Raw genomic sequence first — 57,671 nt, forward strand, 5'->3', positions numbered from 1 at the left:
CTTTATCTAAATGACGTAAATCATGGGCTTGCATCATAGTTTTAAATAGTCCTTTGAACATCGAGATAGGTTCGTTATAGTGAGCAGGATCAGCTTGAATCTCATCTTTTACGAAGTGAAACCCAAAAGTCGGCCAGCGAGGAGAGGAAGGTGAGTCGAAAATCCAAATTGGGTAATTGCTTAAAATCCCTCCATCAACCATATAACAAGGTTGCTTCCATTTTGGAGTTCTCCATTTTACCGGTTCAAAGAAGAAGGGGATTGTACTACTCATTCTTACAGCTTTAGCAATAGAGAAGCGATAATTTAAAAATCCGTAGTTTGGTAAGTCGTCAGGAAAGATAACCATTTTACCATTACTTATATCAGAAGCGATAATTTTAAGCTTATTTAAATCAGGTAAATCAGTAAATAAGTGAACTCCTTTTTTTCGAAGTAATTCTTCAATCCATTCTTCTATAAAAATATTAGAGTAAATACCAAGAGTAGTCCATGCACTTAATCCTTTGCCGATAAACGGAATTCTGTCAATAAAGGTTTTTTTCGTAAATTTATTATAATCAATATCAGTTATAATTGTTTTTAACTCTGAACAAGAATATCCTGCTGCTAGGAGCGCAGCGATAATGGAACCAGCGGATGTTCCAGCTACACGCTCCCATTCATAGCCTTTTTCAGCTAACGCGCAAATTGCCCCTACATGCGCAATTCCGCGTACACCGCCTCCTTCAAAAACACCATCAATTTTCATTAAACATACTTCCTTTCGAATAAAAGATTTGGAAATGGCAAAAAAGCACGTATTGTACGTGCTTTTTTACAATAGTTTTTAAATTTACTAGCAGCCTACAAAGCCGCCCCAACAGCTAGCTCCGATGATGATTAGAAGGATAAATAAAACGATTAGTAAAGCGAAACCTCCATAACCACATCCACCACAACTACCGCCGTAACCGTAACCGCCGCAACTATATCCGTAACCCATGTGGAATTCCTCCTTAAATTAAAAATAAAAATGAACGAGGGGAAAATGTACTGGAAGAAATAATAAACTATCGTGTTTGTAGGAACAATGTATACTATGCTTTTTTAAACTTGTTCGCGTATGATGGAAGAGCCCGTTTTTTGAAGGCTTGTTGTTTTTACAAAGAATGGAGTATAATCTTTGTGCGATGATACAAATAAGTATGTAAATGTAAGGAGAATTTATGAAAAATAAAATTGAAGTATTAATTGATAAATATGGGCTGACACATTTGAAAGAGGAACTTATTCATACTGTATTTCCGTGTGTGAAAGTTGTGCCAAAGCAGGAGGAAACAGTAGCGATAGGTAGTTCGAAAATGGGAGGCGTTCCTGATTTACCAGATTCATTTGAATACCCAATGCAAAAAGGAAATCCGTTACAGTTTATCGCTCAATTTAATTTAAATGATTTACAAAATGTTGGTATGGATCATGATCTTCCTAATACGGGGATGTTATATTTCTTTAGCATTGAAAATTATTTTGAAGAAGATGTGAACCCAACTGAAGCGGGATGTGTACTTTATTATGATGTTCCAGTAGAACAATTACGAAGAGCAGAGGGATTCCGAACGAATTATAGCCAGTGTGCAATTACTTTTGAAGTGACATATAAATTGCCAGAGCTTTTCATTGAAGATGAGTCTGATTCAGATCGATTCTTACAATTGCTTGAAGAACTAATCCCAGACAACTACGATAACCATCAAATGTTTGGTGAGCCATTCTCTGTACAAGATGAAGTATTGCACGAGACTGGACAATATATGGATATAAACCCGCAGCAAATGACGCTTTTACTCCAAATTGATTCAGATACTAAAAATTGTAATATGATGTGGGGAGATTTAGGTATGCTTTATTTCTGCATTGGAAATGAAGACTTAAAAAATCGACGTTTTGAAAATACATGTTGTGTATTACAAACTTGTTAATGAAAAAGGTTGTTCTTGTAAAAAGAACAACCTTTTTACAATGTTAAATATGCATAATCTCATATGACCTATACGAAAAAGTATTGTATACTCTGAAACTATACGACACTTTTTTCGTATAGTTATAGAATGTAAGGAGTGACGAGATGGGAAAGACAAGTAAGTATGTGACAGCTACCCTGCTTTGTTCAACTATAGTAATGGGAGGCTTACACGCGTCATCAGTATCTTATGCAGCTACGAATCCGACTGTAGCGACAACACAATTAGATACAAAGCTATTAAATGATTTCAGAAAAGAATTAAAAAAACAGGTTGATAATCGAGAAGAAAATATTACAATCACATATAAAACGAAAGATAGAAATGCTAGAAATGTTATGGACCAATTGTATGGCGAGTTTAATAAAATTGTAGATGCAGATGAGTATGTAAAATATAATGTAGCCTCTACTAAATATTCTATTAAAGGGTTACCAGGAAACTATACGTTTACACTGCAAGTGAAATATCGTGAATCAAAAGAGCAAACACAATATGTAAAATCGCAGGCAAAAGCAATTATCGGTTCAATTGTAAAACCTGGAATGGATGAGCATGAGAAAGTAAAAGCGATTCATGATTACGTTGTAAAACATGTATCTTATGATACGTCTTATAAAGCGTATACAGCATATGAAGCATTAGCGAATCGTTCTGCCGTTTGCCAAGGATATACGTTATTAACATATGAATTGCTAAAAGAAGCGGGTATCCAAAACCATATTGTAACAGGTACAGGAAATGGACAAGCTCACGCATGGAATATAGTGAACATTGAAAACAAATGGTATCATCTTGATACAACATTCGATGATCCAGTACCGGATAAAGCTGGGCGCGTAACATATTCATATTTTAATATGTCTGATGAGCAATTAAGTAAAGATCACGAATGGGATCGCAGTAAATATCCAGCAGCAACTACAAGTTACTTTGGTGAATTAACAAGCAAAATAAAAGCGGGTAGTTCAAAGACTACTGCATATGAACAAATGTTAAAAGAAACAAACTTAAAATACTTATCTGCACAATACGGGGCAGACAATTACAGTGAATTTAAGAAGAAATTACAGCAACAATTCGCTTCTAAGCCAGAAAAGGTAGAAGTACGATATAAGCAATCTATGGATGGAACAATGCAAGATATAAAGAAAGTGTTAAATGAAATAAATTGGCCAAAAGGTGCAAAGCGTGTATCTTATGAAGTAGCACCTTATAGTGCGATGGCAGATTATTCATTAGCGACAATTACATTTACCTATTAATCAATGAAAAAGAGCATCTGTAAAAGGTGCTCTTTTTATTATGTATCACTTTAAAAAACAGAATTGTGTGATAAAATATAAAAAGGAAGGATGTGGAATCTGAATGAATTTGTTCGAAAGTAATATTTTTACATCGATATATACTTGTTTAGTAATCGGACTTATCGTTTTGTTTTTCCTATCATTTACTTTGTTTGTTAGAAGGTTATTGCAAAATAGCGCTGCAATAAACCAACATGTAATTCATATGAATAAGAAGCTCGAGCGAATTATTGAATTGCTTGAAAAAGATAAGAAATAATGATAGAAGATGTATGAAAAGGGGAAGAGGATGGCTAATTATATAAAAGAATTACGTGAAAAAGTAGGACACGATTGTGTTCTTATAAACTTTGCGGGTGGTTGTGTGTTGAATGAATATGGAGAAGTTTTATTGCAAAAAAGAGGTGACTTTAATGCTTGGGGATTTCCTGGCGGTGCAATGGAAATCGGAGAATCTGCCGCAGAAACTGCGATTCGAGAAATAAAAGAAGAAACAGGCTATGATGTAGAAATAAATGAACTTCTCGGGGTGTATACAAAATATTTTCAAGCGTATCCAAATGGAGACAAAGCCCAGTCCATTTTAATATTCTTTTCATGCTCAATTGCCGGAGGAGAGCAAAAAATAGACGGTGATGAAACGTTAGATTTGAAGTTTTTCCCGCTAAATAAAATGCCACCATTGTTTAATCAACAACATGAGGATTGTTTACAGGACTTACTAGAGAAAAGAGTAGGGGTGTATCGTTAACATAAAAAAGAAGCTAATGAGATTAGCTTCTTTTTTATGTTTTATTTATTTCCACCAATCATCAAACATTGATGCTGGAACTTGTCTTTTATGTTCGCTTACTGCGTAACGTTTTTCAATTTTTTCTGCTACGTCAGCTGGAACTGCTTTACCTTCTAAATAATCATCTAGTTGATCATATGTAATACCTAACTCAGTTTCATCAGCTTGACCTGGTTTTTCATCTAATAAATCAGCTGTTGGCATTTTTAAGTATAGTCGCTCGTCTGCACCTAATTCTTGTAATAGAGCGCGTCCTTGGCGTTTTGTTAATCCTGTTAATGGTAATAGGTCTGCACCACCATCTCCGAATTTTGTAAAGAATCCTGTAACAGCTTCTGCCGCATGATCAGTTCCAATCACAAGTAGCCCTTGTTGACCACCGATTGCGTACTGCGTAACCATACGGATACGTGCTTTCACGTTACCTTTATTGAAATCTGTTAATGCTTCACCTAATACGTTTTCGTATTGATTTGAGAAAGTATCAACTGTTGACGCAATATCAAATGCAACAGATTGGTCAGGTTGAATAAATTGTAATGCTAATTGTGCATCATCTTCGTCTTTTTGCACTTTATAAGGAAGGCGTACGGCGATAAACGTTGTGTTACCACCTTCATTACGAATTTCTTCCACTGCAAGCTGAGCTAAACGTCCAGCTAATGTAGAGTCTTGTCCGCCACTAATGCCAAGTACAAATCCTTTTGCACCTGTTTTTTTTACATAATCTTTTAAGAAATCTACACGTTTACGGATTTCTGCTTTCGGATCAATTACAGGCTGAACATGTAATGCTTTCATAATCTGTTCTTGTAATGTCATTATGTTTTCCTCCTATTCATATTAAAGCGGTAAATAAGTTTATATGTATATTGGTACATACTTCTATCCTTTATTATTTCGCAAAACTAACGAATATACAATAGGATGCGTGTATGAATATGAATGTAGTCATTATAATGAAACTGCTTCGTTTAAGCAATTTTTTTGAAACCTTTCAATAATGTAAGGTTTTTGTCATTTGAATCGATGGAAGGTATTTCCGTACTTTACTAATATTAAGAACATAGTTAGCAGAAGGGCGGAGAAGTAATATGAACATTAGAGAACTCGCATACAGGAATGTAACGCGAAATAGACGAACATACTCAGCATATTTTTTAAGTAGTGCATTTGCAATTATGGCCTTTTTTGTGTACTCATTTTTTGCGTTTCATCCGGCATTAAGCGCTGGAGAATTGGGACAGTATGTTTTCGTAAGTATGTCTTTGGCACAGTCCATTATTTACTTATTTACGTTTTTCTTTATTTTATATTCGATGGGAATGTTTTTAAAAACGAGAAAGCGTGAATTAGGAATTTTAATGATGTTAGGTATGACGAAATATCAATTAAAGCGTCTTATCTTCTTTGAAAATATTATGATTGGGATAGGGGCAATTATTTTTGGGATACTTGCAGGTATGCTATTTTCCGGAATATTACTATTTGTAGCTCCGATGATATTAAAATTAGATATTACTTTAGCTTATTACATACCAATGAAAGCTATTGTTGTAACGAGTATTATGTTTTTCATATTATTTATGATTATTTCATTATTTAGTGCAGGAATGGTTCGTAAAAATAAAATTATGAAATTGTTTAGAGGATCAGCAGAAGCGAAGCCAGAACCGAAAGCATCTATTATTTCTTCTATATTAGCAGTCATATTGATTAGTGCGGGATATGCAGGAGCGCTTCTGTCACATGGTGCAATGGTATTTGTTATGATGATTCCTGTTACAACGGTAGTCATTATTGGTACGTATTTGCTGTACAAGCAGTTAAGTGTCTTTATTATTAGACTATGTAAAAAAAGTAAACGTTTCTATTGGACACAGACAAATATTATTACGTTATCAGATTTAGCTTACCGCATGAGAGACAACGCAAGAATGTTCTTTATTGTAACTATTATTTCAACTGTAGCATTTTCAGCAATCGGTACATTAGTTGGTTTCGCATCAATGACGAAAGGAATTATGGAGAGACCAATTGCGTTTCAGTATCATTCTAAGCAAGGAAATAGTAATGAATCACAGCATTTGAAGATGATTGACGAAGGATTAAAGAAATATAATATAGCAGCTTCTAAAACAAACATTTCAACGAAAAAGACGGAGGAGCAGTCGTTAAGAAGTGCTATTTTCATAAAAGAATCAGATTATGAGAAATATGCGAAGTTAACAGGCGAACCATTTCAAACTGTAGCAAATAAAGAAGCTTTATTTTTGGCGGTGGATATACCAGGCCCACCGATGAAGGATAGAAAAGAAATTACGTTACCAAACACGAATGAAGCTTTAAAAGTGAAAAAAGTTAATACTTCTTCGTTAAGTAAAATACTACGAGGTAACGTTTATGTAATCTCTAAAACTCAGTATGATGCATTACAAGATGGCTTTAAAGAGGAAAAAGATTATGTGTACAAAACAGAAGGAACGAAAGATGAAATTGAAGTTGGTAAAGAACTTACGCATCAGATGAAGACTTATGAAGAACATGCAACGTTTAGTGCAGAAGAGTACGAACAAAACCAAAGTTTACAAATCGCAGGACCAATTTTATTTGTAGGCTTCTTCATTGGTATAGTATTTTTCGTATGTGCAGGAAGCTTCCTTTACTTCCGTTTGTTTTCTGATTTGGAGGATGATACTCGTTTGTTTGAAATGATTCGAAAAGTAGGCTTAACGAGCGGGGAATTATCGAAAGTAGTTACAATCAGGTTGGCACTTTTATTCTTCGTTCCAATAGGTGTTGCAACATTACATGGGGCAGTAGCGTTAACTGCACTGGGACAGATGTTTGAGTACTCACTATTTAAAGAAAATGCGATTGTATTAAGTATTTTCGTAGGAATTCAAGTTGTATATTTCTTACTGATACGATCTCGTTATTTAAAACAACTGAAAGAGAGATTACGTATTCGTTAATTGTGTTATTTTAACTTGAGTACAAAATTTTCCGAAAAGAGACAAGTATTACCAAAAAAGTGATAAAACGGAAAGAGCGAGGTGGAAAAAATAATAGAAAGTAAGGGGGGAGTAATATGAAAGCAACAGGAATTATTCGAAAAGTAGACGAATTAGGACGAATTGTTATTCCTAAAGAGTTACGAGAAGTATTAGGAATCCAAATCAAATCACCACTTGAAATTTTCGTAGAAGAAGAAAAAATCATTTTACAAAAATATCAACCTTACAATGCTTGTCAAATAACAGGTGATGTTTCAGATCAAAACATATCATTAGCAAATGGAAACATTACTGTTAGTATAGATGGAGCGAAACATTTAATAAAAGAAATAGAGAAGTTTTTAAATAAGAGTGAGGCTTAGTCTTAATTTATATTATTTTTAAAATTTCATATCATTCTTTCAAAACTATAAAAGGACCATTAAATCGGTCCTTTTATTTTTGTTATTGGTTGTACCAATCGGATGTTTGGTTCCTAAAAATTACGAGATTAATCAAAGAGTAGTATAAAATTAGTAAGCTATATTGAGAAATATTTTTAAGGAAGGAAAATGAAACGAATAAAACGAATGTTACATTTAAACCTTTTCAAAAGTGGTCTGAAATGAAAATAATATATTTTCAGGAGGGATTACGATGAATAGTAGTACAGCGAATAAACAAAAAGGTATACAATTGATTCCTTTTACAGTAGATAAGGTGGTTGAACAAGTAAATGAAATTCCACCAGGTGTACAACTTATTCATGCTCCACAAGTATGGGAGAAGAGTGCGAAAGGAAAAGATATTGTTGTTGCCGTATTAGATACAGGTTGTGATGTAAATCATATAGATTTAAAGGATCGCATTATCGGTGGAAGAAATTTCACGAAAGATTATGAAGGGGATCCGAATATGTACCTTGATAATAACGGACACGGTACTCATGTAGCGGGGACAATTGCAGCGACTGAAAATGGTGTCGGTGTTTTAGGAGTCGCACCACTTGCTAAAATGCTAGTGTTAAAGGTTTTAGCGGGAGATGGTTCTGGAAGTTATGAGCAAATTATTGAGGCGATTCATTATGCTGTAAATTGGAGGGGACCTAATAAAGAAAGAGTGAGAGTCATTTCAATGTCACTTGGTGGTCCGCAAGATGTTCCAGAATTACATGAAGCAATTCAAAACGCGGTAAAGCAAGATGTTCTCGTCGTATGTGCTGCTGGGAATAATGGAGATTGTAATGATAACACGGAAGAACTAGACTTCCCAGGTGCGTATGCAGAAGTGATTGAAGTCGGTGCTGTCAATTTAGAACGGAAAATCGCATGTTTTAGTAATTCCAATCAAGAAATTGATTTAGTGGCGCCAGGTGATGAAATATTATCTACGTATCCTGAAGGGAAATATGCGGTATTAAGTGGAACTTCTATGGCGACACCGCATATTGCTGGAGCGCTCGCATTGCTCATTAAGCAGTGTGAGAGGGAATATGGTAGAAAGTTATCAGAGCCAGAAATATATGCACAACTTATTAAAAGAACTATACCTTTAGGGTATGAACGTACATCTGAAGGAAATGGATTAATAGATTTATTAAAAGAATAGTAAATACGAAAAAACATCTCATATGAATATGAGATGTTTTTTTGTATGGTTCTGTCGCATATATTGGGGAATCTAGTATTTAATTCTTTTTCGTGAAATGTTGGGCACAGTTATATTTGTTTTTTCTGAAATAGAAGCTATGCATATAATTAAAAAAGAAGAGTTTGATATAAGGAAGTAATTTGTTCAAAATCAGAAAAATTCATCCATTAATTATTACGAATACGTTGTTCGGTGGCGATATCGAAAAAGTGTGCTTTCGCTAAACTAAAAGCTAATGGAAGTGTATCGGTAGCTTTAATCTCGGAACGAGCATTAATTCGCGCAACAAAGTTTTGATTTGAAAGTTTTCCATGAATCATCGTTTCAGCACCTAATAATTCAGCAACTTCTACTGTAATTTCGACTGTGGATTCAGGCGAAGATTGAAGAACGATTGGTTCATCATGAATGTCTTCAGGGCGAATACCGAGTATGATTTTTTGTCCATTATACCCTTTACTCTTTAATGTTTTTAGTTGGCCATCTGGTACTTTAAAGCGAATATTTTCTATATAGAAATAGTTCTCTTGTAATGTCCCGGTAAAGAAATTCATAGCGGGAGAACCAATGAATCCACCAACAAATATGTTTTCAGGCGTATCATATACTTCTTTTGGAGTACCAACTTGCTGGATGAGCCCATCTTTCATAACAACAAGGCGTGATGCCATTGTCATAGCTTCTGTTTGATCATGCGTTACATATATAGTGGTCGTATTTAAACGGCGGTGAAGTTTGGAGATTTCTGAACGCATACTGACGCGTAATTTTGCGTCTAAATTCGATAGAGGTTCGTCCATTAAAAATACTTTTGCGTCACGGACGATAGCTCTTCCTAGTGCAACACGTTGGCGTTGTCCACCTGATAATGCCTTCGGTTTTCGTTGTAAGTAATCTTCAAGCCCTAAGATTTTCGCTGCCTCTGTTACTCGGCGACTAATTTCATCTTTTGGAAGTTTGCGTAGTTTTAAGCCGAACGCGATATTATCATAAACAGTCATATGTGGGTATAGTGCGTAATTTTGAAATACCATCGCAATGTTGCGATCTTTTGGAGCGACATCATTCATACGCTCTCCATCAATATAAAACGAACCATCGGAAATATCTTCTAGACCTGCGATCATGCGTAGAGTTGTTGATTTGCCACATCCCGAAGGACCGACAAATACGATAAACTCTTTATCTTCAATATGTAAATTAAAATCAGAAACAGCAGTGGTTTTATTATCGTAAATTTTAAAAATATGATCTAATACTAGTTCGGTCATATTTATTCACTCCTTTTTGTAATTGATTGAATTATAAGATTATTAAAAGCGTAAGTAAATCGGCATTGTGCACAAAAGAATGAGAGGCTTTTATGCAAGTTTACAGATTTAAGAAACGAAAAAGCAAATGTAGGATGTACTTTCAACTATAGATATGGGATGAAAGTATTACTTCCTCATAGAAAAATATGTTAAAAGGGTTTCAAAGTCATAAAACAATGATGGTATGAGAAAATGAATATTGTAACGTCTTTCAGGAGAATTTTATGAGATATCTAAAGAAAGAAACGCCATATAAACTGCTACTGCACCTTCAAAAGTTTTTATATTAATTCCTGTTTTTTCAATGAATTTATCAATTCGATATTGTAAAGTATTACGATGTAAATATAATTGTTTCGCTGCAAGAGATACATTTAAGTTACATTGGAAGAATACTTTAACGCTATCAATTAGTTCTTTGTCATTTGAAATGTGTGCCAATAATTGATTCGTGTATTTTTTTCTTTCTTCTTTCGGTAATGAAATCATTAATTGATAAGGGAGCAGTTGTTCAATATATGTAATTTTTTTTGATAAATAAGGAGAAAGAATAGAAAATAAATTTCTCTCCCATTGATACAGATAAGCAAATTCAGCTGTTTGCGTATAGCGTCTGCCAATAAAGAAGGATAGGGATATAAAAAAATCTGTTTCTAGTGTATCTAATGCTGTTTGCAATGCAGATTCCGTTATGTTTTCTTCTAAGATGAGGACGCCAGCTTGTGAAGTTTCCCATATCAATGTTGTAGTAAAAGAAAACATAGATTGTAAAGCATCTTGAAATTCTTCTCTTTCTACAATAGATTGTGTTGTGAAGAAGTGTAAAAAACGAACTGATAGTATAGAGATATTGTTATTTTTATATAGTGCTTCATGCCACAATTTTTCTTTTTCTGTTTTATAAAATGTATCAGTCTGAATGGGTGTTAAGATGGATGAAAGTAATTGATGCTCCCTTTGATGTAATCGGATTTTTCGAATCCCGACTTTGTTTCCTTCAACTAAAAACCAGCTATAATCTTCTGACAACACAGCTTCATTGATTTTTATATCCTCACCATAATATGTTTTTAATTGTTGAATCATAGGAACACTCCACTTTCTAAATCTAAAATAATAATAACTACCCTTAAATTTTCGCACTAGAATCTGACATATTTTTGCTAGAATTGATAGCGTTTCTGTATTGTGAAGGAGATAGATTCGTTTCTCGTTTAAATGATTGTGCAAAGAATGATTGGGAAGAAAACCCGGTAATAGTTGAAATGTTAGAAATCGAATAATTGGTAGTTTCTAATAATATTTTACTTTCTCTAATACGAGTTTGAATTAAGTATTCAATAGGCGAAACGCCGACGAATTTCCTGAAAGAATGGGATAGATAATATTTATTTATATGACTAATGCGTGCTAATGTATCTAGGCTAATATTTTCGTGAAAATGCTGCTTAATATAGTTTTTTATAAATTCAATATCTTTATTGATTTTTTGAGTAGATGTTTTTTCTACATTAAAAGATTTTTTCCTCATCATTTTAAGTAGTAATATTTCCAGAATATTTTGTATAATTAAATCGTAATCCTCCTGATGGTTTTCCACTTCTTCGATTAGTTGTTGAAGATAGAAGAGAAAGTTTTTTTGATCCTGGCTATAATTATGGATAGTGACTGGACTAGGATTTTCTATGGATGAAAAGGACAGACCTTGAATACCAAGTGCGATGTATTCGAGAGGGTGATTCATATCAGACTTTTCTGTGTGCTCGATATTTGGGTTGATGATAATCAAATTGTGCTCTTGGACGGGGATTTCTTCTTTGTAAAAGATAAAAGTTCCTTTGCCCTTGGTAATATACAATAGCTCTGTAAAGTGATGCGCATGAATGGTACTATGCCAATCTTTATCGTATTTTGATTTTGTTATATAAAGAAGCTTTACTGGAAGATGGTTTCGTTGAATTTGTGGAATCTCATATACTTCATTGGACAAATGAATCCCTCCTTCGTAGACTTTTTATCTATTTTATAAAGATTTTAGTGGGATATTCAGTAAAAAGCAAGATATCTAAAAAACAGAACAAGATGTTTATTGTGAAAGCGTTGTCTATTTTGTATTCTTTAATTATGAAAGACAGATTAGGAGATGGGGGTAAGATAAAGATGAAAAAAAAGTTATTGTTGTCTGGAATGACAGCTTTGTTATCTCTTAGTTTAATAGCATGTCAGAGTAATACTACAAAAGTTGATAATTCTAAGGAAGGTACAAACTCTAATAAAAAACAAGTTCTTCATGTGGCAGCACTTGAATCGGCTTATGGTAAAGAGATGTGGACCAAAGTGATTGACGCATATGAAGCTGCTAATCCAAAAGTTGATGTTAAATTGACGGTGGACAAAAATCTTGAGGATGTCATAGGATCGAATATGAAAGCGGGAAACTATCCGGATGTTGTGTTGTTGGCAACTGGGAGAAAACAGGCGCTTACAGAAACATTGATTAAAGATAAAGCTTTAGAAGACATTACAGATGTTTTAGATAGGAACGTTTATGGTGAAGAGGTTAAGGTGAAAGATAAGCTAATACCGGGGCTTACAGGTACATTGGCAACTAATCCTTATAACGATGCCAAAACTTACATGGCCCCGATGTTCTATAGTCCAACTGGATTATTTTATAATGCTAGTTTATTAAAGGAAAAAGGTTGGGAAGTACCAAAAACTTGGGATGAAATGTGGACTTTGGGAGATAAAGCGAAAGCAGAAGGAATTTCTTTATTTACTTATCCTACTACTGGTTATTTTGATACATTTTTCTATACTTTATTATTAGGGATGGGGGGACCGGAGTTTTACAATAAAGCTATGAAATATGAAAATGGTATTTGGGAAACCCCTGAAGCAACAAAGATCTTTGAAATTTTCGGAAAATTAGCAAAATATACAGAACCAACAACTGTTGCGAATGCCAATGACAAAGACTATAAGAAAAATCAACAATTGATTCTCGATAATAAGGCGCTGTTCATGCCAAATGGTACATGGGTTGTTGGTGAAATGGAAGAAGCACCTCGATCGAAAGGTTTTGAATGGGGCATGATGACTTTACCAAGCTTTGATGCTAACAGCGACCGATATGCGTTTACTTATTTTGAACAAATGTGGATTCCTTCTGCAGCTAAAAATAAACAAGCTGCTAAAGATTTCTTGACGTTTGTTTATTCGGATAAAGCCGTTGAAAAATTTGCAGAATCCAGTGCGATACAGCCTATCAAAGGCATTTCTAGTAAACTGACAGGTAGTAATAAATTATTCTATGGTATCTATGATAACGGAGCGAAAGTGGGGACAGGTGGATTTGCGGCAACGAAAGCCGTTGAAGGTGTTAGCATGGCAGATACATTATTCAGAACGATAGACAGTGTTATGTCTGGTGATAAAAAAGTGGAAGATTGGCAAAAATCCGTTGAAAAAACGAGTGACCAATTACGGTCTGCATTAAAATAAAATAGTTTTTTAGTTTTCACTACGTACAATGGTGAATCGCTAGTCTCACCATTGTACTTATTAACTGAGGTGATGGCAATCTTATTTGCCACTTTGTTAACGAGAGAAAAAATAAAAGGTAAAAGTTTCTTTCAAATTATTTTTTATCTCCCTAATATTTTATCCGTTGTAGTTATCGCGGGAATATTTTCTGCAGTTTATGATCCGACTACAGGATTGTTAAATAATATACTTGCTTTATTTAACCTTGAAAACCTTCAAAAGATGTGGCTCGGTAATCAAAAGATTGCCATTTACAGCATTGGCGGGGCACTCATTTGGCAAGCGATTGGTTATTATATGGTCATGTATATGGCGGCAATGGCAAGTATTCCGGAAAGTTTTTATGAAGCATCTGCTTTGGAAGGTGCTGGACGGATCAGACAATTTTTTAGTATTACGTTACCGTTAATTTGGAATAACATTCGGACGACGTTAACTTTCTTCGTTATTAGTACGATTAATTTAAGTTTTCTACTCGTTCAAGCGATGACTGGCGGGGGACCTGACGGATCGACGGAAGTGTTTTTAAGCTACATGTATAAGCAGGCTTACACTAATTCTTCTTACGGTTACGGTATGGCTATTGGGGTGGTCATTTTCCTATTCTCATTCGCATTATCTGCAATTATAAGCGGTGTCACTAAAAGGGAAGTGTTGGAGTATTAAGGAGGTCCAAAATGATGGAAACACAAAAAAAGATGACTACAGAAACAGCTTATCGAGATCCAAAAATGATGGAAACCGAAAAAGAAATGATTGTAGAAGCAGTTTATAAAGCCCCAAAAATAGTTAAGCCCCAAAAAGGTATGACTACAGAAGTAATATATCGTTGTTTTATATATGTAGCACTGATTACGTTAGCAATTTCTATTATTATTCCTGTTGCATGGGTTTTCATAGCATCAGTGAAGCAAAATTCGGAATTTTACGGAAGTCCTTGGGCCATACCGAAAAGTTTCTATTTTCAAAACTTTATCGATGCTTTTCAAAAAGCAAACATGGGTACCTATATGTTGAATTCAGTCATGGTAACTACATTGGCTCTGCTCATTTTATTGATTGTGGCCTTACCGGCAGCCTATGTGTTGGCAAGGTATACCTTTAGAGGAAGCAAGTTAATAAATACTTTTTTTAAAGCTGGATTGTTCATCAATGTGAACTACATTGTTGTTCCAATTTTCTTGATGTTATTGGACGGAGATACCTTTTTACGAGGTCAATTGGGTGATGGATTTCTACTAGACAATTTATTTGTTTTAGCTGTGGTATATGCGGCGACGGCGTTACCATTTACCATTTACTTGCTGTCTAGTTTTTTTCAATCACTTCCATCTACGTATGAAGAAGCGGCGTTGGTCGATGGTGCAGGATATTTCAAAACAATGATTTCAGTCATGATTCCGATAGCTCGTCCAAGTATTATTGCTGTCATTTTATTTAATTTTCTTGCCTTTTGGAACGAATACATTATTGCCTTAACATTAATCCCAGGGCCGAATAAAACGTTACCTGTTGGGTTAATGAACTTGATGGCAGCTCAGAAATCGGCTGCGAACTATGGTCAAATGTATGCAGGAATGGTTCTCGTCATGCTGCCAACTTTGATTTTATACATCATTGTTCAAAAAAAATTAACACAAGGAATGTCCCTTGGTGGTTTAAAGGATTAAAGGAGGATTTACATGAAAAAGAAAAAAGGCCGTGTTACTTTACCGAGTGAAGAAAATTTTCTTAAGGAAACAAAAGAATTGATGGAACGATGGGGTGCGGATGCGATTCGCGATAGTGATGGAACGAAACTAGACGATGATATTAAACAATTAGATGCGAAAATTTATACGACCTATTTTGTTGCTCGAGCTCACAATGAGTTTGCAGAGAAGCACATGGATGAATGCCAGCAACTTTATTTAATGAGCTTGTTCAATACAGCGATTACTGACACCATTGAAATTGATTTTATGAAAGGCTACTTTGAGGAACAATTAAAGCCGGATTACATTCACAGTCCTAAAAAATACTGGGAGGTTATCGATCGGACGACAGGAGAAATTGTTGACGTTAATGATTGGGAAGTAAACGAAGAGAAAAATTGTGTCTTGATTACGAATGCGATTCCTTGGCATGAATACACGGTTTCATTCCTAGTCTATGCGATTTGGGATCCAACACAAATGTACAATCATATTACTAATAATTGGGGTGATAAGCCACATGATATCCCTTTTGATGTCAGGCAGCCACATTCCAATGAATTTATGAAAACCTATTTAAAACAATGGCTGACAGAAAATCCGGATACAGATGTGGTTAGGTTCACAACGTTTTTCTATCATTTTACCCTGGTGTTCAATAATCTTGGCAAAGAGAAATTTGTCGATTGGTTCGGATATGGTGCTAGTGTTTCAGTTGCTGCTTTGGATGCTTTTCAAAAAGAAAAGGGTTATCGCTTAAGACCAGAGGACATTGTTGATCAAGGTTATTATAATACTTCGTTTCGAATTCCAACTACCGCATTTTTAGATTATATAGATTTTGTTCATAAGTTCGTTGCTGAAGAAGCAAAGAAACTTGTGGATATTGTCCATGAAAGTGGAAAAGAAGCAATGATGTTCCTTGGTGATAACTGGATTGGTACAGAACCATATGGGAAATACTTTGAAAATATCGGATTGGACGCAGTTGTAGGCAGTGTGGGCGGCGGAGCTACATTACGTATGATTGCAGATATACCACATGTTCGTTACACAGAAGGGCGTTTCTTACCTTATTTCTTCCCGGACACTTTTTACGAAGGTAACAACCCGACGATTGAAGCGAATGAAAACTGGTTAACGGCACGCAGAGCGTTATTACGGAACCCTGTTGATCGTATCGGCTATGGCGGTTATTTAAGTCTAGCTTATCAATTCCCGGAATTTATCTCCTATATTGAAAAAGTTACCGAGGAATTTCGTGAAATTCATGACACGATTAAAGGTGTTCAACCATATAGCGGTCTTAAAGTTGCAATTTTGAATTCTTGGGGCAAGTTGAGAACTTGGCAAACACATATGGTTGCTCACGCTCTATGGTATAAACAAATTTATTCTTATTTAGGTGTTTTGGAATCTTTGAGTGGGGCTGCTGTGGAAGTTTCGTTCATTAGTTTTGATGATGTCATTAACGAGGGGATACCTGAGGATATTGACGTTATCATTAATGCCGGTGATGTAGGCACAGCTTTCTCAGGAGGGGCTAATTGGATTAATGAAAAGTTAGTCACTACAATTAGGGCCTGGATGTATAACGGTGGAGGTTTCATAGGTATTGGCGAACCGACAGCCTATCAGCATGAAGGACATTATTTTCAATTGGCGAACGTCTTAGGTGTTGACAAAGAATTAGGATTTAGCTTATCAACAGATAAATATTTTATTAATCCTGTTGAAAATCACTTTATTTCTGCTGACAGCACTCAATTTGATTTTGGTGAAGGAATGAAAAACATTTATGCGTTATCAGATAAAACTGAAATAATCGAATATTCAAATGGAGAAGTCCATCTTTCTAGTCATCCGTTCGGAGAAGGCAGAGCTGTCTATATAGCGGGGATGCCATACAGCGAAGAAAATACACGTCTGTTAATGCGTGCGTTATACTATGCTGCCAATAAAGAAGGAGAATTCCAAAAGTATCATGCGAGCAACATTTATTGTGAAGTTCATGCATATCCATCTATTCAAAAAATGGCGATTGTAAACAATTCAATGATCGAACAAACAACGGCTGTCTACGACGGACAAGGAAACAGGAAAGAAGTGACGTTGGTACCTAGTGAAATCAGATGGGAGGATTTTTCGAATGAAGGCTAATATTTTATTCATTATTAAAATTGTTGTGTTTATCGTATGCCTGTCTTTAATTATCATCTACCAAAAGACAGCTGGCAAATTCGAATTAAGTATGATGTTGATTGGATTAGCTGGTCTCTTAGGGCTACTTTATGACTACAATCGGAAATACGTATAAATCAATTAGGGCAAGTGAATTGATCAAGGAATCGCACATATATGTTCAACTATAACAATTATAGAAAATTACTCAATACGTCAAATACAAACCTAGGGGTGCGGACAAATGAAAAAGGCAGTCGGCATTGATATTGGGGGAACGAAGATTGCAGCGGGAGTCATTTCTGACACAGGTGAACTGCTTGAACGTGTGGAAATCAAAAGTGATCCTTCAGACCGGGAAAAAATGTTTTGTAGAGTTGTAGAAGCTGTGGAACAAGTTCTCAGAAAATCATCGATTTCCATCGCTGATATCGAGGGTATTGGCGTTGGGGTACCGGGAAAAGTGGATTTTGAGAAGGGAATTGCCATTTTTCAAAACAACTTACCTTGGAAGCAGTTTCCTATTTTGGTCCGTTTGCAAGAGAAATTTGGTGTTCAGCGAATTACGATTGACAATGACGTCTATATGGGCGGCTTATGCCGAATGGAGAGCAGCACATGTAAAAGAGGATGAAACCTTTGTCTATGTGACTATAAGTACGGGAATATCTTGTTCTATCATTCATAAAGGCTCATTTTTTAGGGGGGCAGGATTTGCTGGAGAACTGGGGTTGATTCCTGTCCTCTCGAGAGGGGGCAATGAACGATTGGAAAAAATTGCTACTGGGCCAGGGATTCAGAGAATAGCCGAAAGGGACTTACAGGTAGATACGATTTCAACAAAGGATGTTTTTGCTAGTTATATAAATGGGGTACCAGAATATCAGTCTATCATCAATGAGGTAACTGATTATTTAGCTCAAGGTCTTTATAAGATTTCCTGTTTATTAGATCCGCATAAAATGGTTTTTGGTGGCAGTGTCATTGTGAAAAATCCATTTTTACTGGAGTTGATTAAAGAGAATCTGAAAAGGTTTCAGCTTCCAGAGCAACAACATCTTTTTGAGCAGATGAGCATCAGTACATTGGCGCAAAATAATGGAGTTACTGGTGCAGGCTTACGAGTATTTGAAGGTATGCAATGAGGTGGCGCCGGTCTTCTTTTATGGAGAGAATGATGGCAAATAGGTAGAGGAGTGGACGAATATGTTTACATTAAGTCAAGAAAACTTAGCTTCGTTAGGTGCATCGATAACAACAGCGGAAATAAGAAGGCAGCCTGATTTATGGGCTGAAACCTTTGCTTTGTATATGGAGAAAAGCGAGGGAATAGAAGAGTTTTTGAAAAAAATAGTAACGAAACACAACCGGGTTCGAGTTGTTTTTACAGGCGCTGGAACGTCTGCCTATGTCGGTGATACAGTCACCCCTTATTTAATAGAAAAAGCCGATGAACAACAGTGGGAAGTACTAAGCATTCCGACAACAACGTTAGTTTCAAATCCTTACCAATTTTTCAAAAAGGATTTTCCGACTTTACTCGTTTCATTTGCTAGAAGCGGAAACAGTCCGGAAAGTGTTGCTGCTGTACAATTAGCTGAGCAAATAGTAACGGATTTGTATCAAATAACGATTACTTGTGCGAAAGACGGTAAATTAGCCAAACGGGCCGTGAATAATGAAAAGAATTTATTGCTATTGATGCCTGAAAAATCAAATGATCAAGGATTTGCAATGACAGGAAGTTATACTTGCATGGCGTTAACGGCATTACTCGTTTTTGATTCTATATCGACAGAAGAAAAATCGAAGATAGTGAAAAAAATCCATCAAATGGGTGAAAGTGTCATTCAAAGAGAAGCGGTCATTCAAAAGATAGTAGATTTTGATTTTGATCGAATTATTTACTTGGGCTCTGGTAGTTTAGAAGGCCTTGCGAAAGAATCACAATTAAAAATATTAGAACTGACAGCTGGGAAAATTGTTACCGCATTTGATTCATCACTCGGATTCCGACACGGTCCAAAATCATTTGTAAACGAAAAATCATTAGTTTTCGTGTTTGTTTCTAACCATCCTTATACACGTCAATATGATTTAGATATGTTAAAAGAAATGCAGCAGGATGACATTGCCAGTTATATTTGTGCCATCGAGGTTGAGGGAGAAACTAAGTATGCTGGGAACAGATTTGTATTCGGCAGCGAGGTTCAGTCTGTACCAGATGCCTACTTAGCTTTACCTTTTGTCATGATTGGGCAAACAGTCTCTCTGTTAGCTTCAGTAAAAGTAGGCAATACACCGGATACACCTTCACCGACAGGAACCGTAAACCGTGTCGTTAAAGGTGTTACGATCTACGAATATGAGTAACTAGGATAGGGGAAACATACATGTCTATTTTTATCTTTGCAGATAAGTTTTTTCTTGAGGAGATGGTTACGGGTCCTGGATTTTTAGAAGTAAAAGACGGAAAATTCGGTGTTTTTTCAGAAGCCAGGCCAGAGGAAACGGCGGAAATTATTGAGTATAGAGGAAATTGGATTGCTCCTGGCCTAGTAGACACACATATTCATGGATTTAGAAATCATGACATTATGGACAATAGTTTTGGGGGACTGAACCAAATTTCGGTAGGACTCCTTTCTTGCGGCGTTACATCCTTTTTACCGACAACTTTAACATCCTCAATAGAATCGTTAAATAACGTCGTTGAAATGATTGGTGCCAATTACAAGAAAGTGCAAGGCGCAAAAATTAAAGGGATCTTTTTAGAAGGACCGTTTTTTACTGAAAAACATAAAGGAGCACAAAACACGAAATATTTTTGTGACCCATCAGTTGAAATGTTGAAAGGTTGGCAGGAATTATCAAATAACGTTATTAAAAAAATCGCGATTGCACCTGAAAGGAAAGGGGCAGCGGAATGTATTGAATATGCTGTAGGGGAAGGGATTGCAGTGGCGTTGGCTCACAGTGACGCAACGTATGAAGAAGCAAAGCAAGCGGTAGAAAAAGGAGCTTCCATTTTTATTCATACTTTCAATGGAATGAGTCCATTGCATCATCGTGAGCCAGGGATGGTCGGAGCGGCCATGAATTTAAAAGGTGTTTTTGCCGAAATTATATGTGATGGACATCATGTACATCCGGTGGCCTCAAATATTTTGATGAATGTCCGCGGCAGAGAAAAGGTTGTAATGGTGTCCGATTGTATGATGGCTGGGGGTATGCCTGAAGGAACTTATCAACTGGGAGAATTTCCTGTGAAAGTAAAAGAGGGGATGGCTCGTTTGGAAAGCGGAAGTTTAGCAGGTAGCATTTTACAATTAAAAGATGCTGTCAAGAATGTCGTCGAATGGGGAATTGCCACACCTGAGGAAGCGATTTATATGGCGAGTACGGCACCAGCTAAAAGTATGCAGCTTGAGGGCGAATGCGGAAAAATTGCCGAGGGATATGATGCTGATTTTATTGTGATGACGCCAGAGATGGATGTAACTGCTACCTATCTTGACGGTGTATGCCGTTTTCAAGCTTAAACAAATTTCTGAAAGAGGGATTACCAATGATACTATCTGTCACCATGAATCCATCGGTCGATATTTCCTATCCGATTCATGAATTAAAGTTAGATTTTGTTAACCGTGTGGAAGCGGTTCATAAAACTGCTGGTGGAAAAGGCTTGAATGTTGCGCGAGTGATCGCTCAAATGGAAGAAGGTGTCCTAGCGACAGGTGTGCTTGGTGGTACGATTGGGGAATACATTATTCAAGAATTAAATAAAGTCAATATTCCAAATGACTTTTTGAAAATCAAAAAAGAATCAAGAAATTGTATTGCCATTCTTCATGAAGGGATGCAAACAGAGATTTTAGAATCTGGACCAACATTATCCAAAGAAGAAGGGCTTAGTTTTTTAGAAAAGTTTGAATTTCTACTTACAACAGCTTCACTTGTGACAATTTCGGGCAGTTTACCGAAAGGGTTACCGACTAACTATTATTATCAAATGTTAGAAATCTGTCATAAACATAGAATTCCAGTAATTATGGATTCGTCAGGGGAATCTTTGAAACAAGCGATGCTTCATAAAGAAAAACCATTCGCAATCAAACCGAATAAAGCGGAATTATCTCAGCTGTTAGGCATTAACATGGACGCGGTAAATCTAAAGCAAGTATTAAACCATGAACTATTTACTGGGATTGAGTGGATTATCATGTCAATGGGTAGTGAGGGTGCATTTGTTAAGCACGGCGAGGACTATTACAGAGTTACGATCCCGAAAATAGAAGTGGTCAATCCTGTAGGGTCTGGTGATGCAACAGTTGCAGGATTAGCTGTGGCACTACATCAAAACTAAAAGGTCGAGAGCGTTCTTAAAACAGCGATGACTACTGGAATGTTAAATACGATGGAAGCTGGAACGGGCCATATTAATGTGAATAAGTTTAAACATTACTTTGATCTCATTAAAGTTGGAAAAATAGATTGAAAGAGGAGAATGTTGATGTTAGAACTAACCAAAAATAAATTGGAAGCTCTAAAACGTTTATCTGCTGAAAATGGCATAATTGGAGCATTGGCTATTGACCAACGTGGTTCATTGAAAAAAATGATTGCGTCTGGCGGTGCAAGTCATGTTGGAGATGAAGGCATTATCCGTTTCAAAGAATTAGTTTCTGAGGAATTAACACCATTTGCTACAGCGATTCTTTTGGACCCTGAATACGGTCTGCCGGCGGCTAAGGTCCGCGATAAAGAATCGGGCTTAATCGTAGCGTATGAAAAAACTGGATACGATGCATCAGAAGTAGGCCGATTGCCGGATTTATTACCAGAATGGTCAGTGAAACGATTAAAAGAAGCAGGTGCAGATGCTATTAAATTTTTACTCTACTATGATGTCAATGAAGATGAAAAAATTAATAACTATAAACATGTCTATATGGAACGTATCGGATCTGAGTGTGCAGCTGAAGACATACCATTTTTCTTAGAGATTGTTACGTATGATGCTGACAGTGATGATGTGAAAAGTAAAGCATACGCAAAAATAAAACCGTATAAAGTGATTGAGGCCATGAAGGAGTTCTCAAAAACGCAATATAAAGTAGATGTATTAAAAGTAGAAGTTCCAGTAGATATGAACTATGTAGAAGGATATACAGAAGGTGAATTTGTTTATAGTAAAGAAAAAGCTGCTTCCTATTTCAAAGAACAAAGTGAAGCAACTAAGCTGCCATTTATTTTCCTGAGTGCAGGAGTAAGCGCAAAATTATTTCAAGAAACATTAAAATTTGCTAAAGACTCTGGCTCTACCTTTAACGGAGTGTTATGTGGTCGGGCAACTTGGAAAGACGGTGTTATGCCGTTTGCTATAGGCGGTGAGCCAGCAGGGCGTGATTGGTTAAAAGATATTGGTAGAAGGAATACTGAAGAACTGAATCTCGTATTGAGAGAGACAGCTAACTCATGGTTTGCTAAAGTAAAAGTAACAGCTGAGCTTCAAAGTTAGTATAATATCTTTTCTTCTGTTTTTAAATGGAATGAAGAAAAATGAGTAGACATTCGTCTGCTCATTTTTTTAGTTGTGTCCAGTATGACCACAAATTCTAGAGTAAACGCTCAGAACAGTTAAGGGAGCAGTAATCATGACTAAAAGGAGAGAGAAGAACCGTAATACTAATTATCGTATAAAAACCAATCGATTGAACGTAGTAAAATTCAGTAAAAAACATACTTGAAAAGGTAACAATATCCTTATTTTGTAAGCATTTTAAAAAGACAATATAACTAAAAAAAGAAACAATATCTTTATTGAGTGGGCACATGAAAAAAACTATTCTAAACATAAGTGAAAGCGGTACCTTTCAGGTTTTAGTATGTTTTAAAAAGGAATGTGCAGGTATTGTTTTTAACTAGAATTTAAATTTTAAAGGGGGAGAAGAATTGGAGAGTAAGCATTTCAAGAGAGCTTTTAATACCCTTCTTGCACTTGTGCTAATTGTGCCGACATTTTTAGTTAGTATGATTGTACCATTACATGTAGGGGCAAATGTATCTAATCCGTGGGTCACAATTTCATCAGGAGGAAACGAAATCAATGCAATAATAGAACAAAATGGGAAGTCCTATGTAAGGCTTGGAGCAGGTGCTGGAAACGATAACGGGGCTAAAGCTGCAATTTTTCAAGAACAAAATAAAATCGCTAAAGAATCGGGAACGATGGCGTATACCTTTACTCCAGAAACCAGTGGAGAAGATACTAGATTTGGTTTCTATCCTCATTATATTGACAATAATAACTTCGTTTTTGTAGGCTACGACTCACTTGGATGGTTCTATGAATACAAATATCAAGGAAAAGGTGATTGGTTAAAAACGAGACCGAATGTTGCACTTCCAGAGGTTGGGACCTCACACTCCATAAAAATCGATTATAATGCAACCACTATGAACATTACATTAGATGGAAAGGATTTATTTGGACCGGTTACTTTACCTAATGATGTAAATAACCTCCTTACAGGTAAGGAAGCAGTTAAACTCGGTGCTTTTGGAGATAAAAAAAGTCAAGTTCTCATCGAATTAGGAGCTGCATCTGGTGATGGAGGCACGGATCCAGGAGATGAAAAACTTGTCGACATTACGGATAATAAATTAGAAGAAGGCGACTTTAAAATTATCTCAGGCGACGGAAAAGTTACTTATAATGCAGATGGTTCAGCAACTTTCGGTGTTACATCTACCCAAAAGAATCGAATTGTCTATAACCAAATGAAAGCGATTAAAAATGGTGTTTTTGAAGCTGATGTAACTACTAATACTGATAAGATGAATCGCTTTGGATTAATCTATCGTGTTCAAAATGCATCTGCATACACATATGTGGGAACAGGGGATACGAACGATCAGTATTTTGGTGAAACATTTGGTCCTATCAACAATTGGACGTCGATGACTTCAAATGTGCCGTTACAAGCAAAACAAACATACCATTTACGTTTAGTATTCATGGACGATGTTGCAACGTTATACATTGATGGTAAAAAGGTAGATTCTTGGACTTTAACAGGTGGTGTAGATCAAGCGGGGGGACTTGGGTTTGAAAAAAGCCGAGGTGCTGCCGAAACTATGATTTCTAATATCAAAATCAAGGAATATAGTGCGCCAAAGCCTCCAGATACTCCACCAGTAGAAGATACATTAAAGTCAAAGTATATGGATGTTACTATTGACCAAGTATTCCCGCGAGTTGTGAAATACAAAGTTGGCGATAAAGTAATGAATGGACAAGAATCACCTGTTTACGGATTGAAAGTAAATGGTGCACTATACTATCCTAAAGTAAGCTTTGAAAAGTTAAGCGATAGTGAAGCGCTATATACATTAAAAGTTGTGGATGAAATGAAAAATCTTGATGCTGTATTTAAAGTATCTTTGAAAGTAAATGATAATAAAGTTATTTATAGCTTCGATGAGATTGAAAATAATGGTAGTGCAAAAATTGAAACAGTTGAGTTTGCTGATATGAACGTAATCTCAGTAAATTCGGAGCAAAAAGGTGCAAAAGCTAAATTAACGAATATTAGTACTGATGTTAGGAAATCAGGAGATGTGGATGTAAGCGTAGATTCTTCTATGGGGGAAATAGGCACATCTACTAAAAATTATACTGCATTTTTGTCAACTGACGAATTGAGTGCGGGTGTATGGTCTAGTTCAGAAGTGGATGGCTATAAAAACTTAGTTGCAAATCGATATGTAAATAAAAATGGTGCTAAAGCAATGGGGATAGGTTCTAGTGCACTCTATTACCAAAGAGATTTTATGCCAGAACCACAAAAAAATAAACCAACTATTAAAATAGCTATCGCTAAAGATTTGAATACTGATAATAAGACAGATTGGCAGGATGCGGCGATTGCATATCGTGATATTATGCAAGACATTAAAGGATATCAAGATGTAAACAATAATGTTGGAATGCGAATTGCAATGAATTTCGGATCACAAGCACAACAACCATTCTTAAAAACAGCAGATAATATTAAAAAGGTTGCTCTTGCTACAGATGAATTGGGGCAGGCTGTTTTATTAAAAGGATATGCAAACGAAGGGCATGACAGTGGTCATCCGGATTACGGTAATGTAGGTGAGCGTATGGGTGGCGTTAAAGATTTGGATACTCTTATTAAAGAGGGGCGTAAGTATAATACTCAATTTGGTGTCCATATCAATGCACAAGAAGTTTATCCTGAAGCGAAAGCTTTCAACAATGATTTTATTGATCGTCCAAATTCTTTAGGATGGGGATGGCTAGATCAATCTTATACAATTAATAAATTAAAAGACTTGTATACTGGAGCACGTGCGAAAAGACTAGATGAATTGAAAACTGCTGTTCCAAACCTTGACTTTATTTATTTAGATGTATGGTATCAAAATCAATGGGAATCAAATAGAATAGCAGATCAATTTAAAGATAGGGGCTGGAGACTAACAACGGAATTTGGTGGTTCTATGGCCAATAATTCAACGTGGCAACACTGGGCTACCGATAAAAACTATGGTGGACCGGAAAGTAAAGGTATCAACTCAGAAGTACTACGCTTTATTAGCAATCACCAAAGAGATTCTTGGGTGTTGAATTGGCCTGAAGTAGGAGGAACTGCTGATTATCCGTTACTTGGTGGATTTGAATTAGCTGGTTTCGAAGGATGGCAATCTGATAAGAATTTTGATAATTTTATTCGCATGACATTTGATACGAATTTACCTACTAAGTTCTTACAAAAATATTATGTAACGAATTGGACAGCTGTAGAAGGGGATAAAAGCAAGACAAACTTAGAAAAGGAAATAAAATTGAAAGACCCAAGTAATGGAGATGTTGTCAATGTAACTAGAAAAGACAATTCTAGGGAACGTGTTATTACACTGAATGGAAACGTTGTACTTGATGGACACACTTATTTAATTCCTTGGGTGAAACAAGATTTTAAAAATCCAACTTTTAATTCTGAAAAACTATATCACTGGAATTTGGAAGGTGGTACAACTACTTGGACACTTCCAGATGAATATAAAGGTGCATCTAGTGTATATGTATACAAACTGACAGATCGTGGTAGAGCAGATATGAAAGAAGTTAAGGTCGTAAATAATAAGGTAACTTTGACAGCTAGTGCGGCAACTCCTTATGTTGTTGTACCAAAAAGAGATAAAGGTTTGGAAATCATTGACTATGATTGGAGCAAGGGTGCTCATATATATGACGCGGGATTCAATACAGGAAAAGTAAGTGCATATACAACTATTGAGGGGGATAACAAAGCTATAAGCGCCGTTAGAACGAATCAAACTGGAAGCAACCGCAATGTAAGTAGTGGAGATTACTACTTAAATATTGATAGTCCGTCAAAAGATACAACTGTTTCCCGTGTCCTTACTGGTTTGGAACCAGGTAAAGATTATGTAGCAGAGGTATATGTTGAAAACAATAGTGATGTAAAGGCCGGAATTACAGTAACAGGTGGGAAAGAAGACGTTAACAATTACACACTTCGCAGCCTGCAAAAGAACTATGTTAAGGCAGATTCACATGCTTCAAATGATGGATACAATAGCAAAATGCAAATCATGCAAGTGAGCTTTACAGCTGAAACGAATAAAGCTAAATTAACTCTCAGCCGTGATGCTGGAAAAGGAAACACAAAATTTGATGATATTCGGATTGTTCAAAAATCCTTAAAAAATTATGTCTCACCAACGGAATTTAAACAAGATTTTGAATCGGTAGTACAAGGTATTTACCCATTCGTTATCGGTAACACAGAAGGAGTAGAAGACAACAGAATTCATCTGTCTGAACTGCATGCTCCATATACGCAAAAAGGATGGGCAGGTAAAAAACTAGTCGATGATGTATTAGGTGGGAATTGGTCCGTTAAAGTGAACACTGGAAATAAAGGTTTGCTGTACCGTACGATTCCTCAAAATTATCGTTTCGAACCAGGCGTAACTTATAAAGTATCATTTGACTACCAAACAACAGCAAATGCATTCCGCTTTATTTCAGGGGATCAAGAAATTGATGTTCGAGACATTGCGAGTGCAAAGGGATTGAGTGTGAATAACACTCTTACTGCATCTACTGACACAAAAACAGCAGAGTTTACTGTGACAGGTTCTGAGAACGGTCAAACTTATGTTGGAATTTTCAGTGATGGAACGAATTTAAACGGTGATACAGGAGCAGGTACGTTTATTTTAGATAATTTACGTATTGAAAAAAGGTGACTACAGGGGAGAGAGGCACAGAGATAAAAATCTCGAGTTAAGATAAAGGGAGTTTTATGCCTAGTGTAATATCGTAAATTAGAGGCCTATCTCAGGGGAGATAGGCCTCATTGTGTTCATTAAATCGTTCTTCAAAAATGTTCCTTTTTATGTTTTTAGTGAGATGTTAAAAGTGAAAAGCAAGATGTCTAAAAAATACGACAAGATGTTGATTGTAGAAGTGTTTTTACGTACGTATAATGTAACAAAATAGCTTACTAAACGGGCGATTCAAGTATGCTAATAGCTCCTTCGGAGAAAGCAAAATGTATATTAGAATAGTGGTTATCCCATACGTCTGTTCATAAAATGATAAAAGGTATATAAAACTGGCATCGTAACAACATAAACCGCTATAAGGTTAAAGGAGGTATATACTGATGATATATCAAGCTATCCAGCAGTTAATTGATCGGGCTATTGAAGTTCAATTAATTGAACAAGAAGATGAAATATATACAAGGAATAAAATTCTTTCTTTACTTCGTTTAGATGACTTTGTAGTGGAAGCGTCAGCGCCCGCGCCCGCAAAGAAAGCAATTTCGGAGTTATTGGAAGAGTTAATTGAATATGCTTGTATGCATAAAGTCATTGAGGAAGTAATGGACGAGAAAGAGATTTTAGTAAGTTCAATTATGGATGTTTTTATGTCCAAACCGTCCATTATCAATTCTCTATTTTATGAAAAATACGAACAAAATCCGAAGGCTGCAACAAATTACTTCTATGAATTAAGTAAAAACAGCAACTATATTCAGATGAAGCAAATTGCCAAAAATATAAATTATAAAGTACATACGGAATATGGACCCATTGATATTACAATTAATTTATCAAAACCGGAAAAAGACCCGAAACAAATTGCTAGAGAGAGAGTATTGGAAAGTACAAATTATCCAAAATGTTTACTCTGTATTGAGAATGAAGGATATAGAGGCAGAATTGGACATCCAGCACGCTCGAATCATCGTATCATTCGTATGAATCTTACAGATGAAAGCTGGTTTCTACAGTATTCACCGTATATTTACTTCAATGAACACTGCATTGTATTGTCTTCAGAACACCGTGATATGAAAATTGACCGTCAAACCTTTTTACGTTTGTTAAAATTTGTAGAAAAATTCCCGCATTATTTCCTTGGTTCGAATGCAGATTTGCCAATTGTAGGAGGATCTATTCTAACACATGACCACTATCAAGGTGGTAGTTATGAATTTGCTATGGCAAATTCATCAAATGACTTCATTTTTGAACTCACTAACTTTCCAGAAATGCAATGTTCTATTATTAAATGGCCTATGTCAGTTATTCGCTTAAGAAGTAACGACATAGAACAAATAGTAAATGCAGGGGATTACATATTAGAGAGGTGGAAGGGATATAGTGATCCATCCGTTAAAATATTTGCATTTACGAATGATGTTCCACATCATTCGATTACGCCGATTGCCCGTTATCGGAATGGTATGTACGAATTGGACCTTGTTTTGCGAAACAATCGTACAAGTGAAGAACATCCGCTAGGTATTTTTCACCCTCATGCGGAAATACAACATATTAAAAAAGAAAATATCGGTCTGATTGAAGTAATGGGGTTAGCTGTACTACCTGCGCGTTTAAAAACAGAACTTCAGGAAGTGGAAAAATTCTTACTTAACATTCCAAGTGATATTCCAACGCCTCATATACGATGGGCAGAACAATTAAAAATCAAATATGACAATCGGATACATGAACAAAATGTACAGGAGATTATAAGAGAAGAAGTGGGAAGGAAATTTATACAGGCGCTTGAAGATGCTGGTGTTTTTAAACGAGATGACGAAGGAATATCGGCGTTTAAACGTTTTATTCAGACCTTAAATTAAGAATGGACTTAGTAGTTATAATAATTACCAAATGACCTAATTATATGATAAGGGAGGTAATAATATGGGGAAATGTGAGCATAAGCAACTACAGGAATTGAAACAGATAGGTGGCCCTATATTAATGATGTGTATAAAATGTAATCAAATAATTAAAGTGTCCAAAGGATCCAGTACAAAAATAAAGTAAAAAAGAATGAAGCGTTTATATTTCTAGTGGGTGAAGAACAAAATCCACACTGAGTAAAGTTTCACTTTATAAAAAGAATAGAAAAAATAAAAAAACATCCCATATTCATATGAGATGTTTTTTAGGATGGTTCTGTCGCATGTAATACGACGTCTAATAAACCGGGAAACCTAGCATGTAAGTCATCTTCACGAATTGAAATGAAGCGCTGTGTTCCTTCAAGGCGTGTATACATAACACCGGATTCACGTAAAACCTTGAAATGGTGAGATAAAGTTGATTTCGCAATTGGAATGTTTAACGCGCCACAAGATTGTTCATTTTTCTCTAGTAGCATAGTTACAATTTGTAAACGAATTTGATCGCTAAGTGCGTATAAGACAGAAGAGAATTGAATTTCTTCTCGGTTTGGATGATAGAGAGTACGCATTTTTTTCACCTACTTGTATAAGTTCATATAGTTTGCACTATAACATATAAAGTGGTATATTTCTATTGTTCGAATATATTCGAATAATAGAAATATAGGGGGAGAAAAAATGAAGTATACAAAATTACAAAAGGCAGGACTACATATTTCAAGGTTGGGGTTAGGAACAAACGCTGTAGGGGGGCATAATTTATATGCTGATGTGAATGAGGAAGAAGGAAAACGATTAATAGAAGAAGCTATCCAGCAAGGGATTACATTTTTTGATACAGCGGATTCATACGGTTTCGGTAGATCAGAGGAATTGGTAGGAGAAGTATTGAAAGGAAAACGCCATGAAGTTGTAATTGCTACAAAAGGTGGAATACAGCCGTTATTAAATGGAGAGGTTTATATTAATAATGAACGAAGCTATTTAAGAAATGCTGTGGAAAATAGCTTAAGAAGATTACAAACTGATTATATTGATTTATATTATTTACATTTTACAAATCCAGAAACAAGTTACATAGATTCAATTGGAGAGCTTACTCGTCTAAAAGAAGAAGGAAAAATTCGTTCAATTGGAATATCCAACGTAAACGTAGAGCAATTACAAGAAGCAAATCAGCACGGACAAATAGATGTTGTACAATCACCGTATAATATGTTGGATCGTGCTGCTGGGGAAGAACTTTTGCCATATTGTATAGAATCAGGTATTTCATTTATCCCATACGGGCCTCTTGCCTTTGGGATACTAGGCGGAAAATATACAGCAGATTTTAAACTGAACGAAGGAGATTGGCGTCAAAGTGTAAATCTATTTGAAGAAAATACATATAAGAGTAACTTTAAAAAAGTTGAAAAGTTAAAAGGCTTAGCTAAAGAAATGAATCTTGAAGTATCGCATTTAGCTTTAGTGTGGCTATTAAACCAAAAAGGAATTGATACTGTTATTCCTGGTGGGAAACGAGCGGAGCAAATAAGAGAAAGTGTAAGAGCGTTGGAAGTTTCATTGAATGAAAAGGTTATGAAAGTAATTGAATCTATTTTAGAAGATTAGTTGAGAAGAGGGATAATTCCCTCTTTTTGTATAAAAGGAGAAGATTAAAATGAAAAGAGTACTAGCTGTATTCTTTACGATCATGTTTATGATAGGTACAGATACTTTCTTAATTTCACCACTTTTACCGACATTACAACAGGTGTATCATGTTTCAACTGAGCTGTCAGGGTGGATGGTGAGCTCATATGCTTTAGGATACGCTGGATTTGCACTTATTGCTGGTCCTATATCAGATGGCTTAAATAGAAAAAAAGTGATGGTAATAGGAATGAGTTTTTTTGCGTTAAGTACGTTTTTATGTGGAATGGCACCGAGTTTTCTATGGATGCTAGCATTTAGATTTTTAGCAGGTGTAGGTGCAGCCTTTGTATCTCCACAAGTGTGGGCATCTATTCCGCTCCTTATAGAGAAGGAGCAAATTGTAAAGGCAATTGGAATTGCAACAGCAGGGTTAGCAATCTCTCAAATTTTAGGGCTGCCAGTTGGATCGTATTTGGCAATGATACACTATACAACACCATTCTTCGTCATTGGTATATTATCAGCACTACTTGTCGTTCTTATCTATGTAGTATTACCAGAAATACAACCGGTTCATATAGGTGGAAGTAAAACAAACATCTTAAAGCGCTATAAACAATTACTTACAGATTCAAAGGTTTCACTTTCTTATTTTGCATATTTTGTTTTTCAAACTGGTAATTTTGCTGCGTTTTCATTTTTTGGTGTATGGCTTTCCATTCAATTTGGTTTACAAGTTCATGAAATAGGAACAGCTATGCTTGTATTAGGGTTAGGAAATTTAACAGGGAATATTTTTGGCCCAAGAATCGTAAATAAAATTGGTTATAACCTTTCTTTCTATGGTGGAATTATATTTACAGCAGTGCTATATGTAGTACTTCCTCATGTAAAGAACATTGTATTTGTGGAGCTATTATTCTTTGTTTTATTTTTTGTGGCAGGAATGTTATTTGCAGCATCTCACAATTTTATACTTATAGGTAGTTTTACTGCGTTACTATATATAGGAGCTTTATTTTTGTTTAGAAAAAGTGAAAAACTTACTGAAAATAGTGAAACAGGAATTGCATCATAAAGCCTGTATAAATATTTCGCAAATCAGAATTAATAAGAGTGTGAATACATGAATGTGCTTTTAATTACAAGTAGTTACTAAAATTATAGAAATAGTAGGAGAAATGTATTGTAACAAAGTTATGAGGAATTCAAAAATAAAAAATCCCTATAAAGATAGGGATTTATATATCGGCATATAGTTCCTTGGAAAAGGATATACTTAGTTTAGCATATCGGACTACTTATATTTGTGAAATAGATGTGAAAGTAATGTGAAAAATACCGTAATAAAAAGCACTGTTTTAGCTAATGAACTAAAACAGTGCTTTTCTCTTTGATTGAACTGTTGCTGCATTTTCATCATGTATGCCTGCATCTTTAATAATTCGTTGTTTTGCTTTATTTAATAGATGGTCTACTGCTTCACCAAAATAATTAGCTTCGCTTTTTGTGCGGGCTTCTCGTAAACATTTATAGTTTTCTAGCAGTTCCTCTTTTTCAGTGTTTGTTAAGAAATCTTCTATTTTCTTTTTTGTCATACGAAACACCCTTTCTTCTGACAAACGACGCAATAAAAAATATTTATTGTTTATTATAGCAATAATTTTTAAAGAAAGTATACACTAACGTCGTAATAATTTGTCAATTTCTTGAATCTTCTCATCAGCTTTCCTAATTTGTGTATTTTTAGCTTGCTCACCACCAAGCGCTTGTTGTAGTAAGAAAGTCTGACCAGAAATAGCAGTCACAATGGATACTTTTATAATTTCTTTTATTAAGGTAACATCGAATAGAACGAGTCCAAGCAGTGCAGCTAGACTACCAGTGAAAATATCAGTCAAAAACCCAAAGTGAAAAAAAGTTTTCAAACGGCGTGGAAGCAATAACTTGCCTTGGTTATTGATAAGATGGGAAACGAAACCAGTAATGCCACCAACGAGAACAGCAGTTAGCCATTGATACATTTCCATCGAATCCACTCCTTTTAGTGAATAAGATTCGATTATTTTATATTGATTCCTTTTAATATTTCATATAAGCATATTGAGAAAGTTTGTTTGGGTTTTTTTTATATTCAATTTAATTATAACAGAAAAATCTGATATATTTTAGTCTATTATATGAAGAGGTTATTCCTTAATATGAATGTAGAAAGGGGCGCGTGAGATGAATATAGATTATCGAATAAGAAGTGTAGATGGTTATACAAAAAATATAGGGGAATTAGTAAGCATGCTGGAGCATACGAGGGCTGTAACATTACAGGAAATAAAAGATCTATCAGTTGAGCAATTAGATTTAATTATGCCGAGTGGAGGAAATTCCATCGGTGCGTTATTAAAACATATAGCAGCTATAGAAAAAGCTCATCAACTTATTTCATTTCAAGAGCGCGACTTTACAAAAAAAGAATTAGAAATATGGGAAGACGCACTGTATTTAGGGGAAGCAGGGAGAACAATCCATGGTCATGAAATACAGTATTATGTACAACTTCTGCAAAGTGTTCGAGAAGAATCTCTGAAGTATTTGATTGAACAAGATGATGAATGGCTTATGTCAGAAAGAAAGTGGCCTAACGATGTAGCGTATAACCAGCACTATCTGTGGTTTCATGTGCTAGAAGATGAGATTAATCACCGTGGGCAAATTAGAATGATGAAAAATAAATTATTTGAAAATTACGTTAAATAAAGTAGCTTTTTAAATCAATATTCCATATAATGAGAGTAATTAAAATGAGAACGGGGTGATGTATTATGGCGAAAATAACTTATATAAATAATAAACCAAATACAAAGGTGGATGGAAAGGGCGAGACTGTATAAGTTAGCGCACGATCCTTCCGCTTAGCTTAAACTAGGGAGGATATCAATTTGAATCAAAATATTTTAGAATCGTTCGGCTGGGATACTTTTTTTGAGGAACAAGCTGTAGAGAACTTTGAAGTAGGACGTATTTTACTTGAGCATAAGCATATATATCGAATTATTTGTAATGATGGTGAATATATGGCAGAGCTGTCTGGAAAGTTTCGACATGAAGCAGTAACGAAGGGAGATTATCCAGCGGTTGGCGATTGGGTATATATAAAGAAAATAGAGAATGAAAAGAAAGCAATTATTCATCGTATTTTTCCGAGAAGAAGTTCTTTTTCTAGACAAGAGGCTGGTACTCGAACGGAAGAACAAGTAATAGCAGCAAATGTAGATTATCTATTTTTAGTGAATGCACTTAATCATGATTTTAACGTAAGAAGAATGGAACGTTATTTACTATTAGCGTATGAAAGTGGTGCAATGCCTGTTATTGTTTTAACGAAGAGTAGTTTATGTGAAGATGCGGAACAGAAAATTGTAGAAACGGAAGCCGTGGCAATGGGTGTTCCGATCTTCATCGTTGATAGTTTAGAACATACTGGCATTGATTCGTTGCAGCAATTTGTTTCTTCTGGGAAAACAATTGCTCTAGTCGGATCATCCGGGGTTGGAAAATCGACTTTGCTAAATGCACTTATAGGAATTGAAGTAGCAAAAACGGGAGATATTCGTGAGGAAGATAGTAAAGGAAGGCATACGACAACTCATCGTGAATTGTTCCGATTACCGAGTGGTAGTTTAGTTATTGATACTCCGGGTATGAGGGAACTGCAACTTTGGGAAGGTAGCGATGCAATTCAAACAACATTTTCTGATATTGAAGAATTAGCAAAAACGTGCCGTTTTAGGGACTGTAAGCATGAAAATGAGCCAGGATGCGCAGTGCATCATGCAATTGATAACGGAATTATTACGATAAATCGTTTGCAAAGCTATAAAAAACTACAAAAAGAACTGGCGTATTTTATGAGAAAACAAGATGCTGTTCTTGCAAGAGCAGAGCGTGATAAGTGGAAAAAACTTTCTAAGCAGCATAAAAAAATGTAAAAAGCCAAAGGGTGGTTCCCTTTGGTTTTTTGCTTTTGTAAATTTTATAATAATATTATTCATATATATGGACAAAGGGAAATTAATTGTTTAAACTTTACAAAGTATTCATCATAATAGGTTATGAAAATAATAATTTGGGAATGGGAAATATTTATAATTCACTAGATTTAACTTGTGAAATTGAAAAGCAGGAGGTTTGTAATGGGTAGACTATTAAATTGGTTTCGTGATATGAAAGTAGCAAAAAAACTACTAATTTCATTTTTTGTCATTTTAATTGCGGCTGTCTCTATTATCGGGGGCATGTCTTATCAAACGGCTAAAAAGAATTTTGAATCACAAATTACGAGCAGTGCTCACGACAATATAAAAATATTAGATAATTTAATCAATCAAATGATTGATGCAAAATTTAATGATGTGAATAATTTTGCACGGGTGATTCAAGGTAATATGTATCAAGGGGATAATCAAGATGAATTAAGAAAAATGTTATCTCAATATATCAATTTGAATAAAGATGTTGAACAAGTATACGTCGCTGGGAATGATAAGAAATTTGTGCAAGAACCAAATATACAAATGGCAGCAGACTACAATCCAACAGAACGTTCTTGGTATAAAGATGCAGTGGCAAAACAAGGTGGTATTGTAATTACTGAGCCGTATAAGGCACAAGGAAATGGACATATTGTCGTAACGATTGCAAAACAAACAGAAGATAAAAACGGTGTTGTAGCAGTAGATTTAAGTTTAGATAATTTATTAAAAACAACAAAGTTAATCAATATCGGTAAAAAAGGGTATGCTTTCATCTTAGATGGAAAACAAAAAATAATTGCACATCCTCAAGAAAAATCAGGAGAAAAAGCAGCTGATTCTTGGGCGAAGAAAATTTATGAAGATAATCATGGTGCTTTTTCATATACGTATGACGGTAGCGAAAAGCAAATGGTATTTGCTACAAATGTAAAAACAGGTTGGAAAATCGGTGGGACGATGTATTCCAATGAAGTAATTGAAGCTGCGCAACCTGTATTTTATAATATGTTAATTGTAATGATCATTTCATTAGTTATAGGCGGAGCACTTATTTATTTTGTGACACTTTCTATAACGAAGCCATTAAAAAGATTAGTTAACACGTCTAAAGAAATAAGTGAGGGAGATTTAACGCAAACAATCGAAATTCATTCTAATGATGAAATTGGCCAACTTGCAAAAGGATTCAATGAGATGACTGATGCATTGCGAACGTTAATTGGAAGAATTAATACTTCGGCTGGACATGTTGCAGCAGCATCAGAAGAGCTAACAGCAAGTGTAAGACAAGCGAGTGAAGCGACTGAGCAAATTACAATGGCCATGGATGAAATATCGAGCGGGGCAACGACGCAAACGACAAGTGTAGAAAATGGTGCAATGTTACTATTTGATGTAACAGAAGGAATTCAGCATGTAGCAAATAGTTCATCATCAATTAGTACTGCTTCTGCTCATACTCGTGAAAAAGCAGAAGATGGTGGAAAACTAGTTGGAAAAACAGTAAATCAAATGCAGTCTATTGCAGAATCTGTATCGCAATCAGATGAAGTTATACAGTTATTAAATAATAAATCAAAACAAATTGGTGACATACTAGAAGTAATTCAAAATATTGCAGATCAAACAAATCTTCTAGCTTTAAATGCAGCAATTGAAGCTGCAAGAGCAGGAGAGCATGGAAGAGGATTTGCAATCGTTGCAGATGAAGTACGTAAATTGGCAGAGAAGTCTAGCGTATCTTCTAGTGAAATTAGTAAATTAATATGTGAAATACAAGATGACATGAGTAAGACGGTAAAATCTATGGGTCATGTAAATGAAGAAGTTCAATCTGGACTTGTTATTGCGAATGAGACGAAGCAAAACTTTACTGAGATTTTACAATCTACAAATGAAATTGCAGATCAAATTAAAACGATGGTTGAAACGGCTAATGGGATGTCGAAAGGTGCAAATGAAGTGTCTATTTCAGTAGGTCAAATTGCAATGACAGCACAGAATAATGCGACGAGTACTCAAAACGTTGCAGCATCAGCAGAAGAACAACTAGCGTCCATTGAGGAGATTAGTTCGGCGGCTGGTACATTATCTCAAATGGCTGAAGAGTTACAAGGGTTAATTGAAAGATTTAAAGTTTAACAGAGGACAGACTATCTCCAAAATGGCAGTGTGCTATTGGAGTAGTCTGTTTTTATTATGTAATATTAAATGAGATAGAGAGTATCTTTATAATATTTAAAGGTATATTTTGTATAATATTTGTCGAAAAATAGAGGTATTTGTTAACTTTGTGTATAATTATAATCATATAGAATGCAAATAAAGGAGATTACTATGGGAGTTTATTGGGGTACCAAAAGACATTCTTGGCTTAGTTATGTCTCATTTTGGTTAAGTATTTCATTTTTTATTGTTTTTCTAATTGAAGTGTTTATTTTAAAAACACTTTCGAATAGTTCGGTGCAAATTGTTAAATATTTTTATTTTATACTTGTACCAGTAAACATCTTTCTTAGTTTAAAGTTACTCTTTAAGCAGAATGAAAAGAAAGCATTACCTATTTTTAGTTTCATTGTATCATTATTATTTACAATTTTAATATTAGTATTAGCGTTAGCAGCTACTGGCAAATTCTTTTAAGGAGAGTGTTATAAGTCACTCTTCTTTTTTGTTGTTGCAAGGAAATAATAAGTGGAGGATGGACAAAGAAAGCAATTTCATTAAGTTTGATATGATTTGAAAATTTTAGAAGAATAGTAAGAAATGAAATCAGAGATAATTCATATAATAATGAAGAGAATCAGGTATTTTACATACAGTTATGAAGCAAATGAATACGGTAATAACGGCGATATATGGTACAATACATATGGATAGTGATAGAGATAAAGGGTATATAAAATACTCATCGTTTTTTAGTAAGAGAGGGGTTATCTTATGCTATACGAGGATTTGATGACATTATTTCAAGCTGTTCCGAAAGAAGAAGGTAGAGGCGGCTGGAAATATATAATCCAGGAACGAAATGATAAATATGAAATTGTTGATGAAATGTTGAAAAATCAAATGAGTGTTGAGTTGTATTTTAATGAATATGATGAGGTGAAAATCACTTTATATAAAGATGAAATGCCTATTTCTACTATGCAAAGAATTGCGATTTCAAAAGTGGAATTAGACGAAGAGGAAGAAGGGATTCAATTCGTTTTAGAACGTATGCCTAGTCGGATGATTCGCTTGCAATTAAAGCCATATTTAGCACTCGAAATGGGGCCATACTGGGAAGTATGTGATGATTGTGAATGAACATAAAAGAAGCATCCAATAACATGGATGCTTCTTTTATGTTTTTTGAAGTTGTTTAAAAGCAATAATTGGAAGTAAAATGATGCTAACCCATCCAATTATAGGATATAGAATGTGGAGTAATTCACTGTAACCAATGTAACTAAAGCAATAACTAATTAGTAAAATAAAGAAAATAATATTGTTACTTTTCCAACCGGTGATGGATTGTATTTGTTTTGTCATTCCGAACACATTGCCAACTAAAGTTGTGAACACTTCACCGAAAATGATAAGAACAAAGAAAAAGTGAAAAGTTGCATTGAATTTTCTTATGACTTCAGCCATTGGGATATTATATTGATAAAATTGATCGACTGATAAGATAGCTAAATGGCTACATAATAAAATTAAAGATAGTCCTGCACCACCTAAAATACCGCCCCATAAAATGGCCTTTCGATCTTTTACTTCACTGGCTAACGGGACGAGAACGCTTTGGGCGAGCGAAAGATTTAAGGCGACATACGTGATAGGACTAGTAATCCACTTCATATTCCAGCTTTCTGCAGGAATAGTGCTACTAAGAGGAGTTGTACCGTGAAAAAAAGTTGTAATAGCAAGTCCGATAATAAAAATCATCATAATAGGTACGACAAGTGTATTAACTTCAAAAACCCCTTGTAATCCGCGACTACCTATAATGAGACAGGCAATCACTGTAATGAAAATACCGAGTTGTCTTGGTAAACGAAGTTGCTCTTCAAATACCGCTCCAGCTCCTGATAACATAACGCTTGTTACACCAAATAATACGAGTAATAATAGTGTATTTACAACATTTCCAACTACATCCCCAAATAAGTATTTGTTAAACTCTTGCGCTGAAAATGCACCGATTTGTGATGAGAGTAACATCATCTTTGTGCCAAGCCAAATAAAAAAAAATCCACTTACACATATGCCAATTGTTCCATAAAATCCGTTCACTGTAAAAAATTCAACAATTTCTCGTCCAGTAGCAAATCCAGCTCCAACGACTGTTCCAATATAAGTAGCAGCGACTTTCTTTGCTACTTGCCATTGTTGATTGTCCATGTTATCCCTCTTTCTACTACGATGAGCTTGATTTACTATTATGCATATGTATGAGCTTGGACAATTAGACGTATGAAGTGTTTGAAAACATACATGAATTACAAGATATTAGGGAAGTATTAAAGGTGTTAAAACTTTGTTACATATGGGCTAATCGTTCGAAAGTATAGGAAATGTATGGTAACATGTAACTAGGTTATTAAAAGATAAACATTATGAAATGATAAGAGGAGTGGATTGTATGAGTACGAAAACAAATGTTGTTGAAGTATTAAACAAGCAGGTAGCAAACTGGAATGTGTTATATGTGAAATTACATAATTATCACTGGTATGTGACAGGACCACACTTCTTTACATTACATGAGAAATTTGAAGAGTTTTACAATGAAGCTGGAACAAATATTGATGAATTAGCAGAACGTATTTTAGCGTTGGAAGGTAAACCGCTAGCGACAATGAAAGAATATCTTGCAACATCTAGTGTGAATGAAGGGACAAGCAAGGAATCTGCAGAAGAAATGGTGCAAACATTAGTGAATGATTACTCTGCACTTATTCAAGAATTAAAAGAAGGTATGGAAGTTGCTGGTGAAGCTGGCGATGAAACATCAGCGGACATGTTGTTAGCGATTCATACAACATTAGAACAACATGTATGGATGTTAAGCGCGTTCTTAAAATAAATATAAGTATATAAAGAAAAAAGTCATCGAAAAATTCTTTCAATGACTTTTTTTGTAATTTTTCAGTTTTCTTTTATGCTATAATATAGTAAAAAGGAGGCGATGCTATGTTTCGCTTTTTCAGAACTGGAAAAGAAGAGCGTGAAATTACGAAGGATGAATTAGAACAAGCGATGGCTAAGTTTCTAGAAACGAATGCTAATATCGTTTATACAGTATTAGTAAATGATGATTATACAGTAAATTATGATTTGTTAAAGCCGTATTTACTTGCATTTCCAACAAATAGTTTTCTTATTACGAAGGAAACGCTTGAGGTATTTGAACATACAGAAGAAAATCTAAACCTAGTTAAAGAAATTGATACCGTACAAAAAGCAGTAGATCAATACGTAACAGAAAAAGAAATGTTTCCACTTGTTGAAGGTAGTGAAGAGCGTCTTATATGCGGGATAAAATTAGGGCCATATTTAAAGCGTATATTAAAAAGAGACTTATATATTTCAGAAAAACATTATTTAGTTTCAAGTAAACCGGACAGGAAAAAACAAAAGAGTGGGTAGATGTATTGAGAACAACAATAAATATATTGTTGTCTTTTTTTGTTTATAAAAATATTGATTTTTCAGTCTATTCAATTTTATAATAAGCTTATTGGACGAAGAAGTGTAATGATTAAGTATTGTTTGCGTGAGCTATATACAGTGATTACAGAATGGTACAAAGGTTTGAAAGATAAATATGATAAAAGGTTACGGGGGAATAGGGGTATGAAAAATAGTACGACTTACATTCAATTATTAAATGAAACGTTACATTGTTACGCAAATAAAGGGAGTTCGGAAGCGTACACTTATATAATGGAGCATGCGAAAGGTGTAGTTGGGAATGAAGCGCAAATATATAACTTTAAATATGCACTAGCGAGTGCAGCAGGACTTGAAGAAGAAGCGTTACATCTAATGAAGGAAGCTATTATAGACAATGGATTTTGGTACGGAAATGAGTATTTAATTTCGGACGATGATTTAAAACCACTCCATAAATTTGAAGAGTTTCATAAAATGGTTCAATTATGTAAAGAAAGAGAAGAATTAGCAAAGAAAACAGAACGAGCAGACGTGAAATGTATTGAAGGTAAGAAAAAAGAGAAATTATTTATTGCAATGCACGGAGATCAAGAAAATATAGGAATAGTAGAACCATATTGGAAATCTGTTTTGGATCAAGATTATACGTTGGCTTTACCACAATCTTCGCAAATTCAGTTTTCAGATGGATTTGTTTGGGATGATATACATAGAGGGAAAGAGGAATTAAAAGAGCATTACGTTACGTTTACAGAAAATCATACAGTAGAAAGTTTAATAATGGGTGGTTTTTCTGCTGGAGCAAGAGTAGCTTTGTATACGATTTTACAAAAAGATATAGATGTAGATGGTTTTATTTTTGTAGCGCCGTGGCTTCCAGAGATTGAAGAATGGAATGAGTTGTTGGGAGTGCTACACGATAAAAATATAAAGGGATATATAGTGTGCGGGGACCAAGATGAAGATTGTTTTGAATGTACGCAACAATTTGTACAATTATTAAGAGATAAAAATATAGAACATAAGTATAAAGTTGTGCCTAATTTAAACCATGATTATCCTGAAGATTTTGATGAGTTATTAAAAGAAGCTATTGCATATATAAACGACAAAAGTAATAAGTAGTAAGAAAGGGAGATGCATCATAATTGATGGATCTCCCTTTTATCATTATAAATGAAAGGCATTTGCTAGTAAGCGATAAGAATTCAATTTATCTTCAAATCGATGAGTAATTGTGACAATCATAAATTCATCAGTATTGTATGCTTTACTTAAGTTTATGATTTGTTCTTTCACAGAATATGGATCACCGACGATCATACGTTGACGATTTTCTTTTATACGGAATAAATCATAAGCGCTGTATGAATAATTTTGTGCAGTTTCGATAGAAGGAGTACCAGTTGTACGCTTTCCTTGCTCTAGTAATAAGATTGACAAATCTAAACTAGAAGCAATTTTTTCTGCCTCTTCATTTGTTTCCCCGCAAATAACAAAAATAGAGACGATTGATTTTGGTTTATCTCCTAAATAGGAAGGTTGGAATTGTTCTTGATAAGCTTTCATTACTTCATGGCCACCGTATCCGTTAATGAACTGTGCGAATGCAAAAGAAGCACCTTGTTTTGCAGCAATCATAGCACTTTCTCCACTAGAACCGAGTAACCACATCTCAGGAGATGTTGGAATGACAGGAGTAGCCTTTAAATTTGCATAATGATGGTTTTCTGGTACTTGATCATGTAAGTACATTGCAACATCTGCAATTTGTTCTGGATATTGATCAAGTGAGACCATTTTTCCTTCTTGTAGTGCGCGAGTTGCAATTGGCATACCACCAGGTGCTCTGCCGACACCAAGGTCAATACGATTTGGATAAAGAGCTTCTAAAACGCGGAAATTCTCGGCAACTTTATACGGGCTATAATGCGGTAACATAACACCACCTGAACCAACTCTCATACGATCCGTTTTTGCTGCAATATGAGAAATAAGTATTTCAGGACTTGAACCAGCAAGGCTGACGGAATTATGATGCTCAGATACCCAAAAACGTGTGAATCCTAGTTTTTCAACTTCTTGTGCAAGTGTAACTGTATGAGAAAAAGCTTGGGCTGCTGTACTACCATCTGAAATAGGTGATTGGTCTAATACACTTAATTTGATCATAGAATATACCTCTCAATCTTAATGTACATCCTATTATATATTTACTTACGAAAAATGCGTAATAAAATGCTCAAAATAAGAAGTGGATACATCCTATATCTACTTCTAACGAGAAAATCCCCGTTCATAATGATTCATTTCGACTAAGTCTAAAATATATTCATAGTTATCAATCTCAAGGTTTAATTGTTCACGCTCTTTTTTAGATAGATGAATACTACTAAGTTTGTTGCATAGTTGTTGTTTCTTTTCTTCTAAATACTTCTTTGTATCGTGGTAGTTGTAAGTTTGTTTCATTTTCAACCACTCCTTTTTTGTTGTTGCTATATTATATGAAGCGTGAAGATATGTGAGAGCTATCTCTTATGTACTTTTAGTGAATATTCCACTTGCTATGTTGTTATGTTTATAGGAATTTATGAATAAAATGCACTAAACCACTAATGCCCATAAAAGCCCGATTGGTTCAACTAATAGTCAGTAGGGGAAGATCCCCCACTGACTATAGTTTCACTTTATGAAGTAAGGGGTGGAATTGTGCAGAAAGATATAATGTATAACACTAAGATGGATGAAGTGTTGAAAGTTATAAATAAAGGATTAAAGAAGACGACGCGCCCGAAGCAAATTATTGTAGTAGGCGCAGGCATGGCTGGATTAGTTTCGGCATCTTTATTAAAAGCTGCAGGACATGATGTGAAGATTTTTGAAGCAAACAACCGGGTAGGTGGCCGCATAGAGACAGTTAGAATGGAAGATACCGGATTATATTTGGATGTAGGGGCAATGAGAATTCCATATTCGCACACATTAACGATGGCGTATATAAGAAAATTTGGGCTACAGGTAAGCCCTTTTATTAATAGGAATGAGACGGATATTATTTACGTAAATGGCCGGAAAACGACATTAAAACAATATGAAAAAGCCCCAAGTATATTAAAGTATCCTGTGGAAATGAATGAAGTCGGGAAAACGTCTGAGGAACTATTATTGTTAGCGGTACAGCCAATTATAAATTTTATAAAAAAGAACCCAGAGAAAAATTGGGATATTGTAGTAAAGGATTTTGGGAGATACTCTACAGGTCAATTTTTAAAGTATCATCCTTATCAATATAATACTTACTTTTCACCAGTAACGATTGAGATGATCGGTGTTCTATTAGATTTAGAAGGTTTTTTAGAAAGGTCATTTGTAGAGACGCTACGCTTTTTATATATTATGCAAGAGGAGAGTGGATTTTGTGAAATTGTAGGTGGGAATGATAGATTACCAAAGTCCTTTTTACCACAATTAGAAGAAAATATTATATATAATCAAAAATTGATGAAGCTACATCAGCACGATAACGGTGTGACAGCTTTTTATCGAAACGAGCAAACTTTTGAGTATAGTAGTATTATAGGGGATTTAGTTATTATCACAATTCCATTTTCGACAATGCGCTTTGTGGAAGTAGATCCATTTGATTCTATATCTCATGAAAAATGGAAAGCAATTCGTGAATTGCATTATATGCCAGCAACGAAAATAGGAATTCAATTTAAAAGTCGATTTTGGGAAGAACAAGGACAATTAGGTGGCAGGATTATAACGGATTTGCCAATTCGTTATGCCTATTATCCAAGTCACGGAATTGGAGAGAAAGGACCTGCCATGATGTTAGGCAGCTATACATGGTCTTATGATGCGTTGTTATGGGATGGGTTATCAAAGGGAGATCGTATTTATTATGCACTACACAACTTAGCAACGATATTAGGTGGTCAAGTATATGATGAGTTCATGTCTGGAGTATCAAAAAGTTGGACATTGGATCCATATGCACTTGGAGGATTTGCGCTATTCCAGGCTGGTCAAGAATCCGAACTACAACCAGCAATTATAAAACCAGAGGGGAGAATATACTTTGCAGGTGATCATACAACGTTATATCACGGATGGATACAAGGTGCAATTGAATCGGGCGTTCGTGTTGCGGTAGAGGTGAATGATTAAAATGTGTAAAATTCAGAAATTTCTTTACTGTATAGTTTGAGATGGATATTATTATATATAAAAGAATTAAAAGGAGTGTTGAAAGTGAATCCGTTATTATTCGATTTTCCTACTGAATTTTATACTGAAAGGCTATTTATTCGAATGCCGAAACCAGGTGACGGTAAAGCTGTATACGATGCAATTGGAGCTTCTATGCAAGAATTAAAACCATGGATGGTTTTTGCACAAAAAGAGCAAACAGAGGAAGAAGTAGAAGTGAGTATTAGAAAATCGCATATTCAATTTTTGCAGCGTGAGGATTTAAGATTACTAGTTTTTTCGAAAGAAACAGGTGAATTTATTGCATCTGCTGGATTGCATCGTATTAATTGGGATATACCTCAATTTGAAATTGGGTATTGGATTGATTCAAGGTTTGGTGGAAAAGGCTATATGGTAGAGGCTGCAAAGGGGATAACGGATTATGCTTTTTCTGAGCTGAAAGCAAACCGCGTAGAAATTCGATGTGATTCTTTAAATAAGAAGAGTAGGGCTATACCTGAGAAATTAGGCTTTAAGTTAGAGGGTACATTGGAAAGTGCGAGTGTAGCGGTAGATGGAAATGGATTAAGGGATATGTGTGTATTTGCCATGACTAGAAATACATATGAAAAAGAAGAGCTGTAAAGAAACAGCTCTTCTTTTTGTGTATTATGGTACAGGATGTCCATTAGAGCTTTCGAAAATTGTAAACCATTGTTGACGATCTAAATTAACTTTTGTGGCAAGAGCGGCTGTTTTAACACGATCTAATTTACCAGATCCAACGATTGGCATCATGTTAGCTGGATGAGCAAGCAGCCATGCATACATAACTGTATCGATGCTAGTAACACCTAGTTCAGTAGCAATCTTCTGTAAAGTTTCACGTACACGTACGGCACGTTCTGATTGACCAGTAAAGATTTCTCCGCCAGCAAGAGGCGACCAAATCATAGGATTGATTCGTTTTTCTTGGCATAAATCAATTGTTCCTTTTTCGAAATGCTCAAGATGCATCGCTGATACTTCAATTTGATTTGTAAGGAGCGGGAAATCTAAATAGGAACTTAACATATTAAACTGTGAAGGTAAAAAGTTAGATACACCGAAGTGACGGACTTTTCCTTCTTGTTTTAAGCGTGAGAACGCTTCTGCTACTTCATTTGGATCCATAAATGGATCAGGGCGATGAATGAGCAATACATCAATATAATCTGTATGTAAGTTTTGTAATGAGTCTTCCGCGCTTTTTATTATATGTTCAGCACTCGTATTGTAGTGCGCAACATATCGCTCGGGAAATTTCGGTGATGGGGGAGCGATTCCACATTTTGTGACAATTTGCATATTTTCGCGTAAGGAAGGCTTAAGTTCTAATGCCTCGCCGAACAACCCTTCGCACGTATACCCGCCATAAATATCAGCGTGATCGAAAGTAGTAATTCCCATTTCCATACAAGCTTCAATGAAAGAAAGTAACTCTTGCTTTGTCATATTCCATTCTGCTAAACGCCAAAAACCTTGAATAATACGAGAAAATTCTAGTGTTTCGGCCATTTGAACTCGTTCCATTATAAGTACCCCCTTGATGAATGAATAATTTTTTGAAAAGGCTTTCTTGCTATGTATTATTATATAGTTACAGTGTCGTACATACAATAAATATGTTTTGCTACAAAAACGATTTTCTCTATATGCTATAATGTAGAAACATATAGCTATAAGGAGATGTAAGGAATGATTCCAGTAACAATATTAACTGGTTTTCTTGGATCAGGGAAAACGACATTATTAAATCGCATTTTATCAGAGAATCACGGTCAGAAATTAGCAGTGATTGTAAATGAAATAGGGCAAATTGGTATTGATAATCAGTTGATTATGAATGTCGAAGAAGAGATTATGGAGATGACGAATGGATGTTTATGTTGTACGGTACGTGAAGATTTACTCGTCGCTTTAAAACAATTACTGGACGTAAAAGCAGAAGGGAAAATGGATTTTGATGGATTAGTAATTGAAACGACTGGTCTTGCAAATCCAGGTCCGATTATTCAAACATTCTTTTTAGATCCTGTTATTCAATCTGCATACCAAATAAACGGTGTTGTAACAGTAGTAGATAGTTATCATATACATAAACATTTTGAAAAAGGACTAGAAGCAAAGGAACAAATTGCATTTGCTGATGTCGTTTTAGTAAATAAATTAGATTTAGTGGATGAAAGTGAAAAGGAAAATCTCTTGCAGGAACTGCAAGGTATTAACCCAACTGCAAAGTTAATTGAGGCGACTAACTGTGATGTGGATATTCAATCGTTACTACAAATTCAGACGTTTAAAACGAAAGATACGTTACAAATTTATCCTCATACAGAGCATAATCATCTAGAAGGTGTAAAATCGTTTGTACTGCGTGAAGAACGTCCGTTAGATTTACAAAAACTAAATGAATGGATGTCAGCTGTCGTTCAAGAACTAGGTGAATATTTATATCGCTACAAAGGAATTTTATCGATTGATGGAGTAAATAAACGTATCGTTTTCCAAGGTGTGCATACACTGTTTGCTGCATCATACGATAGAGAGTGGCAAGAGGGCGAAGAACGAGTAAGTGAAGTCGTGTTTATCGGAAAAGATATTAATAAAGAATGGTTCCAAGAACATTTTGAGGAGTGTGTGAAATAAGTCTGCATATATTGCAGGCTTATTTTTTGGAATTAACTAAGTACTCTATGGAAAAATGCTAGATTGCAAAAAACGAAGGATAATAAAAAGCCCGTTTTCACAGGCTTGTATGTTCATCTAATAGTAACTCCATTACAACACCTACAACTGGGCCTTCGTCATCAATATCGCCATTTAAGCGGAAGCCAAATGACTCGTATAATCCCATTGCGAGTTTGTTGTCTGGATGTAAACTTAAATAAATTATTTTACATTCAAATTTATCTTGTAAGAATTGAATGAGTATGCGAAGGAAACGTTTTGCGTATCCTTTTCCTTGATATTGCTCGTCAATCATAAAGCGATCTAACCATACGCTTTTACGTTTTTCCCAATACCATCCGTACATTGCATATCCTACAAGTGTTTCTCCATCGTATAAACCTACTGACGTTCCGTTTCCTTCAAATAATGATTCTGCTAGAGAAAACGCATTGCTTTCAATAAATTGCTGCTGGTCTTTTGCGACGTTTAAAGCAGCTACCGAACGCCAATTTTTTTCTGTTACTTCACAAATGTGAAGAGTCATAATTCCAACTCACCTTCTAAATTAATATAGCGTAAAAGCTAATATGGATAATTTTACTTGTTATTTTGGTCAAGTCAAGTAAGAACAAGTAAAAAAGAAGCTGCATGACATATGCAGCTTCTTTAAAAAAATGATTAGTTAGTAGCTTCTTTCAATGTGTTTACGTTTTCTTCCATTAAAGTGAAGTAATCTTTATTGTTCTTCGCATCATCTTCAGAAATAGTAGCAAGATGATTTAAGCGTAAAATTTTTGTACCCGTTTCTTTTTGAATGACAGATGCTACTTTTGGAGTAGAAAAAGTTTCAAATAAAATATATTGTAGATTATGTTCTTTTACTGTTTTTGTAATTTCAGCAAGCTGTTTTTGAGATGGTTCATCAGAAGCTGAAATACCCGCGATAGCAATTTGTTTTAGGCCATAGCGTTGTTCCCAGTAACCATAAGCCGCATGAGAAACTAAAATATCTTTCGTTTTTGCATTCGCAACAGCTGCTTTAAATTGATCATCTAAATCAGTGAATTTTGTTTGAAGTGCTGCGAAGTTTTTTTCGAACTCTTGTTTATGGTCAGGTTGTAATTCTACAAGTGCATTTTTAATTTTTTCTGCCTGTTTCATTGCTAAAGTAGGATCTAACCAAATGTGCGGGTCTTTATCGTGATGATGTTCATCCTCTTTATGGCCGTCTCCGTGATCATGATGCTCTTCTTCTGTAGAAGTACGCAGTTCAATACCTTTTGATGCATTTACAATTTTAACATTTTCTTTTTGTAATGCTTTTTCCATTTTTTCAGCAAATGGTTCTAATTCAGCACCGTTATAAACGAATAAATCGGCTTTTGCAACTTGTACGGTTTGTTTTTGACTTGGTTCAAATGTATGAGAATCTGCACCAGGCGGGTAAATCGCTTCAACAGTTACATAGTCGCCACCAATTTTTTTTGCGAAATCAGCAAGAGGAAAAATAGTTGTATAAACAGTTAGTTTTCCATCTTTCTTGGCCTTGCCTTCTTTTTTATTTGAGCAGCCAGTAAAAATTAAAGTGAAAATAAGTAAGAATGAAAATATAGTCAATCTTTTAGGCATGAAGTTCTCCTCTTTTCTTTTTTACGGATATATTTTCCCCAATTATAGAAGAAAAATATCATTTTAATGCAAAACGTAATAATTACGTTTTAGTTTGCGAACTTAGTATAATACATCTTTTATAAAGTTGCAATAAATAATAATCATTCCGATTTGTTTTTGTTATAAAGTTGTCAAATTTGGATGTATTATTTTTAGGAATACATGCATATGTGACAACGCCACGTTCATATATTTGAAAGGAGGGTAGAGGGGGATGAGTGTTTGGGTTACTTAATGGAAGCTATTTTATTGATATTAGCGGTAGTATTACCATTAGCCTTAGTCTTAATTTTTTTAAGAAGATTAATAAGTAATTTAGGAGATGCATCATCAGTAACAAAATTGCGAGAGAAAGATGAGAAAAAAGAGTGAGTAAAGCACTATGCGTACGCATAGTGCTTTACTTGTGGTAAAATGAGAGAAGGAAACTCCTAAAAGTTGTATGTTACTGAAGGAGAGAAAAGTAAAATAAGAGGTATATGCATATATGAATAAGCGAACAGCGTTAGTACTTGGTGCAAGTGGTTTAGTTGGACAAGAGATAACGCGTCTATTACTTGAATCAGATTACTACGATTCGGTTACTATTTTTGTAAGGGAACCAATGCAATGGCAACATGAAAAGTTACAGCAAAAGCAAATAGATTTTTCGATGTTAGAGGAATATAAAGAGTTTTTTGCTGTAGATGACGTATTTAGTTGTCTAGGAACAACAATCAAAAAAGCAAAAACAAAGGCGAATTTTAAAAAGGTAGATTATGAATATACGTTACGAGCTGCTTGTTTAGCTGAAAAACAAGGGGTGCAAAATTTCCTTGTTGTGTCCTCGATGGGAGCAAATCCTAAATCGTTTTTCTTTTATTCGCAAGTTAAAGGGAAAATGGAAGAGGAATTACAAAAGTTAGTGATTGGTGGTATTCACATTTTTAGGCCATCTTTATTAGTAGGAAATCGACAAGAATTTCGTTTTGGTGAACGAATGGCTGAAAAGTTATCTCGTATCATTCCTTTTATATTTAAAGGGGCTTTCAAAAAGTATAAACCAATTTCAGCGAAAGATGTGGCGAAAGGGATGTATATCACTGCATTGCGAGAAGAAACGGGTATATATTTTTATAACTCAAATGAAATTACAACGATAGAATAACAAACGAATTTAGAACAGTATACTATTATAATAAAAAAACAATTTCCCACTTGATTTGAGAAATTGTTTTTTTTGTTACTTCAATTGTGATCCACATTATGGAATATGGATTGTAACCTTCTCGCATATTTAGAGTGTGACTATGCTTGTTTTGTTCATTAAATTTAATTGAGTTTATATAACTTTTTTTCGCTGTGATACTAAATGTGATGACAAAAGGGCGGTGAAAAACAAAAAAATAGGCGTATCAAGCAAAATGTTGATATACCTTAAAATGATATTATAAAATAACAAATATAGTCTTGTAGTATACTTTTAATTTCTCCGTAAGTAGTCGTACATAATATTCTTGGTTTTATCCCGCTTTAATGGGCAGTAAGACCCCCACCTCAAAATTCAGCGAAAGCAAAGAAGTTAGGTGGGGGTCGGGCTGCCCACAAAAGTCCGATTGGTGAGGGCTAATAATCAGTGGGGGATGAAGAAAACCCCCACTGATTAAAGTTTCACTTTATTTATTCGTATGGATTTTCCCTGGTGCTCGCTTGTATTGGTACGGTTCTTGTAACTCAAAGCCAAGTTCATTGGCGGCTATTCTTGGGAAGTAAGGATTGCGAAGTAACTCACGTCCGATAAAAATTAAATCTGCTTCGTTATTATTTAAAATTTGTTCTGCCTGCACCCCAGTCGTAATTAATCCAACAGCACCAGTTGCAATGTTAGCATGTTCTTTAATATGTTTAGCGTATTGTACTTGATACCCGGGATATACATCGATGTGTGCCGGTACAACAGCCCCAGAACTACAGTCGATTACATCTACCCCTTGTTCTTTCATCCATTTTGTATACTGAACGTAATCTTGAACCGTTAACCCATCAGGATGATAGTCATTTGCTGAAATACGAACGAATAACGGTCCATTCCAAACTTCATTTATGGAGTCAATAATTTCACGTAAGAAACGATAGCGATTTTCAGGTGAGCCCCCATATTCATCAGTCCGCTTATTAGAAAGTGGAGAAAGAAATTCATTAATAAGATAACCGTGGGCTCCATGTATTTCAATAACGTCAAATCCAGCTTGTTTTGAACGTATTGCAGCCTGCTGAAAAGCTAATATAGTATTTTTTATTTGCTGTATATTCATTTCTACTGGTATTTTCATTGTTTCATTAAACGGAATTGCTGATGGGGCGAGAGGATCCGTTTCTAATTCTGCTTTTCTTCCGGCGTGAGCGAGTTGAATGGCGGCTTTCGCACCGTTATCATGTATAAAAGTTGTCGTTTTATGTAAGCCTTCAATTAGGCTATCATCCCATATACCTAGGTCTTTATTAGAAATTCTCCCTTCAGGTAACACGGCTGTTGCTTCGATCATAACTAAACCAACTTGACCAGCAGCTCTTGTTCCGTAATGAACGAGATGGAAATTAGTTACTTGACCATCTTCATTCTCTGATGAATACATGCACATAGGTGACATGACAATCCGGTTTTTAAATGTAACATCCTTAACTGTATAAGATGAAAAAAGTTCGGGATTCATTCAATAGCCTCCTAGATTGAATTTTTTTACATTGTATCATTCTCGCTTTTGTTTCCCTAATAAAACGCTTATACGAAAAATTTTGTCTATTCGTGTTACAATAATTAATATGAATTAAATTGGAGGATGACATATGTACCAGGCTTATTATGAAAGTGAATTAGGTTTGCTGGAAATTACAGCGAACGATAAAGGAATTACGTCTGTTATATTTGTTGATGAGAGACAAGAAGAACATAAAAATGAAACGATAGATCAATGTATAAATGAGCTAGATGAATATTTTAAGGGGAAAAGAAAAGAGTTCACGGTCCCGCTGTCTGCTGAGGGAACATCATTTCAAAAAAATGTATGGGATGCGCTCTATACTATTCCTTATGGCGTAAGTGCTTCATATTTAGATATTGCAGAGAAGGTTGGAAATACGAAAGCTGTACGAGCGATAGGAGGAGCGAATAGTCGTAATCCAATTTCAATTATCGTTCCGTGTCATCGTGTAATAGGAAAGAGCGGGAAGCTTGTTGGGTATGCGGGTGGTTTATGGAGGAAAGAGTGGCTATTAAAACACGAAGGTATTTTGAAATGACGTATGGATGGGAAGAGGGATTGTTTTGAAATGTATAAATTGTGGGCAACTTTGCGAGGGAGATCAGTTGAATTGTGAAAGTTGCCAGCGGACTTTGCATAATGAACAAGGTGAAGGGTGCTCGCAAATAGACAAGGAATTAGAAGTATATGTAGGGAGACAATATCCGAATTACAAAAGGAAATGGGAGCTTGAGGAAAAGCGGATTGCTAGGTGGAGTTGGAATGGTTGGGCAGCTATTTTTAATGTAGGTTGGCTTGGATATCGTAAGTATTATTTGCCTGCAGCTTTATTTATATTGTTATTATTAGCATGCGATGCGTTTTCTTATTATATGGGATTCAACGTAGCACTTCCGATCATTAATATGGTACCTCTTACGTTTTTGTTACTCGTTTTTATTTTATTTGGAATGGCGATTTTTGCGAATGGGTTATATTATCAATTTGCAGAAAGGCGTATATACCGAATAAAAGCACGAGAAATTCAAGATGAATCGGTTGAAAAGTATCTCATTCGTGATAGTGGTGGAACGAGTAAAATGGGAGCAACCATTGTTACGATTTTAGCAGTTGCTAGTATCTTTTTCAGCCATTTCTTTTTCCCGACTGATCGAGATATTATACAAAAGGTTCGTGCAAGCTCACTATATGAATATCCGTTCTTATCCATTGGTGAATCGTTTGAAAGTTACTTTAAAAATCCAAGGTGGGTATACTATCGTGGAACGGAAGGATTAGAATTAGTAGAATTCCAAGGGGTTAGTCCTGATATGCCAAGGAAAAAGGTGGAAATCCAATTTGTTGTTGATTATAAATTGGGCGAAATTGAGCCGTACTCATTGACGATTAATGGCGAATCCAAAAATGAGGAAGAGTTTTTGAAGATAATGGACGAAATATTTAAAGTTCAAAATCCATTTGACATAGAGGATGGATTACAAGTAAAAGGAATAGAAAAAGAAGCGGATAGAAAGGCGTTCTATCCGCTTCTTTTTTTACTGTACAAAAATAATATTTGAAATAATCTGAATCTTTTGTATAATAATATGTATTATGCTAGCTTTCATTTATACATATAGATTGGGGGAAGGAAGAATGAAGAGAAAGGTAACAACGATTGCTGCAGTTGCATTATCGACAAGTGTATTAGTTGCAGGTTGCGGAAATGGGGAGAAGGCATCTACAACGAAGAAAGAAGCAGGTAAGGGAGCAGCAGATAAGCAAGTTTTAAACTTACTAGAAGCAGCAGAAATTCCTTCAATGGATACGTCAAAATCGACAGACTCTGTATCATTCCGTGCCTTTGTCAATGCAATGGAAGGGTTATATCGTTTAGATAAGGATAATAAACCAACTCCGGGTATGGCAAAAGATGTGAAGATTAGTGAAGATAAAACGACATATACATTTGAATTACGAGATGCAAAGTGGTCTAATGGGGATCCAGTTCGAGCGCAAGATTTTGTATATGCATGGCAACGCGCATTAGATAAAGCAACGGCAGCTGAGTATGCATTTATTTTATTTGATGTGAAAAATGCACAGAAAGTAAATAAGGGAGAATTACCGTTAGATCAATTAGGAGTAAAAGCAAAGGATGATAAAACGTTAGTAGTAGAATTAGAACAACCAGCACCATATTTCCTTGAGCTTACTTCATTCCCAACATTTTTCCCTTTAAATGAAAAATATGTGAAAGAACAAGGGGATAAATATGCATTAGAAGCAGATAAACTATTATACAATGGACCATTTACGATGAGTGAATGGAAACATGAACGAAGTTATCAGCTAAAGAAAAACCCTAATTATTGGGATAAAGATACTGTGAAGTTAGAAGAAATTAATGTAAATATTGTGAAGGAAACGAGCACAGGAGTAAATTTATATGATAGTGATCAAGCAGATCGAGTTATTTTAAGTTCTGAATTCGTTGATAAATATAAAAAGAATAAGCCAGATGAATTTAAAACGAAGTTAGATCCACGTATGTATTTCTTACGTTTTAACCAAAAAAATGCAACGTTTAAAAACCAAAAAGTTCGTGAAGCGATTGATCTGGCATACGATAAAAAAGGAATTGCCAATGTTATTTTAAATGACGGATCATTACCAGCATATTTCTTAGTACCTGAGAAATTTACGACAGGACCAGATGGAAAAGATTTCCGTACTGTAAATAAAAATTTCCGTGACAGCAAAGATAATGCAGAAAAAGCAAAAAAATTATGGGAAGAAGCGAAAAAAGAGCTTGGTCAAGATACAATTACAGTAGAATTTCTAAATGATGATAACGGTAGCCGTAAAAAAGTGGGCGACTTTATTAAAGAAGAGTTAGAGAAAAATTTACCTGGTATTAAAGTGAATTTGAAACAACAACCATATAAGCAGAAGCTAGAGTTAGAAAAGAAATTTGAATATGAATTCTCATTATCCGCATGGAGTCCGGACTATCCGGATCCAATGACTTATATTGATATGTTTGTTACGGGAAGCTCATTTAATGAAATGGATTATTCTAATCCGAAGTATGATGATTTAGTAGCGAAATCAAAAGGAGAGCTATTAAAAGATGATAAAGCACGCTGGAATGCCCTTGCAGAAGCTGAAAAAATCTTAATTGGTCAAGATGCTGCTATTTCTCCTACGTACCAACAAAGTACGGCATATTTAGAAAAACCATACGTGAAAGGTATTGCGAATCATACGTTTGGTGGGGACTTCAGTTATAAATGGGCATATATTACAAAGAAATAGTATAATAAAAGATGAGTGAATTTTCGCTCATCTTTTATTTGTATAGGAGGAATTAGAGTTGTTAAAAGGAATCAATCATCTTTGTTTTTCAGTATCTAATTTAAAAGATTCTATTACATTTTATGAAAAAGTATTGGAAGGGGAATTATTAGTTAAAGGGAGAAAACTCGCATATTTCAATATATGTGGGTTATGGGTAGCACTTAATGAAGAAACACATATTCCGAGAAATGAGATTCATCAATCTTATACGCATATTGCGTTTTCAGTTGAACAGAAAGACTTTGAACGCCTCCTGCAGCGATTAGAAGAAAACGATGTTTATATTTTACAAGGAAGAGAACGGGATGTAAGAGATTGTCAGTCTATATATTTTGTTGATCCTGACGGCCACAAATTTGAGTTTCATTCAGGGACATTGCAAGACCGACTTAATTATTATAGAGAAGATAAACCTCATATGACATTTTACTAAGGGAGGAAAGAAGTTGCATGTGTTAGTAATTGGCGGGACAGGAATGCTAAAGAGAGTTTCTATGTGGCTTTGTGAGCAAGGATTTCATGTTTCTATTATTGGACGAGATGAAGTGAAATTAGAAAATGTTAAGCGAGAGAGTGCTGCACCAGAAAGTATCACATGTCTTCCGTTAGATTATCATAATGATGACGATGTAAAGCTAGCTATTAAAAGCACAATTGAGAGGAATGGTCTAATAACAGTAGTTATCGCATGGATACACGCAAGTGCGAAGGGTACGTTATCACTCATTTGTAGAGAATTAGACTTATCGTCTGAAACATACAACGTTTTTCATATTTTAGGTAGTAAAGCGTCGCGTATGCCCGCACAAAAAATAGGAGGTACGCGATGTAGCTACCATAGAATAATATTAGGTTTTATATTAGAAGATACATACGGGAGATGGCTTACCCATGAAGAAATATCGGATGGGGTAATAAAAGGAATTGAGAGTAAATGTGATGAATCGATTGTAGGACGAGTAGAACCGTGGGAATTGCGGCCAACATGGTAAGGGGGAATGAGAAATGAAGACAACTGTATATGTAACAAGGCATGGTGAAACGGAATGGAATGTAGCGAGGCGAATGCAAGGACGGAAAAATTCTGCTTTAACTGAAAACGGTATGCTACAAGCTAAGCAATTAGGAGATCGAATGAAAGATTTATCTATCGATGCGATTTATAGTAGTCCGAGTGAAAGAACCCTTCATACTGCAGAGCTAATAAAGGGCGATCGTGATATACCGATAATTGCGGATGAGCATTTCTATGAAATTAACATGGGTAAATGGGAAGGACAGACAGTCGATGATATAGAAAGGCAATACCCAGACGAAATACAATTGTTTTGGTATGAGCCACATCTTTTTCAGTCAACATCAGGAGAAAATTTTGAGTCTGTTTATAAAAGGGTAATTGAGGGGATACAGCTTCTTTTAGAAAAGCATAAAGGAGAAAGTATATTAATTGTTTCCCATGCGGCAGCGGCAAAACTACTTGTAGGACATTTTGCGGGTATTGAAATAGAAAATGTTTGGAATGATCCATTTATGCATAGTGCTAGTCTTAGTATAATAGAATTTGAAGAAGATAAAGGTGAAGTGAAGCAATTTGCAGATATAAGTCATTTTCAGTAAATATAAAAAAAGGCCGTGAAAACGGCCTTTTTTATATGAAAAACTAGCAATTACGTTTTTTGTACCAGAAGTGATCGAATTTCTTGTTTTTGCAAGATGGGAATTTATGTCCGCCATCTTTGCAATCGTTCCATTTCTTTCCGTCATCACACGAATCGTCGCAAGAGCCACCGTGTCCATTCGGGAAGAATTCGCATTTTTTACAGTAACATCGTTTTGTCCAGTAAAATTTCTTTTCAAAGCGTATACATTTTGTAACGAATGTACAATGCTTTCTGCGAGTACGTTTTGTAACTAAAACGCATTCTTTTC

The 57,671-nt window shown here is 35.2% G+C and carries 54 protein-coding genes and 4 pseudogenes (2 of these 58 cut by a window edge); 41 read left to right on the forward strand and 17 right to left on the reverse strand.

Features of this window, described 5'->3' with window-relative positions; genetic code table 11:
• Together PDL00_RS07730 and PDL00_RS07735 are read right to left on the reverse strand one after the other, a co-directional pair.
• Positions 1-751: the 5' portion of a patatin-like phospholipase family protein gene (locus PDL00_RS07730; protein ID WP_073518656.1), read on the reverse strand. 215 nt of this gene lie to the left of the window's left edge; the window shows 751 of its 966 coding nt (coding positions 1-751); the start codon lies at positions 749-751; the stop codon falls past the left edge of the window.
• An 87-nt stretch (positions 752-838) separates the two neighbouring features.
• A complete protein-coding gene (locus PDL00_RS07735) occupies positions 839-985 on the reverse strand; it encodes a YjcZ family sporulation protein (RefSeq protein WP_000540425.1) in 147 nt (48 codons plus the stop codon).
• 223 nt (positions 986-1,208) lie between these two features.
• Here PDL00_RS07735 and PDL00_RS07740 point away from each other — a divergent pair, with 223 nt between their 5' ends.
• The 4 genes from PDL00_RS07740 to PDL00_RS07755 all read left to right on the forward strand — a co-directional run bounded on the left by PDL00_RS07740 (position 1,209) and on the right by PDL00_RS07755 (position 4,061).
• Positions 1,209-1,961, forward strand: a complete 753-nt coding sequence (locus tag PDL00_RS07740) for a YwqG family protein (RefSeq protein WP_242254354.1) — start codon at positions 1,209-1,211, stop codon at positions 1,959-1,961.
• A 146-nt stretch (positions 1,962-2,107) separates the two neighbouring features.
• A complete protein-coding gene (locus PDL00_RS07745) occupies positions 2,108-3,268 on the forward strand; it encodes a transglutaminase domain-containing protein (RefSeq protein ID WP_242254356.1) in 1,161 nt (386 codons plus the stop codon).
• Between the two features lie 103 nt (positions 3,269-3,371).
• Positions 3,372-3,569 (forward strand): DUF4083 domain-containing protein, encoded by a 198-nt coding sequence (locus PDL00_RS07750; protein ID WP_242254358.1) that lies wholly within the window; start codon positions 3,372-3,374, stop codon positions 3,567-3,569.
• Between the two features lie 30 nt (positions 3,570-3,599).
• Positions 3,600-4,061 (forward strand): NUDIX hydrolase, encoded by a 462-nt coding sequence (locus tag PDL00_RS07755; protein WP_242254359.1) that lies wholly within the window; start codon positions 3,600-3,602, stop codon positions 4,059-4,061.
• A gap of 45 nt (positions 4,062-4,106) precedes the next feature.
• Here PDL00_RS07755 and nadE read toward each other — a convergent pair whose 3' ends face one another.
• On the reverse strand, positions 4,107-4,925 hold the full coding sequence (nadE, locus tag PDL00_RS07760; RefSeq protein WP_242254360.1) for an ammonia-dependent NAD(+) synthetase: 819 nt from the start codon (positions 4,923-4,925) through the stop codon (positions 4,107-4,109).
• A 272-nt stretch (positions 4,926-5,197) separates the two neighbouring features.
• On the opposite strand from nadE, the gene PDL00_RS07765 reads away from it, so the two are divergent.
• From PDL00_RS07765 to PDL00_RS07775, 3 genes are all read left to right on the forward strand, one after another.
• Positions 5,198-7,078, forward strand: a complete 1,881-nt coding sequence (locus PDL00_RS07765) for an FtsX-like permease family protein (protein ID WP_270728192.1) — start codon at positions 5,198-5,200, stop codon at positions 7,076-7,078.
• Positions 7,079-7,194: 116 nt separating this feature from the next.
• Positions 7,195-7,482, forward strand: a complete 288-nt coding sequence (locus tag PDL00_RS07770) for an AbrB/MazE/SpoVT family DNA-binding domain-containing protein (protein WP_000648284.1) — start codon at positions 7,195-7,197, stop codon at positions 7,480-7,482.
• A gap of 274 nt (positions 7,483-7,756) precedes the next feature.
• Positions 7,757-8,707, forward strand: a complete 951-nt coding sequence (locus PDL00_RS07775; RefSeq protein WP_242254362.1) for a serine protease — start codon at positions 7,757-7,759, stop codon at positions 8,705-8,707.
• 209 nt (positions 8,708-8,916) lie between these two features.
• Here PDL00_RS07775 and PDL00_RS07780 read toward each other — a convergent pair whose 3' ends face one another.
• The 3 genes from PDL00_RS07780 to PDL00_RS07790 form a co-directional block, all read right to left on the reverse strand.
• Complete coding sequence (locus PDL00_RS07780; protein ID WP_242254363.1) at positions 8,917-10,020, reverse strand: ABC transporter ATP-binding protein; 1,104 nt, start codon at positions 10,018-10,020, stop codon at positions 8,917-8,919.
• 264 nt (positions 10,021-10,284) lie between these two features.
• A complete protein-coding gene (locus tag PDL00_RS07785) occupies positions 10,285-11,148 on the reverse strand; it encodes a PucR family transcriptional regulator (protein WP_242254364.1) in 864 nt (287 codons plus the stop codon).
• A 43-nt stretch (positions 11,149-11,191) separates the two neighbouring features.
• Positions 11,192-12,052 (reverse strand): AraC family transcriptional regulator, encoded by an 861-nt coding sequence (locus PDL00_RS07790; RefSeq protein ID WP_242254365.1) that lies wholly within the window; start codon positions 12,050-12,052, stop codon positions 11,192-11,194.
• 170 nt (positions 12,053-12,222) lie between these two features.
• On the opposite strand from PDL00_RS07790, the gene PDL00_RS07795 reads away from it, so the two are divergent.
• The 12 genes and pseudogenes from PDL00_RS07795 (at position 12,223) to galT (ending at position 29,701) form a co-directional block, all read left to right on the forward strand.
• Positions 12,223-13,566: a carbohydrate ABC transporter substrate-binding protein gene (locus PDL00_RS07795; protein WP_270728198.1), complete on the forward strand. Its 1,344-nt coding sequence runs from the start codon at positions 12,223-12,225 to the stop codon at positions 13,564-13,566.
• A gap of 57 nt (positions 13,567-13,623) precedes the next feature.
• Positions 13,624-14,274, forward strand: a pseudogene (locus PDL00_RS07800) (carbohydrate ABC transporter permease); the annotation flags it as partial.
• Between the two features lie 14 nt (positions 14,275-14,288).
• On the forward strand, positions 14,289-15,278 hold the full coding sequence (locus tag PDL00_RS07805) for a carbohydrate ABC transporter permease (RefSeq protein ID WP_242254368.1): 990 nt from the start codon (positions 14,289-14,291) through the stop codon (positions 15,276-15,278).
• A gap of 12 nt (positions 15,279-15,290) precedes the next feature.
• Positions 15,291-17,462 (forward strand): 1,3-beta-galactosyl-N-acetylhexosamine phosphorylase, encoded by a 2,172-nt coding sequence (gene gnpA, locus PDL00_RS07810; RefSeq protein WP_242254371.1) that lies wholly within the window; start codon positions 15,291-15,293, stop codon positions 17,460-17,462.
• Positions 17,452-17,619 (forward strand): DUF6903 family protein, encoded by a 168-nt coding sequence (locus tag PDL00_RS07815; RefSeq protein WP_242254373.1) that lies wholly within the window; start codon positions 17,452-17,454, stop codon positions 17,617-17,619. The genes gnpA and PDL00_RS07815 overlap by 11 nt, the downstream gene beginning before the upstream one ends.
• Before the next feature lie 108 nt (positions 17,620-17,727).
• Positions 17,728-18,628, forward strand: a pseudogene (locus PDL00_RS07820) (ROK family protein).
• A gap of 61 nt (positions 18,629-18,689) precedes the next feature.
• On the forward strand, positions 18,690-19,856 hold the full coding sequence (locus tag PDL00_RS07825; protein WP_242254377.1) for an SIS domain-containing protein: 1,167 nt from the start codon (positions 18,690-18,692) through the stop codon (positions 19,854-19,856).
• A gap of 20 nt (positions 19,857-19,876) precedes the next feature.
• A complete protein-coding gene (gene nagA, locus PDL00_RS07830; RefSeq protein ID WP_242254379.1) occupies positions 19,877-21,025 on the forward strand; it encodes an N-acetylglucosamine-6-phosphate deacetylase in 1,149 nt (382 codons plus the stop codon).
• Positions 21,026-21,051: 26 nt separating this feature from the next.
• Positions 21,052-21,981, forward strand: a pseudogene (lacC, locus tag PDL00_RS07835) (tagatose-6-phosphate kinase).
• A 15-nt stretch (positions 21,982-21,996) separates the two neighbouring features.
• On the forward strand, positions 21,997-23,004 hold the full coding sequence (gene lacD, locus PDL00_RS07840; protein ID WP_270728204.1) for a tagatose-bisphosphate aldolase: 1,008 nt from the start codon (positions 21,997-21,999) through the stop codon (positions 23,002-23,004).
• Between the two features lie 434 nt (positions 23,005-23,438).
• Complete coding sequence (locus PDL00_RS07845; protein ID WP_270728206.1) at positions 23,439-27,791, forward strand: endo-alpha-N-acetylgalactosaminidase family protein; 4,353 nt, start codon at positions 23,439-23,441, stop codon at positions 27,789-27,791.
• A gap of 419 nt (positions 27,792-28,210) precedes the next feature.
• Positions 28,211-29,701, forward strand: coding sequence for a UDP-glucose--hexose-1-phosphate uridylyltransferase (gene galT, locus PDL00_RS07850; protein ID WP_270728209.1), 1,491 nt, complete (start codon positions 28,211-28,213; stop codon positions 29,699-29,701).
• A gap of 311 nt (positions 29,702-30,012) precedes the next feature.
• Here galT and PDL00_RS07855 read toward each other — a convergent pair whose 3' ends face one another.
• Positions 30,013-30,321 carry an ArsR/SmtB family transcription factor gene (locus PDL00_RS07855; RefSeq protein ID WP_270728212.1) on the reverse strand — a complete coding sequence of 103 codons (309 nt, stop codon included), beginning with the start codon at positions 30,319-30,321 and terminating at the stop codon, positions 30,013-30,015.
• Between the two features lie 109 nt (positions 30,322-30,430).
• Here PDL00_RS07855 and PDL00_RS07860 point away from each other — a divergent pair, with 109 nt between their 5' ends.
• The 3 genes and pseudogenes from PDL00_RS07860 (at position 30,431) to PDL00_RS34730 (ending at position 32,725) form a co-directional block, all read left to right on the forward strand.
• Complete coding sequence (locus tag PDL00_RS07860) at positions 30,431-31,366, forward strand: aldo/keto reductase (RefSeq protein ID WP_270728215.1); 936 nt, start codon at positions 30,431-30,433, stop codon at positions 31,364-31,366.
• 49 nt (positions 31,367-31,415) lie between these two features.
• Positions 31,416-32,468: an MFS transporter gene (locus PDL00_RS07865; RefSeq protein WP_270728217.1), complete on the forward strand. Its 1,053-nt coding sequence runs from the start codon at positions 31,416-31,418 to the stop codon at positions 32,466-32,468.
• A 48-nt stretch (positions 32,469-32,516) separates the two neighbouring features.
• Positions 32,517-32,725 (forward strand): annotated as a pseudogene (locus PDL00_RS34730) (hypothetical protein).
• Positions 32,726-32,763: 38 nt separating this feature from the next.
• On the opposite strand, the gene PDL00_RS07870 reads toward PDL00_RS34730, so the two are convergent.
• Entirely contained in the window at positions 32,764-32,988 is a 225-nt protein-coding gene (locus PDL00_RS07870) for a hypothetical protein (protein WP_000162604.1), read from the reverse strand.
• Between the two features lie 84 nt (positions 32,989-33,072).
• Entirely contained in the window at positions 33,073-33,420 is a 348-nt protein-coding gene (locus PDL00_RS07875; RefSeq protein ID WP_270728223.1) for a DUF4257 domain-containing protein, read from the reverse strand.
• A gap of 196 nt (positions 33,421-33,616) precedes the next feature.
• On the opposite strand from PDL00_RS07875, the gene PDL00_RS07880 reads away from it, so the two are divergent.
• The 5 genes from PDL00_RS07880 (at position 33,617) to PDL00_RS07900 (ending at position 38,730) form a co-directional block, all read left to right on the forward strand.
• Entirely contained in the window at positions 33,617-34,144 is a 528-nt protein-coding gene (locus PDL00_RS07880; RefSeq protein ID WP_242256130.1) for a DinB family protein, read from the forward strand.
• 182 nt (positions 34,145-34,326) lie between these two features.
• Positions 34,327-35,376 carry a ribosome small subunit-dependent GTPase A gene (gene rsgA / locus PDL00_RS07885; RefSeq protein ID WP_270728228.1) on the forward strand — a complete coding sequence of 350 codons (1,050 nt, stop codon included), beginning with the start codon at positions 34,327-34,329 and terminating at the stop codon, positions 35,374-35,376.
• Between the two features lie 204 nt (positions 35,377-35,580).
• Positions 35,581-37,563, forward strand: coding sequence for a methyl-accepting chemotaxis protein (locus tag PDL00_RS07890; RefSeq protein ID WP_242256134.1), 1,983 nt, complete (start codon positions 35,581-35,583; stop codon positions 37,561-37,563).
• Between the two features lie 195 nt (positions 37,564-37,758).
• Entirely contained in the window at positions 37,759-38,064 is a 306-nt protein-coding gene (locus PDL00_RS07895) for a hypothetical protein (protein ID WP_242256136.1), read from the forward strand.
• A gap of 297 nt (positions 38,065-38,361) precedes the next feature.
• Complete coding sequence (locus tag PDL00_RS07900) at positions 38,362-38,730, forward strand: DUF3979 family protein (protein ID WP_270728233.1); 369 nt, start codon at positions 38,362-38,364, stop codon at positions 38,728-38,730.
• 36 nt (positions 38,731-38,766) lie between these two features.
• On the opposite strand, the gene PDL00_RS07905 is transcribed toward PDL00_RS07900, so the two are convergent.
• A complete protein-coding gene (locus PDL00_RS07905) occupies positions 38,767-39,807 on the reverse strand; it encodes a YkvI family membrane protein (RefSeq protein WP_270728235.1) in 1,041 nt (346 codons plus the stop codon).
• 241 nt (positions 39,808-40,048) lie between these two features.
• Here PDL00_RS07905 and PDL00_RS07910 point away from each other — a divergent pair, with 241 nt between their 5' ends.
• The 3 genes from PDL00_RS07910 (at position 40,049) to PDL00_RS07920 (ending at position 42,207) form a co-directional block, all read left to right on the forward strand.
• Complete coding sequence (locus PDL00_RS07910) at positions 40,049-40,492, forward strand: Dps family protein (RefSeq protein ID WP_000105194.1); 444 nt, start codon at positions 40,049-40,051, stop codon at positions 40,490-40,492.
• 107 nt (positions 40,493-40,599) lie between these two features.
• The gene (locus tag PDL00_RS07915; protein WP_242256140.1) at positions 40,600-41,055 is read left to right on the forward strand and encodes a DUF3939 domain-containing protein; all 456 of its coding nucleotides are present in this window, start codon (positions 40,600-40,602) and stop codon (positions 41,053-41,055) included.
• A 207-nt stretch (positions 41,056-41,262) separates the two neighbouring features.
• Positions 41,263-42,207, forward strand: a complete 945-nt coding sequence (locus PDL00_RS07920; protein ID WP_270728239.1) for an alpha/beta hydrolase — start codon at positions 41,263-41,265, stop codon at positions 42,205-42,207.
• Between the two features lie 45 nt (positions 42,208-42,252).
• On the opposite strand, the gene PDL00_RS07925 is transcribed toward PDL00_RS07920, so the two are convergent.
• Positions 42,253-43,254, reverse strand: a complete 1,002-nt coding sequence (locus tag PDL00_RS07925) for an LLM class flavin-dependent oxidoreductase (protein WP_270728242.1) — start codon at positions 43,252-43,254, stop codon at positions 42,253-42,255.
• A 105-nt stretch (positions 43,255-43,359) separates the two neighbouring features.
• Entirely contained in the window at positions 43,360-43,551 is a 192-nt protein-coding gene (locus PDL00_RS07930; RefSeq protein WP_270728245.1) for a DUF3896 family protein, read from the reverse strand.
• Between the two features lie 240 nt (positions 43,552-43,791).
• Between PDL00_RS07930 and PDL00_RS07935 the strand changes: the two genes are divergently transcribed.
• The gene (locus PDL00_RS07935) at positions 43,792-45,255 is read left to right on the forward strand and encodes a flavin monoamine oxidase family protein (RefSeq protein ID WP_270728249.1); all 1,464 of its coding nucleotides are present in this window, start codon (positions 43,792-43,794) and stop codon (positions 45,253-45,255) included.
• 84 nt (positions 45,256-45,339) lie between these two features.
• Positions 45,340-45,924: a GNAT family N-acetyltransferase gene (locus tag PDL00_RS07940; protein WP_270728252.1), complete on the forward strand. Its 585-nt coding sequence runs from the start codon at positions 45,340-45,342 to the stop codon at positions 45,922-45,924.
• 24 nt (positions 45,925-45,948) lie between these two features.
• Here PDL00_RS07940 and PDL00_RS07945 read toward each other — a convergent pair whose 3' ends face one another.
• Entirely contained in the window at positions 45,949-46,851 is a 903-nt protein-coding gene (locus PDL00_RS07945) for an aldo/keto reductase (RefSeq protein WP_270728256.1), read from the reverse strand.
• Positions 46,852-47,016: 165 nt separating this feature from the next.
• Between PDL00_RS07945 and PDL00_RS07950 the strand changes: the two genes are divergently transcribed.
• Complete coding sequence (locus tag PDL00_RS07950) at positions 47,017-47,967, forward strand: CobW family GTP-binding protein (protein WP_063261328.1); 951 nt, start codon at positions 47,017-47,019, stop codon at positions 47,965-47,967.
• A 97-nt stretch (positions 47,968-48,064) separates the two neighbouring features.
• On the opposite strand, the gene PDL00_RS07955 is transcribed toward PDL00_RS07950, so the two are convergent.
• Together PDL00_RS07955 and PDL00_RS07960 are read right to left on the reverse strand one after the other, a co-directional pair.
• Positions 48,065-48,535 (reverse strand): GNAT family N-acetyltransferase, encoded by a 471-nt coding sequence (locus tag PDL00_RS07955; RefSeq protein ID WP_000172418.1) that lies wholly within the window; start codon positions 48,533-48,535, stop codon positions 48,065-48,067.
• 134 nt (positions 48,536-48,669) lie between these two features.
• Positions 48,670-49,620, reverse strand: a complete 951-nt coding sequence (locus tag PDL00_RS07960) for a metal ABC transporter substrate-binding protein (protein ID WP_097817531.1) — start codon at positions 49,618-49,620, stop codon at positions 48,670-48,672.
• 264 nt (positions 49,621-49,884) lie between these two features.
• Here PDL00_RS07960 and PDL00_RS07965 point away from each other — a divergent pair, with 264 nt between their 5' ends.
• Entirely contained in the window at positions 49,885-50,034 is a 150-nt protein-coding gene (locus tag PDL00_RS07965) for a hypothetical protein (protein WP_242256156.1), read from the forward strand.
• A gap of 115 nt (positions 50,035-50,149) precedes the next feature.
• Positions 50,150-50,809, forward strand: a complete 660-nt coding sequence (locus PDL00_RS07970) for an oxidoreductase (RefSeq protein ID WP_242256157.1) — start codon at positions 50,150-50,152, stop codon at positions 50,807-50,809.
• A 508-nt stretch (positions 50,810-51,317) separates the two neighbouring features.
• Here PDL00_RS07970 and namA read toward each other — a convergent pair.
• Positions 51,318-52,355 carry an NADPH dehydrogenase NamA gene (gene namA / locus PDL00_RS07975; RefSeq protein ID WP_270728264.1) on the reverse strand — a complete coding sequence of 346 codons (1,038 nt, stop codon included), beginning with the start codon at positions 52,353-52,355 and terminating at the stop codon, positions 51,318-51,320.
• Positions 52,356-52,488: 133 nt separating this feature from the next.
• Here namA and PDL00_RS07980 point away from each other — a divergent pair, with 133 nt between their 5' ends.
• The 6 genes from PDL00_RS07980 to PDL00_RS08005 all read left to right on the forward strand — a co-directional run bounded on the left by PDL00_RS07980 (position 52,489) and on the right by PDL00_RS08005 (position 57,359).
• Positions 52,489-52,941, forward strand: coding sequence for a methylated-DNA--[protein]-cysteine S-methyltransferase (locus PDL00_RS07980; protein ID WP_063261332.1), 453 nt, complete (start codon positions 52,489-52,491; stop codon positions 52,939-52,941).
• Positions 52,942-52,948: 7 nt separating this feature from the next.
• Entirely contained in the window at positions 52,949-53,962 is a 1,014-nt protein-coding gene (locus PDL00_RS07985; protein WP_270728267.1) for a DUF2628 domain-containing protein, read from the forward strand.
• Positions 53,963-54,038: 76 nt separating this feature from the next.
• Complete coding sequence (locus PDL00_RS07990; RefSeq protein ID WP_270728269.1) at positions 54,039-55,700, forward strand: peptide ABC transporter substrate-binding protein; 1,662 nt, start codon at positions 54,039-54,041, stop codon at positions 55,698-55,700.
• Positions 55,701-55,758: 58 nt separating this feature from the next.
• Positions 55,759-56,175 (forward strand): FosBx1 family fosfomycin resistance bacillithiol transferase, encoded by a 417-nt coding sequence (gene fosB, locus PDL00_RS07995; protein ID WP_270728272.1) that lies wholly within the window; start codon positions 55,759-55,761, stop codon positions 56,173-56,175.
• 13 nt (positions 56,176-56,188) lie between these two features.
• Complete coding sequence (locus PDL00_RS08000) at positions 56,189-56,734, forward strand: short-chain dehydrogenase (protein ID WP_270728275.1); 546 nt, start codon at positions 56,189-56,191, stop codon at positions 56,732-56,734.
• Between the two features lie 13 nt (positions 56,735-56,747).
• On the forward strand, positions 56,748-57,359 hold the full coding sequence (locus PDL00_RS08005; RefSeq protein WP_270728278.1) for a phosphoserine phosphatase 1: 612 nt from the start codon (positions 56,748-56,750) through the stop codon (positions 57,357-57,359).
• 43 nt (positions 57,360-57,402) lie between these two features.
• Here the strand turns inward: PDL00_RS08005 and exsB are convergent, their stop codons facing one another.
• Positions 57,403-57,671, reverse strand: partial view of an exosporium protein ExsB gene (exsB, locus tag PDL00_RS08010; RefSeq protein WP_270728280.1) — the final stretch only. It continues 274 nt past the right edge of the window; 269 of the gene's 543 nt are visible here — the last part of the coding sequence; its start codon lies beyond the right edge, outside the window — the gene reads right to left on this strand; its stop codon occupies positions 57,403-57,405.

Source organism: Bacillus cereus group sp. TH152-1LC, from assembly GCF_027710505.1.
GTDB classification, from domain to species: Bacteria; Bacillota; Bacilli; order Bacillales; family Bacillaceae_G; genus Bacillus_A; species Bacillus_A mobilis.

Coding starts and splice junctions, on each gene's coding strand:
- PDL00_RS07735 (WP_000540425.1), bottom strand. CDS start 985: ATGGGTTACGGATATAGTTGCGGCGGTTACGGTTACGGCGGTAGTTGT.
- PDL00_RS07740 (WP_242254354.1), top strand. CDS start 1,209: ATGAAAAATAAAATTGAAGTATTAATTGATAAATATGGGCTGACACAT.
- PDL00_RS07745 (WP_242254356.1), top strand. CDS start 2,108: ATGGGAAAGACAAGTAAGTATGTGACAGCTACCCTGCTTTGTTCAACT.
- PDL00_RS07750 (WP_242254358.1), top strand. CDS start 3,372: ATGAATTTGTTCGAAAGTAATATTTTTACATCGATATATACTTGTTTA.
- PDL00_RS07755 (WP_242254359.1), top strand. CDS start 3,600: ATGGCTAATTATATAAAAGAATTACGTGAAAAAGTAGGACACGATTGT.
- nadE (WP_242254360.1), bottom strand. CDS start 4,925: ATGACATTACAAGAACAGATTATGAAAGCATTACATGTTCAGCCTGTA.
- PDL00_RS07765 (WP_270728192.1), top strand. CDS start 5,198: ATGAACATTAGAGAACTCGCATACAGGAATGTAACGCGAAATAGACGA.
- PDL00_RS07770 (WP_000648284.1), top strand. CDS start 7,195: ATGAAAGCAACAGGAATTATTCGAAAAGTAGACGAATTAGGACGAATT.
- PDL00_RS07775 (WP_242254362.1), top strand. CDS start 7,757: ATGAATAGTAGTACAGCGAATAAACAAAAAGGTATACAATTGATTCCT.
- PDL00_RS07780 (WP_242254363.1), bottom strand. CDS start 10,020: ATGACCGAACTAGTATTAGATCATATTTTTAAAATTTACGATAATAAA.
- PDL00_RS07785 (WP_242254364.1), bottom strand. CDS start 11,148: ATGATTCAACAATTAAAAACATATTATGGTGAGGATATAAAAATCAAT.
- PDL00_RS07795 (WP_270728198.1), top strand. CDS start 12,223: ATGAAAAAAAAGTTATTGTTGTCTGGAATGACAGCTTTGTTATCTCTT.
- PDL00_RS07805 (WP_242254368.1), top strand. CDS start 14,289: ATGGAAACACAAAAAAAGATGACTACAGAAACAGCTTATCGAGATCCA.
- gnpA (WP_242254371.1), top strand. CDS start 15,291: ATGAAAAAGAAAAAAGGCCGTGTTACTTTACCGAGTGAAGAAAATTTT.
- PDL00_RS07815 (WP_242254373.1), top strand. CDS start 17,452: ATGAAGGCTAATATTTTATTCATTATTAAAATTGTTGTGTTTATCGTA.
- PDL00_RS07825 (WP_242254377.1), top strand. CDS start 18,690: ATGTTTACATTAAGTCAAGAAAACTTAGCTTCGTTAGGTGCATCGATA.
- nagA (WP_242254379.1), top strand. CDS start 19,877: ATGTCTATTTTTATCTTTGCAGATAAGTTTTTTCTTGAGGAGATGGTT.
- lacD (WP_270728204.1), top strand. CDS start 21,997: ATGTTAGAACTAACCAAAAATAAATTGGAAGCTCTAAAACGTTTATCT.
- galT (WP_270728209.1), top strand. CDS start 28,211: ATGATATATCAAGCTATCCAGCAGTTAATTGATCGGGCTATTGAAGTT.
- PDL00_RS07855 (WP_270728212.1), bottom strand. CDS start 30,321: ATGCGTACTCTCTATCATCCAAACCGAGAAGAAATTCAATTCTCTTCT.
- PDL00_RS07860 (WP_270728215.1), top strand. CDS start 30,431: ATGAAGTATACAAAATTACAAAAGGCAGGACTACATATTTCAAGGTTG.
- PDL00_RS07865 (WP_270728217.1), top strand. CDS start 31,416: ATGAAAAGAGTACTAGCTGTATTCTTTACGATCATGTTTATGATAGGT.
- PDL00_RS07870 (WP_000162604.1), bottom strand. CDS start 32,988: ATGACAAAAAAGAAAATAGAAGATTTCTTAACAAACACTGAAAAAGAG.
- PDL00_RS07875 (WP_270728223.1), bottom strand. CDS start 33,420: ATGGAAATGTATCAATGGCTAACTGCTGTTCTCGTTGGTGGCATTACT.
- PDL00_RS07880 (WP_242256130.1), top strand. CDS start 33,617: ATGAATATAGATTATCGAATAAGAAGTGTAGATGGTTATACAAAAAAT.
- PDL00_RS07890 (WP_242256134.1), top strand. CDS start 35,581: ATGGGTAGACTATTAAATTGGTTTCGTGATATGAAAGTAGCAAAAAAA.
- PDL00_RS07895 (WP_242256136.1), top strand. CDS start 37,759: ATGGGAGTTTATTGGGGTACCAAAAGACATTCTTGGCTTAGTTATGTC.
- PDL00_RS07900 (WP_270728233.1), top strand. CDS start 38,362: ATGCTATACGAGGATTTGATGACATTATTTCAAGCTGTTCCGAAAGAA.
- PDL00_RS07905 (WP_270728235.1), bottom strand. CDS start 39,807: ATGGACAATCAACAATGGCAAGTAGCAAAGAAAGTCGCTGCTACTTAT.
- PDL00_RS07910 (WP_000105194.1), top strand. CDS start 40,049: ATGAGTACGAAAACAAATGTTGTTGAAGTATTAAACAAGCAGGTAGCA.
- PDL00_RS07915 (WP_242256140.1), top strand. CDS start 40,600: ATGTTTCGCTTTTTCAGAACTGGAAAAGAAGAGCGTGAAATTACGAAG.
- PDL00_RS07920 (WP_270728239.1), top strand. CDS start 41,263: ATGAAAAATAGTACGACTTACATTCAATTATTAAATGAAACGTTACAT.
- PDL00_RS07925 (WP_270728242.1), bottom strand. CDS start 43,254: ATGATCAAATTAAGTGTATTAGACCAATCACCTATTTCAGATGGTAGT.
- PDL00_RS07930 (WP_270728245.1), bottom strand. CDS start 43,551: ATGAAACAAACTTACAACTACCACGATACAAAGAAGTATTTAGAAGAA.
- PDL00_RS07945 (WP_270728256.1), bottom strand. CDS start 46,851: ATGGAACGAGTTCAAATGGCCGAAACACTAGAATTTTCTCGTATTATT.
- PDL00_RS07950 (WP_063261328.1), top strand. CDS start 47,017: ATGATTCCAGTAACAATATTAACTGGTTTTCTTGGATCAGGGAAAACG.
- PDL00_RS07955 (WP_000172418.1), bottom strand. CDS start 48,535: ATGACTCTTCACATTTGTGAAGTAACAGAAAAAAATTGGCGTTCGGTA.
- PDL00_RS07960 (WP_097817531.1), bottom strand. CDS start 49,620: ATGCCTAAAAGATTGACTATATTTTCATTCTTACTTATTTTCACTTTA.
- PDL00_RS07970 (WP_242256157.1), top strand. CDS start 50,150: ATGAATAAGCGAACAGCGTTAGTACTTGGTGCAAGTGGTTTAGTTGGA.
- namA (WP_270728264.1), bottom strand. CDS start 52,355: ATGAATCCCGAACTTTTTTCATCTTATACAGTTAAGGATGTTACATTT.
- PDL00_RS07980 (WP_063261332.1), top strand. CDS start 52,489: ATGTACCAGGCTTATTATGAAAGTGAATTAGGTTTGCTGGAAATTACA.
- PDL00_RS07985 (WP_270728267.1), top strand. CDS start 52,949: ATGGGAAGAGGGATTGTTTTGAAATGTATAAATTGTGGGCAACTTTGC.
- PDL00_RS07990 (WP_270728269.1), top strand. CDS start 54,039: ATGAAGAGAAAGGTAACAACGATTGCTGCAGTTGCATTATCGACAAGT.
- PDL00_RS08005 (WP_270728278.1), top strand. CDS start 56,748: ATGAAGACAACTGTATATGTAACAAGGCATGGTGAAACGGAATGGAAT.